Below are 56,458 nucleotides of genomic sequence, written 5' to 3'. Positions count from 1 at the left end.
GGCGAGGTCTCGGCGACTCGGCCGCCACCCCGCCGTTCCCGCTGCCCGCCGAGGAGCGCGGCCGGGTGATCGGTCGGATCGTGGGCGTGGCCCTCGGCTCGGTGGCCGTGGTGGCGCTGCTGGTCGTGCTCGGGGTGCTCGGCGCGGAGGGCGTGATCAACCTGATCAGCCTGCTGTCGGTGCTGCTGCCGATCGGCTACTTCACCGTGATGATCCGCAGCCCGCGCACCGCGCCGGTGGAGCGGTCGCGGGTGATCGCCTACATCCCGCTGTTCATCGCGGCGGCGATGTTCTGGCTGCTGTTCGAGCAGAGCGCGACGGTGATCGCCGCGTTCGCCGACACCAGGGTGGACAACTCGTTCCTCGGGTGGGTGTTCCCGCCGTCGTTCATCCAGTCGATCAACCCGGTGATGATCATCGCGGTGGCGCCGCTGTTCGCGCTGCTGTGGGTGAAGCTGGCCAAGCGCCAGCCCTCGACGCCGCGCAAGTTCGCCTACGCGTTGCTGCTGGTCGGCCTGTCGTTCCTGCTGATGATGATCGCCAGCCAGGGCGACCCGTCGGTGCGGGTGAGCTTCCTGTGGCTGGTGCTGATGTACCTGGTCATGACGTGCGGCGAGTTGCTGCTGTCGCCGGTGGGCCTGTCGGTGACGACGAAGCTCGCGCCGCGCGCGTTCGCCTCGCAGACGATGGGCCTGTGGTTCCTGGCCACGGCGGCGGGCTCGGGCGTGGGCGCGATCGTGGTGCGGTTCTACAGCGACGAGAACGCCGTGGCGTACTTCGGCGTGCTCGGCGCGGTGGCGATCGGCCTCGGTGTGGCGCTGGTCGTCGCGACGAAGTCCATCCACCGGTTGATGCGGGGCGTCGACTGAGGTGCCGCTCGGTGAGGGGCGCGGCGCACGCCCCTCACCGGGCTCTCACTTGAACGCCGCCGCGTTGCGCGCGGCCCAGTCGGCGAAGGAGCGGGCGGGGCGGCCGAGGACCCGGTCGACGTCCGGGCTCACCCGACGCTCGTCGGCGGTCGGCGTGCCGAGGATGTCGAGGGTGGTGTCCACGATCACCTCGGGCATGAACGCCGTCATCGCGGCCTTGGCCTCGGCACGGCTCAGCCCCACGAACCGCACCGGCTCGCCCAGTGCGTCCCCGATCGCCGCGACCTGCTGCCGCGGCGTGACCGCCGCCGGCCCGGTCAGCACGTAAGTCCGACCGGCGTGGCCCGCCCCGCGCAACGTCACGGCGGCGACCTCGGCGATGTCGTCCGGGTCGATGACGGGCAGCGCCACGTCGGCGAACGGCGCGGCGGCCAGCCGCTGCTCGCGGATCGTCCCGGCCCACGCGTAGCTGTTCGAGGCGAAACCGCCCGGCCGCAGCACGGTCCACGCCAGGCCCGACCGCGTGACGGCCTCCTCCAGCTCCGGCGAGTGCCGCCCCGTGCCGACGCCCTGCGACGACAGCTGCACGACCCGCTCGACGCCACCGGCGCGGGCGAGGTCGAGCACGTCACCGAGCACGGTCCCGTCGCCGCCGTTCGTCGTGAAGTCGCCCGAGGTCAGCAGGAACAGCGCGGTAGCGCCGTCGAACGCCGGCTCGAGGCTCTCCGGCTCGGTCAGGTCGGCCCGCACGTGGCGCGCGCCCGCGGGCAGGTCCCGTGCCGAGACCCCGCGTGACACGGCGGTCACCTGCTCGCCCGCCTCGACCAGCGCCCGCACCAGCGTCCGGCCGACGTTCCCGGTCGCCCCGGTCACCACGATCATGATCACTCCCCGTAGGTCGAGTTTCGCTTGCCCGGGGAAAGTTACTGTCCTGGATATAGTAGGTACCTAGAGGAAAGTAATGGCGGAAGGGGCCTGTTGTGACCAGTGGCACAAGCCGGGCGGCGGTCGACCCGGAGCAGGCCTGTCCGATCGCGCCGGTGGTGGACCTCGTGTTCAGCCGCTGGACGACGCCGATCCTGTGGGCGCTCAACGAGTTCGGGCGGCAGCGGTTCGTGGAGCTGTCGCGCCGCATCACCACCATCACGCCCAAGGTGCTCACGCAGCGGCTGCGGCAACTGGAGCGCGACGGGCTCGTCGAGCGCACCTACCACGCCGAAGTGCCGCCCCGCGTGGAGTACGAGATCAGCGAACTCGGGCGGAGCCTGGCGCCGTTGTTCGCGCACCTGGCCGAGTGGTCGGCGGTGAACCTGGAGAAAGTCGAGCGGGCCCGGCAGGACCACGACGCCAAAGAACACGTGGGTGGCCGGAAAAGTCCGCAATAGTGCGGAAAGGGCGCAACGACCCGCCGCGGCGGCGGTGCGGCGGGTCGACGCGCGAGTACAGCATGCACCACATTCCTGAGGCTCAGCTGATGGTTTCCACGATCGGGTGTTGTTTTTTCACGCCCGTGGTGACCGGAAGCCTCGCCGCACCCCGGATGACGCGCGACGGACGGCGGTGCACGCGGCCCGCCGCTCTCAGGTCCGGGAACCGGCGGAACAGGCCGCGCAGGGCCGCCGCGCCCTCCATCCGGGCCAGCCCGGCGCCGAGGCAGTAGTGGATCCCGGACGAGAACGCCAGGTGCTCCCGCACGTCCGCGCGACCGGGGTCGAACCGGTGCGGATCGGCGAACACCGCCGGGTCGCGGTTGGCCGCCGCCAGCATCAGCATGATCGGGGTTCCCTTGGGCAGGCGCGTGCCGGCGACCTCGGTCGTCTCGAACGGCACCCGCACCGTGTACTGCACCGGTGGGTCGTGGCGCAGCGTCTCCTCCACGACGGCGTCGGCGTAGCCGGGGTCGGCGAGCAACCGCTCGCGGACCTCGGGGTGCCCCAACACCTCCAGCACCGAGTTGCCGATCAGGTTGACCGTGGTCTCGAACCCGGCCACCAGCAGCAGTTCCGTCGTGGCGATCAGGTCTTCGCGGGTCAGGTCGTCGTGCGCCACCAACGCGGACACGATGTCGTCGCCGCCAGGGTGCCGCCGCCGGTGCGCGATCAGGTCGTCCAGGAACGCCTCGAACTCCCGCAGCGCTTCCTGCAGCGCCTTCAACCCGCGCAGGTCCCGCACGCCGTCGAGCGCGTTGACCAACGCGCTGCCCCACCGGGCGAAGGTCGCGTGGTCCGCGCCCGGCACGCCGAGCAGGTCGGCGATCACCTGGATCGGCACCCTGGCCGCGAAGTCCCCGACGAGGTCGAACGTCCGCCGGTCCGCCACCTCGTCCAGGTACTCGTCGACCACCCGCTCCACGGTCGCCGCCTGCGCGCGCAGACCGCGCGGCGTGAACCAGGGCGCGACCAGCCGCCGCAACCGCGTGTGGTCGGGTGGGTTGAGCACCAGGAACGACTCCTCGACCGGGTTCACCAGCCGCCGTCCGTCGAGCTGGACCGACGAGTCCACCGGCGACAGCGCGCCCGCGGACAGCGGCCCGAACCCGGGATCGCGCAGCAACCGCGAGGACAGCTCGTGCGAGGCGGTGAGGTACAGCCCCATCTTCGTCTTCACCAGCACGCCCTGCCGGCGCACCGACTCGTACACCGGGTAGGGATCGCTGGTCGGGTTCTCCCCGAGCAGCCGGGCGGCGGGATCGCCGAGGAGGGCCTGGGCCCGGACGATGGTGCGTCCCAGGAACAGCAACGTCGCGTTCTTCACCGTGGACGGCATGTCACCACGGTGGCCTGAGCGCGAGAAAGGTTCAAGCCCGGTGCCGAGAACCCCCGAACCGCGCGCACCCGAGAGGACCCGACCGGACCGACCGGAGCCGGTGTCACCCGGCGGAAACCGATCGCCGCGACCGCCCGCCCGAACTACGCTCCCGCGCGATGACCACCGTCCTCTGGCTCCTCGGTCCTTCCGGCGTCGGCAAGTCGACCGTCGGCTGGCTGGTCTACCGGTCCCTCGACCGCGCCTCGTACGTGGACGCCGACCAGCTCGGCCTCTGCTACCCGTCGACCGCCGACGACCCCGAGAACCACCGGGTCAAGTCGACCGCGCTCGGCGCGCTGTGGCCGGAGTTCAAGGGCTCCCCGCTCGTCGTCTCCGGCTTCCTCGACACCCCCGGGGATGCCCGCCTGTACACCGAACGCCTGCCCGGCGCGGACATCACGCTGTGCCGGTTGCGGGTGGGCCGCGCCGAGCTGCGCGCCCGGTTCCTCGGCCGCGGCTGGCTCACCGACGCGGTGGACGAGGTCCTCGACGGCGCCGACGCGCTGGAGCGGGCCCCCGACTTCGCCGACTTCACCGTGGACACCGACGGCCGCGCGCCCTCCTCGATCGCGGCGGAGATCCGGAAGAGGTGGACCGCGTGACCGTCCTGTGGATCGCCGGCCCGCGCGCGGTCGGCAAGTCGACGGTGGGCTGGGCGGTCTACAGCCGGATCTTCCCGTGCGCCAAGGCGGGCTACGTCGACCTGGCCCAGATCACCTTCGCCACGCCGCCGCTCGACGTGGCGGGCAAGGCGCGGCGGCTCGACGCGGTCCGGCGCGTCCACCAGGACGAGGGCGCGCGGCACCTGGTCATCACGGGCGACGCCGAGAACCGCGTGCCGGACGCGGAGCTGTGCCTGCTGTCCGCGAGCCACGACCAGCTCGTGGCACGCCTGCTCCTGCGTGGCGCGGGCAAGGGGCCGCCGATCCCGGGCGACGACCTCCGGGGGCTGCCCGAGGAGGAGCTGCGCCGCCTGGCCGTCCCGACCGTCGCGCCGGCCGCCGACCTCCTGGTCGACACCGACGGCCGCGAGGTCGACGAGATCGCGGAGGACATCCTCCACCGGTTCTTCCCCGAGCTCGCCGCCTGACGGGCCCGCCGGCCTCGCCGCCTAACCGTTCCGGCCGCTGACGACCAACGACGCCAGCCGCCACGTGCCGCCGTCCGGCGTCCGCTGCGGCGTCTCCGCCAACGCCAGGTCCGGGAACCGCTGCAGCACGGCCGAAAGCGCGACCTGCGTCTGCACGCGGGCGAACGCGGCCCCGAGGCAGAAGTGCGCGCCGTGCGAGTAACCGAGGTGCCCGACCGACGGCACGCGCGTGACGTCCAGCTCGTCCGGCGCGGTGTAGACGCGCGGATCGCGGTTGGCCGACACGATCGCCGTCATCACGGGCTGACCCTTGTCGATCACCACGTCGCCGAAGGCCACCTCCTCCTTGGTGAACCGGGGCACGGTGAGCAGCTGAGGGCCGACCCACCGCGTCAGCTCCTCCACCGCGCGCGGCACGAGGTCCGGGTCCGCCCGCAGCGCGGCGAGCTGGTCGGGGTGGGCGAGCAGCGCTTCGAGGCCGTTGACGATGAGGTTGCTCGGCGTCTGCCCGGCGATCACCAGCTGCCACACCAGGGTGACCAGCTCCGCGTCGGTGAAGCGGTCGCCGTCCTCGTCCCGCACCCGCAGCAGCTGGGAGATCAGGTCGTCACCCGGTGACGTCCGGCGCAGCTCGACGGCCTCCAGCGCCCCCTCGACGATCCCCGGGATCGCGGCGAGGAACCCCGGCCCGTAGCCGCTCACCACGGCCGCGCCGTACTCGCGCCACCGCGGCCGGTTCTCGGCGGGGATGCCGACCAGCTCGCAGATCACGTCCATCGGCAGCGGCCGGGCGAAGTGCTCCATGAGGTCCACCGTGTCGCCGTCCGGCAGGGCGTCGAGCAGCGCCGCCACGATCGCTTCGATCCGCGGCCGGAACTCCTCCGCCCGACGCGCCGTGAACGCGGGCGCGGCCAGCTTGCGCAGCCGGAGGTGCTCGGGGCCGTTCAGCTCGGACATCGTGCGCAGGTAGGGCTTGCAGTGCTCCGGGATGCCCGGCAGGCCCATGAAGCTGTTCGGGCTCAGCTCGAAGCGCGGGTCGGCGAGCATCGCCTTGGCGTCCTCGTGCCGGGTGAGGATCCACATGTCGCCCATGCCGGGCAGGGGCATCCGCGCCACGGGGCAGCGTTCGCGGGCCTCCCCGTACGCGGTGAACGGGTCCAGCAGCACCTCGGGGTTGGCGGGGTCGATCTCGGGCACGGTCATCTCCAGCCTCCGGATGTTCAAATCAGATGTTCTCATCATCTGAATGGTCACGGTATCTTGACCGCGCGACGCCTGGCAAACGGGAGCGTGACGGTGCGGCTGAGCAGGGCGGAAGCGCAGGAGCGCAACCGGGCGAGGGTGCTGGGCGCGGCCCGCGCGGAGTTCGTCGAACGCGGCTTCCGGGACGCCAAGATCGACACGATCGCGCAGCGCGCCGAGCTGACCCGGGGCGCGGTGTACTCGAACTTCCCGGGCAAGCGCGCCCTCTACTTCGCGGTGCTGGCCGACCTGGCGGAACGCGCGACACCGCCGTCCGACCCGCAACGCGGATCCGACCGGCGGGCCGCCCTCGGGGCACTCGCCCGCGCGTGGGTCACCTCGCTCAGCCACGACGCGTTGGCGCGCGACTTCCTGCCCGAGGTGGCCGCCGAGGAGGTGACGCGCCGGCCGTTCACTCAGTTGATGAAGCTGGACGCGGTGCTGCTCAGCCTCGCCCTGGAAGCGCTCGACCCGGTCGTGCCGCCGCCCGGCTCGCCGCCCGTCCGGGTGGTCCGCCTCGCCGAGATCGTGCTCGCCACCCTGCACGGCGCGAGCGGCCTCGCCACCGCCGCGCCCGGCTTCCTGGAGCCGTTCGACGTGATCAGCGCGTGCGAGCAGCTCGCGGACCTGGAGCTGAACGACTGGTGGGTGGCGCCTCCCGGCGCGGCGGTGCTCCCGGAGGACCGGCCGTGGGCCCCGCCCGTCGTGGTCGACCTCGTGCGCGGCGAGGAGGTGACGCCCGACGAGGACGGCGTGGTCGTCGTGCTGGGGCTCAACCGGTTGGCCGCCGTGGAGGAGGCGGTGCGGACCGCCGGTGGTCGCGTGACCCTCGCGATGGTGACGGGCACGCCGGGGGAGCTGGCGCCGTTGGCGCGGCTGGTGCTGGCGCGTCTGTGCGTCGGTCTCCGGCAGGCGTTCCCGGTCGCGGCGTGGCCGGGGCTGCGGGTGGTGTGCGACGAGACCGGCGCGCTGGCGGGCGCGGCGGGCGTGCCGTCGGTCAGCGACGAGACCGAGACCGCGATCCGCGTCGAGGGCGGCCGGGTGGTGGCGCGGGCCGAGGGCTCAGGCGCGGGTCACGCGGTCAGCTCCGGGGCGCGGGTGCGGACCTAGTCACGGGCCTGGTCGCGGGCCGGGCGGCGGCCGGACGGCGTTCCAGGACCTTGCGGAAGTCGGCCGGGATCGGGGTGCTGCGCAGTTCCGGCGTGCCGAAGGAGACGTACCGGTTCCAGCCGGTGGCCACCGGCGTGCCGTCCACGTCCGCGTCGAACCCCATGGTCAACGTGGTGGTGCCCAGCGTCCGCACCCGGACCGCGATGCGCAGCAGGTCGTCGAACCTGGCCGGGCTGAGGTACCGGATGGACGTCTCGGCCATCACGAAGTCGACGCCGTGCTTCTCCAACTCCTTGTAGGAACCCAGCAGGGATCGCAGCGTCTCCACCATGGCGGCCTCGAAGAAGACCGCGTAGCGCGACGCGTGCACGATCCCCTGGCGGTCGCAGTCGACCGGGCGCACCCGCACCCGGTGCACGTGGGCAGGTCGGGCGTCAGCCATGTCGGCGATCCTATGGGGTCACCTGGACGGTGCGCGTCGGCCTAGCGGTGACTGCTCCGAGTGATGCCCCGACCAGTTGGCCCGCCGCGACCAGCAAGATCAGCGACGTCGGCGACCACGCGGTGAGCAGCGCGCCGCCGCCCGCCGCGCCCACCGCGTACGCCCCGATCTTCAGGCTCGCGCCCGTGGTCGACACCTGGCCGAGCAGCGGACCCGGCGTGTACCGCTGCCGCGCGGTGATCGTCGCGGTCAGGACGGGCCCCTGCGCCAGACCGCTGACCAGCGCCAGGACCAGCAACGCCGGGAAGTGCGAGGCGAGCGGCCACAACGCCAGCGTCACCCCGTACAGCGCGACCGTCGTGAACACGACCCGCTCCGGGCGCCACCGCGGCAGCCCGCGGCGGACCACCAGGATGCAGCCGATGGCGCCCACCTCGAACACCGCCCACACCAGCCCGGCCTGGTCGCCGTCCACGCCGAGCCCGGCGACGTGCAGCGGCAGCGCGGTGGCGAGCATGCCGACCGACCCGTACCCGACCACGGACGCGACCGTCGCGCCACGCAGCGGCGGCGTGGTGACCAGGTGCCGCAGGCCCCGCTTGATCGCCGCACGCAGCGACGGGTGCTCACCGGGCGGGTGCGGCGGCACGCGCAACGTCAGCGTGCACAGCGCGCCCGCCAGGGCCAGCGCGGCGACCGCGGCCACCGCGACGGCGGGCGACGCGGCCGTGCTCAGCACGCCCGCCAGCCCCGGTCCGGCGACCGCCGCCGCGTTGAACAGCAAGGCGTCCTGCGACGTGGCCCGGTTCAGGTCGCCGGCCAGGCGCGGGACCAGGCTGGTGAACCCGCCGCTGGTCATCGGCAGCGTGATGCCCGCGACGAACGACGCCGCCACGAGCCAGGGCGCCGGCGCGAACACCATGGCCACCGCCATCGCGCAGAGCGCGAACTGGTTGGCCGCCAACGCCGCCACCGGCCGGCGGGTCCGGTCGAGCCACGCGCCGAGCAGCGGCCCGGACAGGATCGACGGCACGGTGTACGCGGCGATCACCGCACCGGACAGCACGGTCGACCCGCTGCGCGAGAGGGCGAGCAGCACCACGGCCACGGCCACCATCTCGTCGGCCAGCCGGGCGAGGCCCGCGGCCCAGAGGTACCGGCCCATCACGCCTTGCGGCGGTGCCGCCGGACGCTCTCCTCCACCAGGTCCAGCACGGGTTCGAGGTCGTCGGCGGGCAGGCCCATGGCCAGGTGCGACACCAGGCCCTCCAGCACCAGCTCCAGGAACGACGTCAGCACGTCCACGTCCACGTCGTCGCGCAGGTTCCCGGCCTCGCGCTGGCGCTCCAGCCGCTGCCGGGTCGCGTCGGTGAGCTGCCGCGAGCGCTCCGCCCACCTGGCCCGGAACTCCTGGTCGGTGCGCAGCCGCCGCGACACCTCCAGCCGCGTGCCGAGCCAGTCCGCCGGGTGCTCGACGTCGTTGGGGTCCGGCGGGTACAGCAGGTCGCGCATCACCTGCACGAGCCCCTGCTCGGCGACGACCTCCGCCATGCGCAGCGCGTCGTCCTCGGCGAGGGCGAGGAACAGCGACTCCTTGTCCCGGAAGTGGTGGAAGATCGCGCCCCTGGACAGGCCGGTAGCCTCTTCCAGACGGCGCACGGTCGCGCCTTCGTAGCCGAAACGCGCGAAACACGCACGAGCGCCGTCGAGGATCTGACGGCGACGGGCATCGAGGTGGTCCTGGCTCACCCTGGGCACCTGTCGATGTTGCCAGGGCCGCCTGACGAAATCCAATCAGTACGTACGGCTTGCCCCGTCCACTTTGGGGTGTACTTCGACGTCTCGACTCGAAACGCCAGGTCACCGTCACTACGGTGGCGCACCGTGACCGCAGGTGAGGACATTCGTCCGCCGCTGAGGCTGGTGTCGGGACTGGGCTGGTCGAACCGACCGTCCACCGTGGACCGCAGTCGGCACGGCCCCGACTTGATCGATCTGATCAGGCTCGTCGGCCGGCGACCCGGTGACGTGGCGGACGGTCCGGCCGGGTGCGCCGTCGTGGTCTTCGAGGCGTTGTGCGTCCCGGAGCCGCTGCGCACGCCCGCCTACACGCTGGCGTTCGGCGACGACCCCGCCGACCTCGGCGTCGACCGGTTGCCGCACGAGGCCGCGCGGTTCTTCGTGCACGAGGCCGCGTTGCACGTCCGCGTCGGCGACGAAGCGGTGATGGCCGACCAGCTGGACGCGCTGGCGAGCCGGACCGACGCGCCGGTCCGCCTGGTGCCGTTCACGGCCGGCCACGTCGGCGTGCTGCGGTCGTCGTTCGCCCTGCCCGAGGGGCGGCGACCGGCGGAGGTGCTGGACCGGATCGCCTTGGACGTGCCGTCCTCGCGGGCCGAGTTCCGCCGCCAGGCCGCGCGCTACCGGAGCAGGTGAGGGGACGGCCATGGGATCGCACTCACTGCGCTCGCGACCGACGCCGCGACGACGGCTCCCGCTCGCCGCGGTGGTCGCCGCGACGGCGCTGTCCCTGCTGACCGCGTCCGGCGCCGCGCACGGGCTCACCGACCACCAGGCCGAGGCCGCGACGATCTCGCGCGGCACGGTGGAGTCCGAGCACGCCGGGTTCACCGGTACCGGGTACGTCGACTACGACGACAGCTTCGGCGGCTACGTCGAGTACGCCGTGACCACCGCCCGGGCGGGCACGCACGCGCTGGTCTTCCGCTACGCCAACGGGACCGACGACGACCTCCCGCTCGCGCTGACCGTCAACGGGAAGCGCGCGGGCGGCGTCTCCTTCCCCGGCACGGGCTCGTGGACCACGTGGCGCGACGTCACGGCGTCCGTGCGGTTGTCGGCGGGCGTGAACCGGGTCCGCGCCACCGCCACCACCGCGGACGGAGGCCCGAACGCCGACCGCCTCACCGTGGACGACACCGACGTCGAGGCGCCGACCCCGCCGCGCGACCTGCGCGCCACGGGCAGGTCCGAGACCACCGTGTCGCTCGCGTGGGACGCGTCCTCCGACGACGTCGGCGTGGTCGGCTACGACGTCTACCAGCACGGTCAGCTCATGACGAGCGTGTCCGGCACGACCCTGTCGGCCACCGTCACCGGTCTGCGCCCCGACACCGCGTACGACTGGACGGTCTTCGCCCGCGACGCCGCGCCCAACGTCTCGCAGGCCAGCAACAACGTCGTCGTGCGCACCGACGCCCCGCCGCCGGACAACGAGTCGCCCACGGCGCCGGGCGGCCTGCGCGCCACCGGCAAGTCCTCGACCAGCGTGTCGTTGGCGTGGGAGGCGTCCACGGACAACGTCGGCGTCACCGGGTACGTGGTGCACCGCGACGGCGCGCAGGTGGCCACCACCGACCACCCGTCCACCACGGTCACCGGCCTGACCGCCGGCACCGGCTACCGGTTCGCGGTGCGGGCGCGTGACGCGGCGGGCAACCTCTCGGCGTTCAGCGACGAGGTGGTCGTCGCGCCCGGCGGGACGCCGCCGCCGGGCGAGCCGAGGCTCGGCGCGGTGACGACGCTGCGCGAGGGCACCGACGTGCCGTGGGGCCTGGCGTTCCTGCCCGACGGCACGGCGCTGGTGTCCGAACGGGAGCGGTTCCGGCTCTACCGCCTCACGCCGGACGGCAAGCGCACCGACGTCGGCCGGGTGCCGGGCGCGCAGAGCACCGACGGCGAGGGCGGCGTGCTGGGCATCGAGCTGTCGCCGACGTTCGCCACCGACGGCCACGTGTTCATCTACCACACGGCCGAGGACGGCAACCAGGTCGTGCGCGCCAGGCTGATCGGCGAGACGCTCACCGGCTGGACCACGATCCTGGACGGCATCCCGAAGAACCGCTACCACAACGGCGGACGGCTGCGGTTCAGCCCGGACGGCAGGCACCTGTTCGTCTCCACCGGCGACGCGCAGAACGGCAGCTACGGGCAGAACCTCGACACCAACGCGGGCAAGATCCTGCGCATCCACCCGGACGGCTCGATCCCGGCCGACAACCCGTTCCCGGGCAAGGCGATCTGGAGCTACGGGCACCGCAACGTGCAGGGCCTCGACTTCGACTCGCAGGGCAGGCTGTGGGCGACGGAGTTCGGCAACAACACGCTCGACGAGCTCAACCTGATCCAGCGCGGCGGCAACTACGGCTGGCCCGGCTGCGAGGGCACACAGGGGTACTGCGAGGGCAGCATCCCGCCGAAGCGGACGTGGCCGACGTCGGCGGCGGGGCCGAGCGGGCTTGCGATCATCAACGACCACCTGTTCATCGGCACCACGGTCGGCCAGCGGGTGTACCGGCTGCGCGTCGAGGGCTCGGAGGTGGTCGAGGAGCAGGTCTACTTCCAGGGCGAGTACGGGCGGCTGCGGACCGTCGAGGTCGACCGGGAGGGCGACCTCTGGCTGACCACGTCGTGGGACCGGGACTGGGAGGCCGGCAACGACCGCGTGCTGCACGTCGACGTCGAATACCAGGGTTCCTGACCGGTCACCCGGATGCCACGAGTTGTTCACGCCGTGCCCGGATTGTCCGCTCGGGCACCGGGACTCGCCCACTCGGAGCAGCCGGGAGGCCTCCTGAACGCGGTCACCCGCCACCCGACCGGCCGTCATCCCCGCCTTCGCCACCCGGCATGTCGTTGATCCGCAAGGGTTTCCACAGCTGCGAGTGTCGGTGCCTGCGTGTAGCGTCGAACGGACGAGATTTGATCACGGGGAGTGCAACCAGTGACTGCTGTCCGTAACGCACCGGCTCCGGGGCCCACCCCGGCGGTGTTCCGGGATCGAGCGGAGGCCGAGGCCTACGTCGCCTCGGTCTGCTTCAAGCACGGGCCTCCGAGGCTGCTCGGAGTCGAGTTGGAATGGACCGTCCACCACGTCGAAGATCCCAGCCGACCGCTCGACGCGAAGAGCCTCGCGGCCGCGCTCGGCCGGCACGCGCCACCGACCCTCGTCCCCGACAGCCCCCAGCGGCCACTGCCCTCCGGCACCCCGCTGACGGTGGAGCCGGGTGGCCAGGTCGAGATCTCCACACCGCCGCGCGATTCGCTGACGGATCTGCTCAAGACCGTCGCCGCGGACATCGAACACCTCCACAGCCTGCTCGAACCCGCCGGTCTCCGGCTCGGTCAGCACGGCGCCGACCCGTTCCGCCCGCCGCGCCGGATGCTCCAGGTCCCGCGCTACGCGGCGATGGAACACGCCTTCGCCCCCCTCGGGCCCGAGGGCATCACGATGATGTGCAGCACGGCGGGCCTGCAGGTCTGCCTGGACGCCGGGCTGGCCGCCGACCTGCCGCGGCGCTGGGCCGCGGTGCACGCGCTCGGACCCGTCCTCACCGCCCTGTTCGCCAACTCGCCGGGTGTGAACGGCCGTCGGACGGACTGGGCCAGCGCGAGGATGCGCACGCTCTACGCCACCGACCCCGTGCGGACCCGTCCGGCGGCGGTGTGCGCGAAACCGGCCGACGCTTGGGCGAAGCGCGTGCTCGACAGCCCGGTCATCGCGGTGCGCAGACCGGGGCCGAACTGGCTGCCGCCGCACCCGTTGACGTTCGCCGACTGGATCGCGGGCGCGCTCGACGGCCCGCCGACGGTCGACGACCTCGACTACCACCTCACCCTCCAGTTCCCGCCGGTCCGCCCGCGCGGGTACCTGGAGGTCCGCTACCTGGACACGCCGCCGGACGGCCAGTGGTTGCCGCCGGTCGTGCTGATGGCGGCGTTGTTCGGCACGTCGGCATCCGTGGACGGGGTGCTCGCGGCGACCGAGGGCGCCGCGAACCGCTGGCTCGCCGCCGCGCGGTACGGCCTGACCGACCCGGTGCTCGCCCGCGCGGCGCGCGACGTGGTCGACCTGGGTTGCGCCGCGCTGTCCGACACCGACCTGTCGGTCGGCCAGACCGACGCGATCGCCGAAGAACTGCACCGCACGCTCGCTGAGAAGACCGGAGGGGGCCGTTCATGACCAGCACCGAGGACCTTCGCGACCGGGTCGCCGCCCAGCTCACCAGGGCACGCGACCGCAGCAGGCTGCTCACCGACGCGGTGGACGACCACGACCTCGTCCGCCAGCACTCCAAGCTGATGTCACCGCTGGTGTGGGACCTCGCGCACATCGGCAACCAGGAAGAGCTGTGGCTGGTCCGCGACGTGGGCGGCCGTGAGCCGGTCCGGGCGGACATCGACGAGCTGTACGACGCGTTCAAGCACGCCCGGTCGGTCCGGCCGGAACTGCCGCTGCTCGGACCCGCCGAAGCGCGCAAGTACGTCGGCGAGGTCCGCGACAAGGTGTTCGACGTGCTCGAGCGCACGCCGCTGGAAGGCCATCGGCTGGTCGACGGCGGGTTCGCGTTCGGCATGATCGTGCAGCACGAGCAGCAGCACGACGAGACCATGCTGGCCACGCACCAGCTGCGCGTCGGCGACCCGGTGCTGGACGCGCCGCCGCCACCGCGCGGCGGCCCGGTGGGCCCGGCCGAGGTGCTGGTGCCCGGCGGGCCGTTCACCATGGGCACGTCCACCGAGGCGTGGGCGCTGGACAACGAGCGGCCCGCGCACCAGGTGGTCACCGAGCCGTTCTTCATCGACACCACGCCGGTGACGAACGGCGCGTACGCGGCGTTCATCGCCGACGGCGGCTACCGCGACCCGAGGTGGTGGAGCGAGGCCGGCTGGGCGCACGTCCGCAAGGCGTCGCTGGTCGCGCCCCGGTTCTGGGAACGGGTCGGCGACCAGTGGTACCGCACCGCGTTCGGCCGCACCGAGCCGATCGAGCCCGACCAGCCGGTCGTGCACGTCTGCTACCACGAGGCCGAGGCGTACGCGACGTGGGCGGGCAAGCGGCTGCCCACCGAGGTGGAGTGGGAGAAGGCGGCCCGCTTCGACCCGGCGACCGGCCGGTCCCGCCGCTACCCGTGGGGCGACGAGGACCCGACGGAGGCGCACGCGAACCTCAACCAGCGGCACCTGACGCCCGCTCCGGTCGGGGCGTACCCGGCGGGCGCGTCGGCGTTGGGCGTGCACCAGCTCATCGGTGACGTGTGGGAGTGGACCAGCTCCGACTTCCACGGTTACGCCGGGTTCGAGGTGTTCCCGTACGCGGAGTACTCCCAGGTGTTCTTCGGCCCGGACTACAAGGTGCTGCGCGGCGGGTCGTTCGGCAGCGACCAGTCCGCGGTGCGCTCGACGTTCCGGAACTGGGACTACCCGATCCGACGGCAGATCTTCGCCGGCTTCCGCTGCGCGCGGGACGCCTCGCGGGACGAACTGACCTGACCGTGTGCCGCCATCTGGGTTATCTGGGCCCCGCCGTGCCCGTCGCCGCGCTGGTGCACGACCCGCCGCACTCGTTGGTGCGGCAGTCGTACGCGCCGCGGGACATGCGCGGCGGCGGCACGGTCAACGTGGACGGTTACGGCGTGGGGTGGTACCCCGCGCCGGGCGGCCCGGCGGTGCGCTACCGCCGCGCGGGCACGATCTGGTCGGACGAGAACCTGCTGGCGCTGAGCCGGGCGACGGTGTCCGGCGCGGTGCTGGCCGCGGTGCGCTCGGCGACGGTCGGCATGCCGGTGGCGGACACCGCGTGCGCGCCGTTCACCGACGGGCAGTGGCTGTTCAGCCACAACGGGCGGGTCGCCGACTGGCCGGAGTCCGTGGTGGACCTGGCCAAGACGCTGCCGGTGGCCTCGTTGCTGACGTTGGACGCGCCGACCGACGCCGCCCTGCTGTGGGCGTTGGTGCGGTCGCGGCTCGCTTCGGGGGCCGCACCGGGCGCCGCGCTGGCTTCGGTCGTGTCCGAAGTCGCCGCCGCCGCGCCCGGCTCGCGGCTGAACCTGTTGCTCACCAACGGCACCGTGCTCGTCGGCACGACGTGGACCCACTCGTTGTGGGTGCGCACCGGCGACGGCGCGGTGACGTTGGCCTCCGAGCCGTTGGACGACGACCCGCGCTGGCGGGAGGTGCCCGACGGGCACGTCGTCACGGCTGATGTGTCTACTGTGGACGTTCAACGGATTGGACGAGGATGACCGAGCCTGTGCTGGACGTGCACCTGACCCCCGAGGACGCGGCGATCGCGCTGCGCGCCGAGGCGCGGGCAGGGCTGACCGCGCGGCCGAAGTGGGTCTCGCCGAAGTGGTTCTACGACGCGGTGGGCAGCGACCTGTTCGAGGAGATCACCCGGCTGCCCGAGTACTACCCGACCCGCGCGGAGCGGGAGATCCTGGTGGCGCGGGCGGCGGAGATCGCGTCGCTCACCGGCGCGCACTCGTTGGTGGAGCTGGGTTCCGGCTCGTCGGAGAAGACCCGGTTGCTGCTCAGCGCGCTGCGCTCGCACGGCACGTTGAAGGAGTTCGTGCCGTTGGACGTGTCGCCGTCGGCGTTGACGGACGCGGCTCGGGCGATCATGGCCGCGTACCCCGGGCTGCGGGTGCACGGCGTGGTCGGCGACTTCACCGAGCACCTCGGCCTGCTGCCCGGCGCGCCGCCGCGGGTGGTGGCGTTCCTGGGCGGGACGATCGGCAACCTGATCCCGGAGGAGCGGGACAAGTTCTTCGCCTCGGTGCGCGACGTGCTGGACGCGGGGGAGTGGTTGCTGCTCGGCACGGACCTGGTGAAGGACCCGGACGTGCTGGTGCGCGCGTACGACGACGCGCAGGGCGTGACGGCGGAGTTCAACCGCAACGTGCTGCGGGTGATCAACCGGACGCTGGACGCCGATTTCGACCCGGCGGACTTCGAGCACGTGGCCCTGTGGAACGCCGAGGAGGAGTGGATCGAGATGCGCCTGCGGGCCCTGCGCCCGGTCAAGTCCCACGTCGCCGGGCTGTCCTTGGACGTGGAGTTCGCCGAGGGCGAGGAACTGCGCACCGAGGTGTCCGCGAAGTTCCGCCGCGAAGGCGTGGAACGCGAACTGACCGCCGCGGGCTTCGCCCTCCACCGCTGGTGGACCGACCCGGCCGGCCGCTTCGCCCTGTCCCTGGCCCGCGCCCTTCCCTGACCTCACGGCGCTCCTGCGCGGACGCCCGCGTTATCAGGCGCAGCCATCCGGTGTAACCGCTTGACCACACCGGATGGCTGCGCCTTCGGGACCCCGGACAGGCTGCGCCTTCGGAGGGTTCGCGCCAGGTTCGTCGATCGTAGGGTCTGCGTGCGCCGCGGTGTCCACCCCGCCGGCGGGCATCCATCCCACCCACGTCGACGTCCGAGGTCAGGAGCCGCCGCATGAACGAGTACTCGATCCAGGGAATCGGCATATCCGAACTGGTCGACCGGTTCGACACCCCGCTGTACGTCTACGACGGCGCGGGGATCGAGCGCACGTACCGCGACCTGCGCGCCCGCCTGCACGAGGCGATCGAGATCTTCTACTCGCTCAAGCCCAACCCCAACGTCAGCGTCGTCAAGGTCCTGCGCCAGGCAGGCGCGTCGGCCGAGGTCTGCTCCATGGGCGAGCTGAGCAGCGCTCTGCGCGCGGGCTTCCGGCCCGCCGACGTGCTGTTCACCGGCCCCGGCAAGAGCGTCGACGACCTGCGCGAGCTCGTGGGCCTCGGCATCCGCGCCATCATCTGCGAGTCGTGGGGGGAGCTCCGGCACATCGACGAGCTCTCGGCCGCCGCGGGCCGGCGCACGCCCGTGCTGCTGCGGATCAACCCGGCGTTCGGGGTGCGCGGCGGCCGGTTGACGATGGCGGGCAAGCCGCGCGAGTTCGGCATCGACGAGGACCAGGTGCTCAGCGCGACGGATGTCGTGCAACGCCACCCGAACGTGCGTTTCGTCGGCATCCACGTCTTCACCGGCACGCGCATCCTGGACGCCCAGGTGGTGGTGGACAACACCGAACGCATCCTCGACCTCGCGGTGAAGGTGTCCGAGTCGCTGGGCTTCGACCTGGAGCTGGTCGACATCGGCGGCGGCATCGGCATCCCGTACTACCCCGACGAGCGGGAAGTGGACCTCGACGTCCTCGCCACGGGCATCAACAAGGCCGTGGACGCGTTCCTGCTGCGCCTGCCGTCCGCGAAGCTCGCCATCGAGCCCGGCAGGTTCCTCGTCGGCCCCAGCGGCGTCTACGCGGTGAGTGCCCGCTACGTGAAGCAGTCCCGCGGTGAGCGCTTCGTCATCACCGACGGCGGCACCCACCAGAACATGTCGGCGGTGGGCATGGGCACCTACCTCAAGCGCAACTTCCCCATGGCCCTGCTGACCGACCTGGACCGCCCGGTGACCGGCCCGGCGACCGTCACAGGCCTCCTGCTCACCCCGACCGACATCATCGGCCAGGACGTCGACCTGCCCGACGTCGAACCCGGCGACGTGATCGGTGTCTTCCAGTCCGGCGCCTACGGGCCGAGCGCGTCCATCACCTACATGAACGGCCAGGGCTTCCCGGCCGAGGTCCTCGTACACGAGGGCAAGGCCCACCTCGTGCGCAGCCGCGACACCGTGGAGGACTTGTTCACCCGCCAGATCGTGGCGGAGTTCGAAGCCGACACCGCCGCGGCGGTCCCCGACCAGGACCTGTCGGCGGGCGTCCGCGAGGAGATCGCGCGCCTGGTGGGGGAGTCGGAGATGGACGACGACAGCACCCTGTTCGACGACCTGGCACTGGACTCCTTGTCGGTGGTGAACCTGCTGGGCAGGCTGGAGGGCCGCTTCGGCGTGCACGTGGACCCCCACGAGGTCAACGGTGAGACCTTCCGGACGGTGGGCTCCCTGATCCGCTTCGTGGCGGACAGCCGCCGTGCCGTCTGAGCGCCCGGTGCCGCGTCTGCTGCACCACTTCCTCGACGAACGAGCCGCCGTCACCCCCGACGCGCCGGCTCTCACCACCGCTGACGGCACCCGGACGTACCGCGAGGTGCACGACGCGAGCCTCCGCCTGGCCGGCTGGCTGACGTCCCGAGGGGTCCGTCCCCGGGACCGCGTCGTGATCGCCCTGCCGACGACGATCGACGTCCCGCCCCTGCTCCACGCCGCGTCCCGCGTCGGCGCGGCGTTCTGCGTGCTGCACGAACAGGTCCGGGGCGCCGGTCTGACCCACGTCCTGGACGACCTGGAACCCTCTCTCCTGATCACCGCGGACGAGGAAGCGTCGACCCAGGCCCGCCGACGGGGCATCCCCGTGGCCACGGCCACCGACCTGCACGCGGCCGCCGTCACGGCCGAGCCCGTGACGTTGCCCGAACCGTCCCCCGACGACATCGTGTGCCTGAACTACACGTCGGGCAGCACCGCACTCCCGAAGGCCGTGATCTCCCACCACCGCCAGCTGGTCTTCGCCGCGACGGCGATCCACCACGAGATCGGTTACGGGCCCGGTGACGTGGTGTTCTGCCCGCTGTCCCTGTCCTTCGACTACGGCCTCTACCAACTGTTCCTGGCTGCCCAGGGCGGCGCGCACCTCTGGCTCGGCTCCGTCGTCGAAGGCGGTCCGGGGCTGCTCAAGGCGCTGGTCGACGTCGACGCCACCGTGCTGGCCGCGACACCCGCGATGACCGAAACCCTGGTGTGGCTCCTGGAACGGACAACCGTGGTGCCGCGGCGCCTGCGTCTGCTCACCACGACGGGTGCGGCGATGAAACAACACACCGCGGCCGCACTGCGCGCGGCCCTGCCCGCCCTCCGCCTGCAGATCATGTACGGACTGACCGAGTGCAAACGAGTCTCGATCATGTCCCCGGACGAAGACCTGACCCGCCCGGGAGCCTCGGGCCGCCCCCTGCCGGGAACCGAGGTCTACGTCCAAGGTCCGACGGGCGAGCGGCTGCCCGCGGGCGAGACCGGCGAGTTCGTCGTCCGCGGCCCCCACGTGATGCCCGGCTACTGGCGCCGTGAAGACCTGACCGCCGACCGCTTTCCCGTGGCGTCCGACGGAACCCGGGAACTCCACACCGGTGACTACGGCCGGTTGGACGAGGACGGCTACCTCTACGTGGACGGCCGCCGGGACGACATCTACAAGGAGCGGGGCTTCCGGGTGAGCACGACAGAAGTGGAAGCAGCCGCCCAAACAGTCCCGAACGTCCGCTTGGCGGCGGTGGTCCCACCCCGGGACGTGCCGGACTCGCACGCGGTCCTGGTGGTGACCGGCGACGTGCGGCCGACAGCCGTCCTGAAGGCCCTCCGCGACCGCATAGAACCGTACAAAGTCCCCCGAGAGTGCGTAGTGGTGGACGAAATCCCGTTGTCCGGCAACGGCAAGCTGGCGCGAGCCGCCCTGGCCGGCGTGCTGGCCTCCCGCTCCGTCCCGGCCGCGGAGATGCACTGACACCGCCGCCGAGATCACCATCGCGCTGATGACCTGGTGAACCTCGAGGCCCCGGCGGAAGGTCAGGTGTGCCGGCCGAACGCCCGGCCCGTGAGGGCGAGGAACTGCGCACCGAGGTGTCCACGAAGTTCCGTCGTGTGGCGTGGCCCGTGAGCTGGAGGCCGCGGGCTACGCCCTCGAACGCTGGTGGACCGACCCGCGGGGGCGCTTCGCCCTGAGCCTGGCCCGCGTCGTCGGACGGGGTTCCCGGCTAGGCCACCAGCTTCCGGCTGCGGGCGGGGTGCTCGAGCACGGCGGCGCTGTCGGCGCACTGGTCGACCGCGCCGAGCAGCGGCAGGGAGGCCACCTCCGGGTCGGTGATCGCGGCGCGCAGGGCGGTGGTGAAGCGGTCGGCGCGCAGCACCCGGAACGGGCGGTCGTGGTACGGGCGGGTGGTCGGGTCGACCGGTTCGGCCAGGCCGAGGTCGTCGCACCGCGCGGCGATCCGCTCGTACGCCACGGCCAGGTGGTCCTCCCGCGAGCGCCAGTCGGTCGCCGCCACGGCGGCCCGCAGCACGGGCACGAGGTCGGCGTACCGGGCGAACGCGCTGCCGAGCCACTTGTCGTACGGCGGGTAGCGGCGGTCCAGCAGCAGGCGCAACCGCATCAGGTCACGGGTCAGCCTGGCCGCGACGACGGCCGACCCGAGCTCGTCCCCGACCTCGCCGCACCGCCCGATGAACGCCTCCTCCTCCGCGACGCGCGCCCACTGGCACGCCAGCACGTGCCGCCACACGTCGTCCGGGTACCACCGGAGCGCCTCGCGCGCCGGCGTCAGCACCCCGAGCCCGTCGTGGAACACCGCGCCGGCCGTCGTCTCCGCCAACCGCTGCGTCGGCACGCCCAACCAGTCCCGCACGGTCACGCCTCCACGCGGGTCGAACCCCAACCGCCGGTCGAACCACGTGGCCGCGTCGGTGACGTCCACCCGGTGGCGCACCGGCCCGTCCGTCAGGGCCATCCGCCCGACACCCTCGTCCTCCGTGCCGACGAAGTGCGTGGGGTACCCGAGGAACACCTTGGGCAGGTGCTCGGCCAACGCCGTCCCGATGTCGTCGGCCCGCGTGTCGTCCGGGTCGAGGAACAGCTGCAGGCGCGGCCCCCACTCGTGGTCGGCGGACCGCCCGGTGTCGAAGCCGAGCACCTCCGAACCGGCGCCCAGCCGGGCCGCGCTGTGCGGCACCTCGCCGAAGTGCGTCCTGACCAGCGGTTCGACCGCCTCCCGGTAGAACCGCTCGGCCAGCACCAGGCCCGGCATGAACCGTCCGTCGGCCACGAATCCTCCGTTCTGCGGGTGTTGCCAGACACGATCGAGTGAAAGCCTCGCGCGATGACGTCGCGATGTCACTGAGGGGCGACGTCGAGTGAACCGAGGGAGCGCTACCGCATGCAACTCCGTAACAGAGCGCTGGTTCTCGCGCTGGCCGTGGGCACGGCCGCGTCCGGTCTCGTGGGAACCGGCGCCGCCGCCGCACAGGAAGCGCGAGGCGCCACCCCCGTCCAGTGGGCGGCCTGCGCGCAGGACGTCCTGGACGAGATCCCGGCCGCGCAGCGCGACAAGGTCAGCTGCGCCAACCACCCCGTGCCGCTGGACCACCGCAAGCCCGACGGCGCCAAGATCACCATCGCGCTGATGAAGCGCCCGGCCGACGACCAGGCGAACAAGGTCGGCTCGCTGTTCATCAACCCCGGCGGCCCGGGCGGCGCCGGCCTGATCTACTCGGCCTACGGCAGCTCGTTCTTCCAGCCGGAGGTCATGAAGCGGTTCGACCTGATCGGGTTCGACCCGCGCGGCGTCGGCCGCAGCTCGCCGCTGCGCTGCTTCACGACCCTCGAAGAGGCCAACGAGGTCTTCGGCCGCATGTCCGGTGTCCCGGTCACGCGCACCGAGATCCGCAACACCATGGACGCGACCAAGGACTACACCGACGCGTGCGCGCGCAACGCGGGCCCGTTGCTGGACCACATGTCCACCGAGGCCGTCGCACGTGACCTCGACCTGCTGCGGCAGGGTGTCGGCGACCGGCAGCTCACGTTCGTCGGCTTCTCCTACGGCACGCTGCTCGGCGCGACCTACGCCAACATCTTCCCGTCGAAGTCGCGCGCCCTCGTGCTGGACGGCAACGTCGACCCGGCGCTGCGCACCTCCAACGGCGCGGAGTACGACCGGCAGCGCGCGAAGGGCTTCGAGCTCGCGCTGGACGCGTTCCTGGAGCGCTGCGACGCCGAGGGCGACAAGTGCGCCTACAGCGACGGCGACCCGCGCGCCAAGTTCGACGAGGTGCGAGACCACCTGCGCACGCGGTCCATCACCCTGCCCACCAACCAGGTCGTGACCTACGAGGGCTACATCGGCCGGGTCGGCAGCGACCTGTACGCGCCGACCCGCTTCAAGGCGCTGGCCGCGTGGTTGCAGAGCATCTACGCGGTGCTGCACCCGGGCGCCGCCACGTTCTCCGCGCAGGAGCAGGCCGACCTGCTGCCGCCGTTGGCGAACAAGCGCGGTCTGGCGGACGTCCGCGCCGGGCTCACGGGTGACACCGAGTACCTGGCCGACGACTCGTACTACGGCGTGAACTGCACGGACAAGCCGTTCCTCCGGGTGCCGCAGCTGTTCCCGGCGGTGGCCGCGAAGTGGGAGCGGGAGTCGCCGACGTTCGGCCGCTCGCAGGCCGCGTCCGACCTGCTCACGTGCGCGACCTGGCCGGTGCCCCGCCCGGACCGCTGGGCCGGGCCGTGGAACAAGCGCACGCCGAACCCGGTCGTCGTGGTGGGCAACTACTACGACCCGGCCACGCAGTACGAGTTCAGCAAGCGCATGGACCGCCAGCTCGGCAACGCGCGGCTGCTCAGCGTGGACGCGTTCGGGCACTGCATCCTCGGCGACAGCGCCGGCGTCGACACCGCGGTGACCGACTACCTCGTGAACCTCAAGGCCCCGGCGGACGGCCAGGTGTTCCAGCCGAACGCCCAGCCGTTCTAATGGCACCGGGTGCGGCCGTCGCGAAGGCGACGGCCGCACCCGCCAGGACCACCCACTCCGTCGGCACGGGCATGGTGCGCAGCCAGGTCAGGCCCAGGTAGGCGACGGCGGTGAGCAGCACGATCGGGCTGCGGCTCCGCCACGACCACACCGCCAGCCCGACCGCGACGACGAACGCCAGGAACAGCTCGTCGTGGTCGACCCACGGGCCGACCGCCACGGCGATGGCGACCCCTTCGATCCCGCCGGTCTCGTTCCGCCCGCCGGGCGCGTTCGCGAGCATCGGGGGGAGCTCCGGCGCCAGGAACACCCGGTCCAGCACCGGCCACACCACCAGGCCGATGCCGACCAGCAGCAACGGGTACCAGACGCCGGGACGGCGGGTGCTCAGGTCGTAGGCGGCGACTGCCACCGCGGCGACCACCAGCACGAGCGCGCTGTAGTGCCACAGCGAGCCGAGCAGCCCGACGATCGCCACCACGTGCCACGGCCGCACCCGGTCGACCGTGCAGTGCGCGAGCACCGCACCGGCCACGATCACCAGTTCCGGGTGCGGCGGGAAGTCGACCGCAGGCACGACCGGGGGGAGCGACGTGAGCGGCGCGTAGGCGAACCAGCCGAACTCCTCGACCGGTTCCCGCCGGAAGTGCCAGACGGCGGCCAGGTACCCCAGCGCTGTGACCGCGACGACGTGGCTGCGCGCCCGCCACGCCCAGATCCCCAGGCCGACGGCGACCACCAGGCCGAACAGGAACTGCCACAGGTCGAACGCGGTCGACCCCACCGAGAGCCACCACACGTCGGCGAACCCGCCCGCCGACGTCAGCGCGAACGCGGTCGACCCGGTCACCAGCAACGGGAACCAGGCGCCGGGCCGCTCGGCGTGCGCCTCGCGTGCCTTGACCAGCAAACCGGCGATCACCAGCGGGAACGTCACGTCCAGTGGCGGGCCGCCCGCCACCAGCGGGAGGGCGAGCCCGACCAGCACCGGCAACGCCCACAAGGTCTTCCACCACACGGTGTCCACCACGGCCCCCATAAGGGCGCAACCCTAGCGGCCCTCCGAGAGCCCGATCCGGGCGTGCACCCGGCGCAGCCACGCCGGAGCCCACCAGTTGGCACGTCCCGCCAACCGCATCAGCGCGGGCACCAGCACGGCGCGCACGAACGTCGCGTCGACGACGATCGCCACCGCCAGCCCCGCGCCCAGCATCTGCAGGTACATCACGCTGCCCGTGGTGTACGCGGCGAACGACAGGGCCAGGATCGCGGCGGCGGCCGTGACCAACGGCGCGCTGCGCTGGATCCCGGCGGTGACGGCGGCCCGGTCGTCACCGGTGCGGGCGTGCTCCTCGGCGATGCGGGACACCATGAACACCTCGTAGTCCATGGACAGGCCGTAGGCGATGCAGAACATCAGGATCGGGATGCTCGGCTCGACCGCGCCGGTGGGCGTGAAGCCGAGCAGTTGCGCCAGGTTGCCCTCCTGGAATCCCCACACCACCACGCCGAACATCACGGCCAGGCTGAGCAGGTTCAGCGCGGTCGCCTTGACCGGCAGCAGGACGCTGCCCGTCATCAGGAACAGCAGGACGAACGTCACCGCCACGATCAGGCCCACCACCAGCGGCACCCGGTCGGCGAGGGCGTCGCGGAAGTCGGCGAGCTCGGCCGGGTAGCCGCCGACGAGGTAGTCCGGCTCCAGCGCGCGCACCCGCTCCACCAGTTCCGGCACGTCACCGGAGAGCGCTTCCTGGGACGGGATCGCCGACCACGTGGTGCCGTAACCGTTGGTCGTGACGTCGACCTGCACGATGCCGGGCACGTCGCCGAGCCGCGCCGCGTAGTCGTCGCCGGCTTGGACGTCCTCGGCGATGACGCGGATGGCGTCGGTCTGCTCCTGGCCGAAGCCGGCGCGGATCTCCTCCTGCACCACCCGGCTGGACGCGTCCGGCGGCAGGATCCGGTCGTCGGGCAGGCCGAACCGCAGGCCCAGCACCGGCGCGGCGAGCAGGAGCAGCAACGCCAGCACCGCGCCGCCGACCAGCAGCGGGCGGTTCATCACCGCGTTCGCCGTCCGCGCCCAGAAGCCGGTGGCGCGTTCCGCTGCCGGGTGCGGCTTCAGGCACGCCAGGGCCGCGGGCAGGACCGTGAGCGCGCCGAGCACGGACAGGCCGACCACCAGCACGCCCGCGTAGGCGAAGGAACGCAGGAACGGGAAGGGGAACAGCACCAGCATGGCCAGCGACGCGGCCACCGTGAGGCCGCTGAACAGGACCGTGCGGCCGGCCGTCGCGACCGCCCGTTCGACGGCTGCCGGCACGGTCGCGCCGCCGGCGAGCTCCTCGCGGTAGCGGGCGATCACGAACAGGCAGTAGTCCACGCCCAAGGCCAGGCCCATGACCAGCGTGATGTTCGCCGCGAACGTCGACACCTCGGTGAAGCGCGTGAGGCCGCGCAACGCGGCGAGGGTGCCCACCATGGCGAACAGCCCGATGCCGAGGGTGGTCAGCGCCAGCGACACCCGCCGGTACAGCAGCACCAGCAGGAGCAGAACCACCGGCACCACGATCATCTCGGCGCGCAGGAAGTCCTGCGCGGCCTGGGCGCCGACCTGGCGGAACACCTCGTCCTGCCCGCCGACGCCCACCTCGATCACGTCGTCGGCGCGGGTGAACCGCTCGGAGAGCCCGGCGATGGCCGCGCGCGCTTCAGTGGCGCTGCCCGGCACCCAGGCCAGGATCAACGCCTGGCCGCCGTCCTCTGACCGCAGGGCAGGGCTGCGGCGGTCCCAATAGGACTCGACCTGCCGCACGTCCGGCGCGAGTTCGGCGGCCAGCGCGCGGGCCCGGTCGGCGGTCCGCGGGTCGTCCACGTCGCCGCCGCGTGCCGTGACGAGCAGCGTCAGGTTGGGGTTGCCGGTGTCGAACTCCTCCGCCAGCACCTCGGCCGCGCGCAGCGACTCCGTGCCGGGCGCCTCGAAGCGGGACAGCGACAGCGCCGACAACGCGCCGCTGCCCACGACGGCGGCGGCCACCGCGACGAGCGCGGCGACGATCAGGACCAAGCGTCGCCGGCGCACGGCGAAACGCCCCAGCAGGTGCACGGGGATCTCCTCGACCAGGTGTCGCACAAAATGCGAGCGAGTGCTCGTGTCGAGAAAGTACGAGTGATTGCTCGTGTTTGTCAACGGGTGAGAAGGTGGTGCCCGTGGAGCCGAAGGTGGTGCGCCGGCAGGCGCGGGGCGAGCGGCGGATGGCCGAGCTGCAGGACGCGGCGGCGGCCGTCTTCGCGGAGGTCGGCTACGAGGCCGCGACGACCAACGCCATCGCCGCGCGGGCGGGCGTGTCGCCGGGCACGCTGTACCAGTTCTACGGCAACAAGGAGGCCATCGCGCAGGCGTTGGCCGACCGGTACCTGGAGCAGCTGCGGTCGGCGCACGGCGCGTTGACGCCCGAGCTCGCGCACCTGCCGCTGGACGAGCTGATCGACCGGATGGCGGGCCCGATGGTGGCGGTGAACGTGGCCAACCCCGGGTTCAAGGCCCTGTTCGGCCGGTCCGACATGCCCGAGCAGCTGGCCGCGCCGACCCGGGCCGTGCACGCGGCGGTGTTCGGGCGGATCGACGCGGTGCTGGCCGCGCGCCGACCGGACCTGCCCGCCGCCGACCGCGCCCGCACCGCGCAGGTGACGATGCGGCTGTTCGGCGGGCTGATCCCGATGATCGTCTCGGCCGACGAGGGCGAGCGCCCGGCGTTGGTGGAGGAGCTGAAGAAGGTGCTGCGCGGCTACCTTGGACCGGTCGTGGGGTGATCCCGGCGCGAGCGTGAGGGGCGTCCCGGGTGTGGGCGCCCCTCACGGTCTCGCGGGAACCGCTACTTCGGCGGCGGCGGGACCAGGCAGCTCACGGGAGCCGACTGGTTGCCCGAGGCGTCCACGCCGTAGACGAGCGCGTCGCCCTTGAGCGTGATGCGCCAGTCGATGTCACCGACGCCGGGCTTCTGGTTGGGCGTCGCGCCCGGTGCCTGCACCAGCTTGATCTTGGTGCCGCTCGGGAAACCGCCGAAGACCGCCGGGCTGGCCGAGTCGGACACGAAGACCTGCGGGTTCGGGTCGACCGCGTCGGTTGCGGAGAGGACGAAGAACCCGTCCTCGTTGTCGGCGGGCGGCACGGTGCCACCGCCCGGGTTGTTGGTCGGCTCGCACGTCACGACCGGGGGAGTGGTGTCGACCCAGTCCTTCAGCACGTCGTCGCACACCTGGTGGCCCGCGGCGTGGGTGAAGCAGCCGCGGATCGAGTCCTGGCCGAGGCCCGCGAGGCCCTGCGCGGCCGGGTAGGTGAAGTCGACCGCGCCCGCGGCGGAGGTGTTGCCGTTGCCCGCACCGCCCGCGTTCGGGCCGCTGAGGATCGAGAAGTCGACCGGGACGTTCGCCACCGGGTCACCGAAGTCGTCGGTGACGGTCGCGGTCACGGTGTGCGTCTGGCCGGGCGTGCCCAGCTCGTTGACCTCGTGCTCGGGCTCCACGTCGATGGCCGCGGCGCACCCGCGCACGTTCACCGTCGGGTTGCCGAACGTCACGACGTGGCCCTCGGCGTCGGTGTAGGCGACGGTCGGGTTGACCGCGAGCGCGCCGCCACCGGTGGCCGGGAGGTGCGTCGCGGTGAACGTCAGCGTCACCGTCTCGGTGCCGAGTTCGGCGATGGTCCAGGTGAGCTGGTTGCTGTTCTGGGCGACCGAGCCCTTGGACACCGCCGCGCCGCTGATCGAGAACTGCGGCGACACCGTGTCGACCACGGTCACGCCGGTCGCCGCGGGCACCACGATGGCCGCGCCGATCGCCTCGAAGACCGCCTGCAGCTCGGCGGGGGTCGGCGCCTCGTAGTAGTGGACGCCGTCGTCGGGGTCCGTGGTCCAGTCGCGGATCTCGTCCGCGTCGACCGAGCCGAGTCCGATGCCGAAGATCTCGGTGCCGGCGTTGCGCGCCGCCGCGGCCGCGGGGCTCGCGTCGGGACCGACGGTCGTCTGGCCGTCGGTCATGATGACCATGATCTTCTCGTTCGTGGGCGCCGAGCCGGCGAGCTGCGCCTGCCCGGTGGTGATGGCCGCCGAGTGGTTCGTGCCGCCGGACGCGACCAGCGCGTCGATGGCGGACTTGGCCGCGTTCGCGTCGGACGACAGCGGGGTGTCGACGGAGGCGCCGTCGGCGAAGCTGACCACGCCGATGCGGCTGCCGTTGGCGATGACGCCGTCCAGCGAGCCGTCGGTGGCCTCGTCGATGATGTCCACGAAGGACTTGGCGGCGGCCTTCAGGTCGCCGATCGCGCCCTGCATGCTGCCGGACCGGTCGAGGACCAGTTCGATGTCGACCGGGTTGCCGGCGATGCCGGTCTCGGCGTCGAGCGTCACGGTGACCGGGACGGAGCCGCCGCAGGTGATGTCGGTGGCCCCCAGGGTCTTGGTGCCGGTGACGGTGCCGCCCGCGGCTGCCGCCCCGGTCGTCGTGGCCAGTGGCGCGGCCAGTGCGGCCAACAGGATCGCGGTCACGCCGCAAGCCCGTCTTCGAGTGTTCTTCTGCATTCGGTATCGCACCTCCTCGTGCGCGCCGACCTGACGTGAAATCCCCTCTGGAATCACGTTCGCGCATTCCGGTGCAGCAGGTGAGTCAGTCCCCGAACAGGTGCGGACCAGAGAAGATCCGACCGAATGACGGTTCCGTGCGAATCGGATGGCGTCGGCAGGACGAGGTTAAACGCGATTTTCCACGAAGGGCAATCGGTTCACCCGATCGGGTCAATGGGAATGGTCGGTCGTTTTCGATCTGCGAAGTGTTACCAGCAAGACTTGAATTGTGACGACAATGCGGCGGCGATGCGTCTTCGCACGCGTGGCGCGTGCCTGGGACACTGCTGTCGTGGCGCGGATCGAGCTCGTCCTCGGTGACATCACCGAGCAGGACGTCGACGTCGTGGTGAACGCGGCGAACTCGTCCTTGCTCGGAGGCGGTGGCGTGGACGGCGCGATCCACCGCAAGGGCGGCCCGGAGATCCTCGCCGAGTGCCGCAAGCTCCGGGCGGGGCACTACGGCGGCGGCCTCAAGACCGGTCAGGCGGTGGCGACCACCGCCGGCCGCCTGCCCGCCAAGTGGGTCGTGCACACCGTCGGCCCGGTCTGGTCGGCCACCGAGGACCGCTCCGGCCTGCTCGCCGACTGCCACCGCAACGCGCTGCGCGTCGCGGCCGACCTGCGCGCCGGGACCATCGCCTTCCCGGCGATCTCCACCGGTGTCTACCGCTGGCCGGTCGAGTCGGCGGCCCGGATCGCCCTGGCGGCTGTCGCCGACGCGCCGGCGCCGTTGACGGTCATCCGCTTCGTCCTTTTCGACCGCCTCGCGCACGACGCGTTCCGCTCCGCGGCCGAGTAAGCGAAAGGGCCGTCCACCCGGAAGCGGACGGCCCCCTCACCGTGACGACTAGCTGCGCACCATCTTGCGCAGCACGTACTGCATGATGCCGCCGTTGCGGTAGTAGTCGGCCTCACCGGGCGTGTCGATGCGGACCACCGCGTCGAACTCCACCTTCGAGCCGTCCGCCTTCGTCGCCACCACGTGCACCGTGCGCGGCGTGTCGCCGTCGTTCAGCGCCGTGATGCCGGTGAAGTCGAAGGTCTCCGTGCCGTCCAGGCCGAGTGACGCCGCCGTCCCGCCCTCGGGGAACTGCAGCGGCAGGACGCCCATGCCGATCAGGTTCGACCGGTGGATGCGCTCGAACGACTCGGCGATCACGGCGCGCACGCCGAGCAGCGAGGTGCCCTTGGCGGCCCAGTCGCGCGACGAGCCCGAGCCGTACTCCTTGCCCGCCAGCACGACCAGCGGGACGCCCGCCGCGGCGTAGGCCTCGGACGCGTCGTAGATCGTGGTCTGCGGCGCGCCCTCCTCCAGGAAGTTGCGGGTGAACCCGCCCTGCACGTCGTCCAGCAGCAGGTTGCGCAGCCGGATGTTGGCGAACGTGCCCCGGATCATCACCTCGTGGTTGCCGCGCCGGGAACCGTAGGAGTTGAAGTCCTTGCGCTCGACGCCGTGCTCGGTCAGGTACTTGCCCGCGGGCGAGTCGGCCTTGATCGCGCCGGCCGGCGAGATGTGGTCGGTGGTGACCGAGTCGCCCAGCAGCGCCAGCACGCGCGCGCCGCTGATCTCCGTCACCGGGGCCGGCTCCATCTGCATGCCGTCGAAGTACGGGGGCTTGCGGACGTAGGTCGACTGCGGGTCCCACTCGAACGTCTTGCCGGTCGGAGTGGGCAGCGACTGCCAGCGCTGGTCGCCCGCGAACACGTCGGCGTAGCCCTTGGTGAAGCCCTCCGGCGAGATCGCCGACGCGACGACCTCGGAGATCTCCTGCGGCGACGGCCAGATGTCGGCCAGGTACACCGGCTTGCCGTCCTGGTCCTTGCCGAGCGGCTCGGTGGTGATGTCCTTGTCCATCGAACCGGCCAGCGCGTAGGCCACCACCAGCGGCGGGGACGCGAGGTAGTTCATCTTGATGTCCGGGTTGATCCGGCCCTCGAAGTTCCGGTTGCCCGACAGCACCGACACCGCGGCCAGGTCGCCCTGGTTGATGCCCGCCGAGATCTCGTCCTGCAACGGGCCCGAGTTGCCGATGCACGTGGTGCAGCCGTAGCCGACCAGGTGGAAGCCCAGCTTCTCCAGGTACGGCAGCAGCCCGGCGCGCTCGTAGTAGTCCATGACGACCTTGGAGCCCGGCGCGAGGGTCGTCTTGACCCACGGCTTGCGCTCCAGGCCCTTCTCCACGGCCTTCTTCGCCAGCAGCGCCGCGCCGAGCATCACCGACGGGTTCGACGTGTTGGTGCACGACGTGATCGCGGCGATCGCCACCGCGCCGTGGTCCAGCTCGAACTCCGCGCCGTCCAGCGTGACCTTGACCGGCTTGGACGGTCGGCCCTCCGCGCCCTCGGCGGCGGACTGGAACACGTGCGGCTTGCCGCCCGCGTCACCGTTGCTCAGCGCGGGCGAGTCGCTGGCCGGGAACGACTCCTCGGACGCCTCGTCGACCGGCGAGTTCTCCACGCCGTCGGTGTGCGCGACGTAGGAGCCGAGCGCCTGCCGGAACGCCTCCTTGGCGTCGGTCAGCTCGATGCGGTCCTGCGGGCGCTTCGGGCCGGCGATCGACGGCACGATCGTCGACAGGTCCAGCTCCAGCGTCTCGGAGTACACCGGCTCGGCGGCCGGGTCGTGCCACAGGCCCTGCTCCTTGGCGTAGGCCTCGACCAGCGCCAGCTGCTCGGCGGAGCGGCCGGTCAGCTTCAGGTAGTCGATGGTCTCGCCGTCGATCGGGAAGATCGCGCAGGTCGAGCCGAACTCCGGGCTCATGTTGCCGATGGTGGCGCGGTTGGCCAGCGGCACCGCGCCGACGCCCGAGCCGTAGAACTCGACGAACTTGCCGACCACGCCGTGCTTGCGCAGCATCTCGGTGATCGTCAGCACCAGGTCGGTCGCGGTCGCGCCGGCGGGCAGCTCGCCGTGCAGCTTGAAGCCGACCACGCGCGGGATCAGCATGGAGACCGGCTGGCCGAGCATGGCGGCCTCGGCCTCGATGCCGCCGACGCCCCAGCCGAGCACGCCGATGCCGTTGACCATGGTGGTGTGGCTGTCGGTGCCGACCAGCGTGTCCGGGTAGGCCTGGCCGCCGCGGACCATCACCACGCGCGCCAGGTGCTCGATGTTCACCTGGTGCACGATGCCGGTGCCGGGCGGGACGACCTTGAACTCGTCGAACGCGGTCTGGCCCCAGCGCAGGAACTGGTAGCGCTCCTTGTTGCGCTGGTACTCCAGGTCCACGTTCAGCTCGAACGCGTCCGGCCGGCCGAAGATGTCGGCGATCACCGAGTGGTCGATGACCAGCTCGGCGGGCGCCAGCGGGTTGACCTTCGTCGGGTCGCCGCCGAGCTGGGTGACGGCCTCGCGCATGGTGGCCAGGTCGACCACGCACGGCACGCCCGTGAAGTCCTGCATCACCACGCGGGAGGGCGTGAACTGGATCTCGGTGTCCGGCTCGGACGAAGGATCCCAGCTGCCCAGCGCACGCACGTGGTCGGCGGTGATGTTCGCGCCGTCCTCGGTCCGCAGGAGGTTCTCCAGCAGGATCTTCAAGCTGTACGGCAGGCGCTCGGCGCCGTCGACCGCGCTCAGCCGGAACACCTCGTACGAGGCGTCGCCGACGGTGAGCGTGCCGCGGGCGCCGAAGCTGTCCTTGCTCGCTGGTGCAGTCACGTGAAACTCCATCTGGTGACGCGCAAAGTCGGTAGGGGAACTACTGCCGAGTCTCCCGCACCCGCGGGTGCGATGCCCTCTCACCCCAAACAGTACGCGTGTCCTGTATTCCGCTTCAACCCGGCCCTACCTTGATCGGGGCATCATCACACCCGTGGTGCGTCTTGATCGAATCGGCAAGCGCTACGGCCGCGGCCCGTGGGTGTTGCGCGACGTCACGCTCGCCGTGGAGCCGGGTGACGTGGTGGTGCTGCGCGGCGGCAACGGCGCGGGCAAGTCGACCCTCCTGCGCGTCGCGGCGGGCGTGACCGCGCCGACGAGCGGCCGGGTGAGCCGGGGCGCGTCGGTCGGGTACGCCCCGGAGCGGTTCCCGACCGGGGTGAAGCTGTCCGCCCGCGACTACCTGCGCCACCTCGCCGCCGTGCGCGGTGTGCCGGTCCGGTGGGAGTTGGTGGAGGCCCTCGGGTTCGTCGGCGACCCGGACGCGCCGATGGCCACCCTGTCGAAGGGCAACGCGCAGAAGGTCGCGCTGGCGCAGGCGCTGCACGCGACCGACCTGCTGGTGCTGGACGAGCCGTGGTCCGGGCTGGACTCCGCCGCGGGCGCGGTGCTCGGTGAGCTGGTGACGTCGTCGCGGGCCGCCGTCGTGCTGACCGACCACCACGGGCACGACCTGCCGGGCGCCCGCGAGGTGGCGCTCGGCGCGGTTCGACCCGGTGGCGTGGTGATCGAACTCGATCGGGTGGGGGAGGCGTTGGCGCTGCTCAGCGCGCTGGAAGGGGTGTTCGCGGCGCACGAGGTCGGCGACGGCGCGCGGGTCGAGGTGCGGGCCGGGTTCAGCGACGGAGTGCTGGCCGAGGCGCTGCGGCTCGGCTGCTCGGTGCGGAGCGTGAGGTCGTGACGGCGCTGGTGCGGTACCTGCTGGTCGACGTGCTGCGCACGCAGCGCTGGCTGCCGCCGCTGCTGCTGCACGTGGCCGTGCTCGGGATGCTCTACGCCTCCGACGCCGGCCCGCCGCTGCCCGCGTACGCCGGCGCGTGCGTGCTGGTCTACCCGGTGTCGGTGTGGCTGACGGTGGTCATCGCGACCGCGGAGGACCCGGTGCGGCGGACGGTGACCGTGGTGACCGCGGGGGGCTGGGCCCGCGCGCAGGCCGCCGTGACCGCGTTGGCCGTGCTCGGGGCGCTGGGCGTGGCCCTCGTCGCCGCGGTGGTGCCGGTCCTGACGCAACCCCGCCCGTACCCGCTCGGCACGGTGGCGCAGGGTTTCGCCGGGCTGGCGGTGTGCGCGCTGGTCGGCGTGGGCGTCGGCGTGCTGTGCAGCCGCCCGGTGATCACGCAGGCCGGCTGGTCGGTGCTCGCCGCGACGGCGCTGGTCGTGCTGGTGTTCCTGTTCGGCCGCACCCCGCCCGTCGGCAACGTGCTGTGGGCGCTGTCCCACGACGACGGCGTCCCGTCCGCGCTGGCGCTCTCGGGCCTGGTCGCGGTGCTGTTCGTGGCCGCCGCGACCTGGCTCGGCACAGCGGTGGGCCCCCGGCGCGGCTAGCCGGTGCTCGTGGCCGTCACCACTGACGGCGGACCGCGGCCTTGGCGCCGGTCACCAGGCTCGCCGGCGGCACGTCGTCGGCCACGACCGCGCCGGCGGCGATCACGGCGTCGCGCCCGATGGTGACGCCGGGCAGGATCGTCGCGCCGGCGCCGATCCACACGTTCTCCGCCACGTCGATGGGCCCGCCGCTGAGCCACCCCCGTCGCTCCTCGGGGTCGACCGGGTGACCGACGGTGATGAACGTGGCCTTCGGCCCGACCATCACGCGCTCGCCGAGGCGGATGCCCGCGTAGTCCAGGAACGTGCAGTTCTGGTTGATGAACACGCGTTCCGCGAGCTCCAGGCGGAGGCCGTGGTCGGTGTAGAAGGGCGGGTAGATCGTGACCTTGTCCGGCAGCGGCCGGCCGAGGATCGCGGTGAACAGCTCAGCCTTGCCCGCTTCGTCCTCGAACGGCAGGACGTTGAGGCGGGAGGTGAGCTCGGTGGCCCGCAGGACCCGCTCGGACATGGCCCGGAACTCGGCGCTGTGGATGCGCATGAGGCGGTCGTCGCGCATGACTGGGTCGCTTCCTCATCGTGGTGTCGTTCGGCGTGCCCTCAGTGCCGGTACGGGTGCCAGACGGTCCCGGGCGGCGTGGGCAGGCCGTGGAGGTGGTCGCTGGTGGGCCGGCCTCCTGGCGCACCAGCACGACCGGTTCGACGCCGTCGAGCAGTTCACCACCGCCCTGGACGACTACCGCGACCGGTGCGGCACCACCCGCGTCGCCACCACGCCCAAGGGCCTGGGTCCGGTCGAATACCGGACCCAGGCCCTCGCGGCCCGACCTTCAGCCAGCCGGTCCGACTCCAGGACCCCTTGGCGGGGACCCCCGCGGAGCGGTCCGGTGGTGTCGACCGACCTACTTGACCGCCTTGATCAGCTCGTCGATGTCCTTCGGCTCCAGGCCGCGCATCAGCGTCAGGAACAGCTCGCTGTACGTGCGGAACGGGCTGACGTACCACTTGCCGTCGACCTCGGTGGCGACCACGCCGACGCCGTCCTTCAGCACCTGCGCGCCGATCCGGGCGATCACGTCGACCGCGGCCGGCGGGATGTTCCGGCCACCCTGCTGCTCGACCAGCTGCGCGAGCTCGTCCGCGCACAGCCGCTGCGTCTGGCCCTGGGCGGTGGCGCTGTAGCAGTCACCGTCCCGGCTGACCTCGACGGTCTCGCCCTCGGCCTCGACCACCAGCTTGCGGATCGTGAGCAGCTTGCCGCCGGAGACGTCCTTCGAGTCCGTCTCGAGCTCGATCAGCTTCGCGCCCGAGGCGGACGTCTTGCCCATCTGGTCCAGGATCACCGGGCCGACGTCCTGCAGCACGCCCATCTCGTCCGGCGGCAGCAGCGCGATGACGCCCTCGACGTCGCCGTCGAGCGCCTTCTCGACCATCTGCTTCGCGGCGTCGTTGGCCGAGCCGGCGCCGGCCGGCGCGATGCCCTGGGCGGGCCACTTCAGGTCTTCCTTCTCCAGCGCGGCGTTCGCGATGGTGTAGAAGAGGCTCGGGTACCACTCGTCGCCGACCTTGATGGTGGCGATGCCGATCGGCTTGCCGTCGCGGTCGGCCTTCTCCTTGGCGAAGTCGATCGTGTCGGTCTCGGTGCCCGCCTTGTCCAGCTGCGGGCCGAGCGCCTCGACCAGCTTGTCGGTCAACGGGACCTGCTTGACGTCCGAGGTGATCGTGATCTTGCCCTCGACCACCTTGTTGATCGTCAGGCGGTCGTTGACCTTCTCCGCGGCGGCGTCGTCGAACTTGATGCCCTCGCTCTTGATCTGGATGCCGCTGAGCTTGTTCGGGTCCGCGTCCTTCTTCAGGATCTCCAGCCGCTTGGCCTCGCTGATCGTGGCCTCGGTGTAGTCCTTGCTGAGCTTCGCCTCGGCGGGCGCCAGACCGTTCATGATGCCCAGGACGTCACCGCTGCCCAGCGCGTTGAGCAGGTTGTTCGCCGCGGTGGACGGGCTCTCGGCGCCGGCCGCGACCTCGTCGGAGCTGCGCAGCGCCCACACCGTGGCGACCGTGCCGGCGGCCAGCGCGAGGACGGCCACGACGGCGGTGATCACCAGGCCGGTGCGCTTCTTCTTCGGCGGCTCGCCACCCGAGAAGCCGGACGGCCCCTGGCCGTAGGGCTGGCCGAACTCCTGCTGGTAACCCTGCTGCGGGAAGCCCTGCGGACCCGTCTGCGGGAAGCCGTGCTGCGGCTGGGGCCCGGTCTGCGGGTAACCGCCCTGCTGCGGGTACCCGCCCTGCTGGTAGCCACCCTGTTGGGGGTAGCCGCCCTGCTGCGGGCCCTGCTGCGGGTAGCCCCCCTGCTGCGGCTGGCCGTACGGGTTGTTCTGCGGTGGCCATTCGCCTCCGCCGCCACCTGGGTACGTCACGGTGCTCCTCCTGGAGTGCTGATCGCTGTGCGGGATTTCGCGGTGAGCACGGTGATCGCCCCGGCGATCCCCAGCACAGCACCACCGAGGGTGGTCACCGGTCCGGTCAGGCTGATCCCGACCAGTGCCGCCTCGTTGCCCCCTTGGACGGCGGCAAGTGCCGCCACCGTTCCCGCAATCGTGCCAAACACTAGTGCGAGCCATGCCGCGATCCGGTGAAAACGCACCGCCCAAAGCACCACGCAGCACACGGCCAAGGGGGTGAGTGCCACCCACGCGCCGCGCACGATCTCGCCCGGCACACCGTTCAACCCCGCGAAACCACGCAGAGCGAGCACCTCGTAACTGGTCCTCGTGACCGTGCCCGAGCGCAGCCAGGGCAGGAAGAAACCCGTCACGGCCGTGACCAAACCGATAACTCCGAGCACCGCGCCCGTCCAGCGTCTGATTGTCGGCTCCCCCGACGGTGTCCCGCGCACGACCACATGCTCGCAGGCGTGTGGGACGGTGGTGACATGAGTGCACGGGACGTGATGGCCTTCGCGCGGCGCATCACCGCGCTCACCGGCGCGGGCGTTTCGGTGGAGTCGGGGGTCGTGCGGTTCCGGTTCGACGCGGCGGCGTTCCTGACGTCCGCGCGCGTGCGTCGGGAGGCGTGGGAGTCCTGGCTGGACGATCCGATGTGGACGGCCGAGCCGAACGCCGCGCACCGCGCGTTGGCCGGGTTGCAGCGGGCCGGGCGGGTGCGGTCGTTGCTGACGCAGAACGTCGACGGCCTGCACCAGCGGGCCGGGTCCGAGGTGATCGAGCTGCACGGGTCGATGGCACGTGTGGTGTGCGTCTCATGCGGCGCCGTCGGCACGATGGGCGACGCGCTGGCGCGGGTTCGCGGCGGCGAGGTCCCGCCGGACTGCACGGCGTGCGGCGGGGTGCTGCGGCCGGCGGCGGTCGCGTTCGGCGAGCCCCTGCACGACGACGTGCTGCGCGCGGCGCGGGTGGCGGTGCTCGACTGCGACGTGATGCTGGTGGCCGGGACGTCGCTCGTGGTCGAGCCGGCCGCGCGGTTGGTGCCGTTGGCGGCGAAGGCGGGCGCGTCGGTGGTGATCTGCGCCGTCGACCCGACGCCGTACGACTCGCTGGCGGCGGCGGTGGTGCGCGAGCCGGCCGCGTCGGCGCTGCCGGAACTGGCCGCCGTGCCCGTGGTGGCGAACGGCCCGATCCGCACCTGGGGCGACCCGAGCACCTGGTGAAGCACCCGTTCGTGGCGCTCAACCACCCGTACGTGAGCGCATCGCGGTGCAAGGGTGACCGCATGGGGAGTCAACAGTCACCGATCAACCTCTGTGACGCGGTGGTGGTGCCAGGGCTGGTCGACGAGGTGGACGTGCGCTGGCGCGCCGACCAGTTCAGCGCCTGCGACGAGGGCCACGGTTGGCGGTTCCGGCCGAGGGGCGAGCACCTGGTGTGCTTGGGCGGGCAGGAGTTCCGGCTCGACAACCTCCACTTCCACCGGCCGAGCGAGCACTGGGTGCGCGGCCGGTCGCGTGGCGCGGAGATGCACGCCGTCCACCTGAGGGCGGACGAAGCGCTGCGGGCGTGCGTGGTGGCGGTGTTCGTCGACCTCGGCGAGCCGGGCCCGTCGGAGGGGAAGCCGCCCAGCGGCATCGACCTGCCGGCGCTCTTCCCGGGCGGCGGCTTCCACCGCTACGAGGGCTCGCTGACCACGGGCGAGTTCGACGAGATCGTCAGCTGGGTCGTGATGGACCGGTCGGTCCAGGTGGACGACCCGGCCCTGCGCGCGTTCGTCCGCACGCACGCCGACCACCCCCGCCCGGTGCAGCCGGTGAACCGGAGGTTCGTGCTGGCGACCGGGTGACGTGGAGGTAGCCGGGGCTGTGGCGGGTAAATAAGGTCACCTCGTATGCGCGTACCCCTGACTGTCGCCGATTTCCTCCACCGGGCGGAGCAGGTCTTCGCCGACACCACGGCCTCCGTCGACGAGCCCGTCCAGCCCGCCGCGCCCGTGCCGAGGTCGACCTACGGCGAGTTCGCCACCCGCGTCCGCGCCTGGCAGGCCGGGTTCGACGCGCTCGGCCTCGGCGAGGGCGACCGGGTCGCCGTGGTCAGCCACAACTCGGCCCGGCTCCTCGAACTGCTGCACGCGGTGCCCGCCACCGGCCGCATCGCGGTGCCGGTGAACTTCCGCCTGCGGCCCGACGAGGTGTCCTACATCGTCGAGCACAGCGGCGCGTCCGCGCTGCTCCTCGACCCCGAACTGGAGCTGGACGGCGTCACCGCGCGGCACCGCTTCGTGCTCGGCGAGCAGACCGAGACCGAGCTGATGCGCTTCGACACCGAGCCGCGACCCTGGCGCGAGCCGGACGAGGACGCCACCGCCACGATCAACTACACCTCCGGCACGACCGCCCGGCCCAAGGGCGTCCAGATGACCCACCGCAACATCTGGATCAACGCCGTCACGTTCGCCATGCACGCCCGAGTCTGGGAACGCGACGTGTACATGCACGTCCTCCCGATGTTCCACTGCAACGGCTGGGGCATGCCCTACGGCCTGGCCGGGCTCGGCGTGCCGCAGGTCGTGCTGCGGAAGGTCGACGGCACGGAGATCCTCAACCGGGTCCGCGACCACGGCGTCACGCTGATGTGCGGCGCGCCCGCCGTGTGGAACGCCGTGCTGGACGCCGCGCAGGGCTGGGACGGCGAGATCCCCGGCCGCGACCGGGTCCGCATCATCTGCGCGGGCGCGCCGCCGCCCAGCCGCACCATCGCCCGCGTGGGCGAGGAGCTCGGCTGGGAGTTCCTGCAGCTCTACGGCCTGACGGAGACCTCGCCGCTGCTGACCTTCAACCGCACCCGACCGGCCGACGACGAGCTGCCGCCGTCGGAACGGGCGCGCAAGCTGTCCCGGGCCGGCGCGCCGGGGCTCGGCGTGCGGCTGAAGGTGTCCGACACCGGCGAGGTGCTGGCCCGCGGGAACGTCGTCATGGCCGGCTACTGGGAGAACCCCGAGGCCGGCGCCCAGGCGTTGGAGGACGGCTGGTTCCACACCGGCGACGGCGGCGAGCTGGACGACGAGGGCCACCTGACGATCTCCGACCGCAAGAAGGACGTGATCATCACCGGCGGTGAGAACGTGTCGTCCATCGAGGTGGAGGACGCCCTGTTCGGCCACCCCGCGGTGGCCGAGGCGGCGGTCATCGGCGTGCCGCACGACAAGTGGGGCGAGACGATCAAGGCGCTGGTCGTGCGGGCCGAGGGCGCGGAGGTGACGGAGGCGGAGCTGATCGCGCACTGCAAGGCCCGGCTCGCCGGCTACAAGGCGCCGACGTCGGTCGAGTTCCGCGACGCCATCCCGCGCACCGCCACCGGCAAGGTGCAGAAGTTCAAGCTGCGCGAGCCGTACTGGGCCGACCTCGACCGCAAGGTCAACTGACCCGGTCGAGGGTGGTTCCCCGCGTCTGCTGTGACCCGTGTGGCTGAAGTTCAGGCTGGGTCGAGTGGAAGCAGTGAGGCACGAGTGGCAGAGTCGGTCTGCATAGCGCCGTTCGGCGTAATGCCGATCGGCCGAGTGCGCGGGGAGGGCGGCAGTCGTGACTCGATGGGTGATCCCGATCGCGATCGCGTTGACCACCGCGGTGGGGCTGGGCGGCACGGCGCACGCCACGCCGCCACCGCCGCCCAACCCCAGCGACGCCGAGATCAGCGCCGGCCGGCAGCAGGCCGACGCCAAGGCGGCCCACGTCGGTGAGCTGACCGGTCGGCTCACCGACGCCGAGGCGCGCCTGCGCGACCTCACCGACGAGGTCGCGTTCAAGCTGGAGCTGGCCAACAAGGCGCGGGTCGACCTCGACACCGCCCAGGGCGAGGCGGACCGGGCGCGCCGGGACGCCGACGCGGCGCGGGTCGAGGCCGACGCCGCCGCCCGGGCCGTCGAGGACGCCAGGGTGCGGCTGGACGAGTTCGCCGCCGCCAGCTTCGAGCAGGGCAGCCTGGTCGGCTCCGTCTCGGCCTACTTCGGCGCGACCAGCCCGCAGGACCTGCTCGCGCGCGCACAACTGCTCCAGGCCGTCAGCGAGTCGAGCCTCGACGCGCTGGACGACGTCGAGCGCACCCGCGCCGAGCAGGCGAACAAGGACTCCGCCGCGCGTGCCGCGCTCGACCTGGCGGACCGGAAGCAGGCCGCCGCGGACCAGGCCAAGCGGGACGCCGACGCGGCGCAGGCCACCGCCGTGCAGGCGCAGCAGGGCCAGGCCGCCGCCGCGCGGAGCATCCAGGACGACAAGGCCCGCGTGGAGGGCGAGCTGGACCACGCGTTGACCGCGGTCGAAGGGCTGGAGGACCAACGCGCCCAGTACGACCGGTGGCTGCGGGACAAGCGCCGCGAGGACGAGGAAGCCGCACGCCTGGCCGCCCTCGCCGCCGCGGCAGCGCCCCAGGCGCCACGACCGCCGACGGCCGCGGCGCCGAGCGGCCACGGTGTGGAGACCGTCGTCGCCCGCGCCCTGCAGCAGCTCGGCGTGCGGTACTCGTGGGGCGGCGGCAACTACGACGGCCCGACCGTCGGCATCCGGGACGGCGGCGTCGGCGACGCGCACGGCGACTACTACAGCGTCGGCTTCGACTGCTCCGGGCTGATGATGTACGCGTTCGCGGGCGTCGGCGTCTACCTGCCGCACTACAGCGGCTACCAGTACAACGCCGGCCGCAAGGTGCCGCTCGCCCAGGCGCGGCGCGGCGACATGCTGTTCTGGGGACCGAACGGCGGCACGCACGTCGCGCTCTACCTCGGCGACGGCATGATGGTCGAGGCGCCGTACTCCGGCTCGCACGTCCGCGTCGCCCCGGTCCGGTACGGCGGGATCATGCCGTACGCCACGCGCCTGCTGTAGCCGTCGCCGGCGGTCGGCCGGTCGCCGGCGGTCGGCCGCGAACCCGGGTCAACGCCGGTCGCCGACGGGTTCCAGTCGCAGCTCGCGGACCTCCTCGCGCAGCGCCCTGATCTCCTCCAGCAGCGCGTCGTCGGACGCGCCCGGCCGCGGTGAGGCCTCGGACTCCATCGCGCTGCACACCACCGCGATGAACAGGTTCAGCATGGTGAACGTGCCGATCAGCAGGTAGAGCACGAAGAAGATCCAGGCCAACGGCTGGGTGACCATCAGGTCGCGCATCACGTCCGACCAGCCGTCGCCGGTGGTGAGCTGGAACAGCGTCAGGATGGTCGCGCCGAGGTCGCCGAACCGGGGATCGCCGCCGGCGCGGAACAGGTTGACGGCGACCACGCTGCCCACGTACAGCATCAGCACCAGCAACCCGGACAGCGACAGCAGGCCCGGGACGGACTTCACCAGCGCGGTCACCACGCGGCGCATGCTCGGCACCATCGCGACCAGGCGCAACGCGCGCAGGATGCGCAGGGCCCGGATCACCGACAGCGGACCGGCCGCGGGCAGCAGGGAGACGCCGACGACCACGAAGTCGAAGATGTTCCACGGGTCGCGGAAGAACCGGAGCCCGTGCGCGTACAGCCGCGCGGCCAGTTCCAGGACGAAGATCGCCAAGGCGGTGTGGTCCAGCACGTCGAACACGTCGCCGTAGGACGCGACCAGTGCCGTCGACGTCTCGCAGCCGAGGGTGACCGCGTTGACCACGATCACCGCGATGACCATCCGCTGGAAGCGCCTGCCGTCCACGACATCGCGGACGCGGTCGCGCAAAGCCATGCCGAACTCCTCCTGCACGCGTCGGGGATCTTGCTCGATCGAGCACCGCCCCATCGGCAGGTCGGTCGTACGGCTTGAGCGGGTTCACCTGGTCGAGCGGAAGAAATCCGATTTAGCGCGGGTGTAATCGTCGTAGTCGTCGTCTCCGGCGTGCGCTTCGGCCGCACGGAGTTTCGCGGCCTCGTACGCTTTCCGCACGGCCGGGTCGGCGCGCAGCCGGTCGCGGAAGTCGATCGTCCGCCGGCGCCACGGGTTGCCGAGCTGCCGCACGTGCAGGATCGCGGTCTCCGCCGGGTCGGGTCGGACGTAGAGCCGTTTTGCGGTAGAGCTCCGCCGGCACCTCCGGGTCGGTGTGCCAGTCGTGGGTCACGCCGGGGGAGTCGGGGCGGGCGCCCTCGGCCGCGCGGAAGCCCAGCGCGGCCAGCGCGCGGTCGAGCCCGTCGGGGTCGGGCAACGCGGTCACGCCGAGCTGGAGGTCGACGAACCGCTTCGCGCGCAACCCCGGCACGGCGGTCGAGCCGATGTGCTCGTAGCTCCACGACGGCTCGGCGAGGTGCGCGCGCAGCCGGTCGAGCAGGCGGCGCGCGACAACGGGCAGCCGCGGGTCGTGGTCCTCCAGCACGGGCGGTGTGCGCGGCGGCGGGTCGATGCCCGCGAACCGGCGCGCGAAGGGCGCGATCCGCTCGGACCACACCGCGTCCACCCGGCCGGGACCGTCCACCACGACGTCCGCCCGCGGGTCCTCGACCCCGCTCACCACCAGCGCGGCGGGCCAGGGCGAGTCGGTCACGGTCACCAGCCCGGTCACGTCCGGCGCGCGCAACCGGTCCGCGACGGCCGGCGCGGACACCACTCCGACGAGCAGTCGTCGATCATCCATGCGCCCATGGTGGCGCGGACCCCGGGAAGCCGGGGCCCGCGCTCCGCGTCAGCGGTCCATCAAGGCGAACACTCCCCAGCCCATGTACTCGCGCTGGTAGCGCGCGTACCGGGCCGGCCCGGCCGCGAGTTCGGCGCGCATCACGGGCGCCAACTCGTCGTCCGGGTTCTCGTCAAGCCAACGGCGGGTGTTGAGCCACTGCGCCGCGACGTAGCGGTCCCAGCTGTCCTGGTCGGCCAGCACCATCTCGACCACGTCGCAGCCCAACCCGTCGAACTGCGCCAGGAGCCCGGGCAGCGACAGGAAGTCGTCCCGGCTGCTCGCGTGGCTGCCTTCCACGGCGGCCTGGTCGGGCGGGTCGAGCCGCCAGTACGGGTGCCCGATCAGCAGCAGGCCGCCGGGGCGCAGGCTGCGCCGCAACAGCTCCACCGTGCCGGGCACGCCGTCGCCGATCCACGCCGCGCCGACGCACGCGGCGATGTCCACCGGCTCGTCCGCGACGTGACCCGACGCGTCGCCGTGCGTGAACTCCAGCCGGTCGGCCACGCCCAGCTCGACCGCCCTGGCTTTCGCCGAGGCGAGGAACGTCGGGCTGAGGTCGACGCCCGTGCCGGTCAGCCCGTGGTCACGGGCCCAGGTGCACAGCATCTCGCCCGAACCGCAGGCGAGGTCGAGCACGCGCCACCCGGGTTCCGGGCGCAGCGCCCGCCCGAGGACGGCCAACTTGGCGTCGTCGAGCGGGTTGTGGATGCGGTGGGTGCTTTCACGGATGGTGAAACCACGGGGTATGTCCACTTCCGGTCCTCACGTCCAGGGGAAAGGTCTGCGTGATCGGCCGCTCGGCGGCCGTGGCCCGGACGGGCATGCAATGCACCTCGTTCGCACTGGTGAGGATGGACGGCGGTGAGGTTAGGCAGGGACCGCGAGCGTTGTCCACCGGTTTATCCCCACCCGTCTCACTTGGTTGTCCACTGTGGACTACGGGTGGATATGAACCCTATTCGGTGCCATCGCGGAATTGTGACCCTGGAAATGCGGAGAAATGCTCCTGATCACCCGAATGCGCGGCCCGGGTTCGGTAGCGTCAGTGGTCTGAGGGAGGAAGTCAAGTCCAGGGGGGACCATGACGGCCGGCCGCTTGATTCTCGACGACGGCGAATTGACCTATCACAGACGTGGCGAGGGACCGCCGGTCGTGCTGCTGCACGCCGGCGGGCTCGGGTCCGCCACGTGGGACCGCCAGTTCGACCTGCTGGCGCGGGACCACACCGTGGTCCGGTACGACGCGCGGGGGCACGGCGAGTCGTCGCCGGTGACCGGCCCCTACTCGCACCACGAAGACCTGAGGGACCTGCTGGACGGGCTCGGCCTCGACCGGCCCACGCTGGTCGGCCTGTCGCTCGGCGCCCGCACCGCGATCGACTTCGCGGTCGCCCACCCCGACCGGGTGGCCGACCTGGTGCTGGTCGGGCCGGGCGTGAGCGGGATGAAGTTCGAGGACCCTTTCATCCTGGACCAGCTCACGCGGATTCGGGCGGCCACCACCGTGGACGAGGTCGCGGAGTGCGTGCTGCGGATGTGGGTCGACGGTCCGCACCGGTCGCCGGACGAGGTCGACCCGGCGGTGCGGGAGCTGTGCCGCGTCCTGACCGTCCACGCCGTGTCGAGCGGCGTGTTCACGACCGTGCCGGACGAGGTGCACGCCGTGGACCGGCTGGGCGAACTCACCGCGCGGACGCTCGTCGTCGTCGGCGACCTCGACTCGTCGGACATCCGCGCGGTGGCCGATCTCGTGCTCGCTTCCGCGCCGCGAGCGGAGGAGGTCGTCGTCGAGGGCGCCGCCCACCTGGTGAACCTCGACCGGCCGGACGAGTTCGACCGCGCCCTGCTGCGGTTCCTCAGCGCGTCGCGATGAACGGCGGCTTCCACCGGGCGGTGCTCGACCGGGCCGACGCCGCGGTGCTGGTGGTCGATCCGAGCGACCTGGGCGTGCGGTGGGCGTCACCGGCGGCCCGGCGGTTGTTCGGCGCCGCGTCCGGCCTGCTGCCCGACCTGGTGGCGAACGGCGACGCGGCGGCGGTCGGCACGTTCCTCCAGGCGGCGGGCCGCGCGGGCGCGTCGCGGCTGACGTGCGCGGTGCCGGTGGAGGGTTCCGTGCACCGCAGGGTCGACCTGATCGCCCGCGACCTGAGCGAGGACCCGGACGTGCGCGGCCTGGTGGTGGTCGCGCTCGACGTCACGGGCTGGGCGGAGACGGCCGACGAGCTGGGCAGCAGGCTCAACACCGACGCGTTGACGGGCCTGGTGAACCGCACCGGGTTCCTGCCGCGGCTCGAGCAGGCCGTGCGCGGCGCGCCGGGTCCGGTGCTGGTGTTCCTCGACCTCGACCAGTTCAAGGACGTCAACGACCGCCACGGGCACGCGGCGGGCGACCACGTGCTGCGCCTGGTCGCGTCCCGGCTGGCCGCGGTGGTGGCCGGCCGCGGCACGGCGGCCAGGCTGGGCGGCGACGAGTTCGTCGTGCTGCTCGACGAGCTGGACGAGCAGCAGGCGATCGCCGCGGCCCAGGAGATCCTGGCCGTCATCGCCACGCCGGTGACGTTGGACGAGGGCGTGATCCGGGTGTCGGTGTCGGCGGGCATCACGTTCGTCCGGCCCGGTCACGGCGCGGAAGACCTGCTGCACCAGGCGGATCTGGCGATGTACCGGGCGAAGACGATCGGCCCGGTCGGCGTCGCCGTCTACGACCAGGACCTGGAGGACTGGGCGCTGGCGCGCAAGCACCAGGTCGACCGGCTCGCCGAACGGCTGGAGGAGCTGCACGCGGAGAACCGCGCGCTGGCCGAGGCGGCGACCATCGACCAGCGCACGGGCCTGCCGAACCCGGCGACGTTCGACGTCGACCACGCCCGCCGCAACCGCGCCGGCGAGCCGTACAGCCTGCTGCTGGTCGACATCGACCGCTTCCACAGCTACAACACGCTCTACCGCTACCTGGCCGGGCACGAGACGCTGCGTAAGGTCGCCGAGGCCATCGACCGCGCCACCCGCGCGGGTGATCGCGCGTACCGGTACGGGGGCGAGGAGTTCACCGTGCTGCTGCCGGGCACCCGGCTGGACGGCGCGCTGGCGTCCGGCGAGCGGATCAGGCAGGCGGTGGAACGGCTCGGGCTGGAGCACCGGGGCAACACGGGCGGTGTGGTGACGGTGTCGATCGGCGCGGTGGAGGTCGCGCCGGGCGCGTCCGTCACCGACGCGGTGGAGGAGGCCAGCGTGGCGGTGCTGGAGGCCAAGGACGCGGGCCGCAACCGGGTGGTGGGCCGCCGTGCCGGCGGTTGAGGCCTCGACCCCGGCTCACCCGCACAGCGGGCTACATGGGCCGTTTAGCCTAGCTAACGAATACTCTGAGTAGATAATCGGGCTAAGTGGATTGCGAATGAATGAATTCACCTGGGCCGTTCTGGTGAACGCAGTCACGGTGAGTTAGTAATGGGCGTGAACCACGACTCGATGCAGCACTTCTCCGACGGCCTGTCCACCCTGGTGCTGGCGTACATCGTCTCCGTCATCGGCTCGCTCATCGGCCTCGCCTGCATGGCCCGCGCCCAGGGCGAGCCGACCCGCGCCGCCAAGGCGCGTTGGACCGTGTTCGGCGCGTTCGCCATCGGCGGCGTCGCGATCTGGCTGATGCACTTCATCGCCATGCTCGGCTTCGACGTGCCCGGCGCCGCGATCAAGTACTCCGTGCCGCTGACCGCGTTGTCCGCCGCGGTGGCGATCGGCGTGGTCGGCCTCGGGCTGTCGCTGGTGACGCTCGTCCGGTTCACCAGGATGCGGCTGCTCGTCGCCGGCACGCTGGCCGGGCTGGGCGTGGCGGGCATGCACTACCTGGGCATGTCGGCCATCCGGTTCCGCGGCGAGATCACCTACGACCGGGCGCTCGTGGTGTTGTCCTGCGTGATCGCGGTGGTGGCGGCGACCGCCGCGTTCTGGTTCACCCTGGTCGTCAAGACCGGCGTGGCCAGGGTCGCGGCGGGGTTGATCATGGGCGTGGCCGTCACCGGCATGCACTACACCGGCATGGCCGCGGTGAAGGTCGACGTCGACCCCGCGATGGCCGCGCCGCAGGGCACGTCCGCGTTCGACCTGGTGTTCCCCGTGTTCGTGACGAGCGCCTTGGTGGTGGCGGCGTTGCTGTGGATGCTCTTCACCTCCGACGACGAGGTGGTGGGGGAGACTTCGTAGGCACGGCTACGGTGGGCCGCGTGGCGTGGTCGGCGGTGGTTCTGGCGGGTGGTCGGGGCAGCAGGCTGGGCGGCGTGGACAAGGCGTCGGTCGTGGTCGACGGCCGCACGTTGCTCGCCCACGTGCTGGACGCGGTCGCGCTCGCGCGGCGGACCGTCGTCGTCGGCCCGCGCAAGGACGACGTGCCCGGCGTGACGTGGGCGCGGGAGGACCCGCCCGGCGGCGGACCGCTCGCGGGGCTGGCCGCCGGACTCGCGCACGTCGCGACGGACCTGGTGGTGGTGCTCGCGGTGGACCAGCCGGGCATCACCCGGTCCACTGTGGACCGGCTGCTCGCGGCCGTCGGCGACACCGGCGCGGTCCTCGTGGACGAGGAGGGGCGGTCGCAGTGGCTCGCCGGTGCGTGGCGCACCGGGTCGTTGCGCGCAGCCGTGCCCGCCGACCCGCGCGACGCCTCGATGCGCTCGGTCCTCGGGCCGCTGAACCCGGTGGCCGTCGCCGCCGGGCCGGGTGAGGCGCGCGACGTGGACACCCCGCGTGATCTCACTCCGTGACGGGTGACCAAGATCGGGTGAAATAGGCGTGAGCTGCATCGCTGCCCGTTTCCCGGGTCGGACCCCTTCACAAGAGCCATACCGTCGGCAGGGGAGACTGGGGCACAGTCGCACAACCCTGTCGAGGAGGACCTTTGTCCGAGCCCGCCGCCGAGGCGTCCCACACGCCGGCTCGTGACGCCCAGTTGCTCGAACGCACCGTGTTCGAGGTCAAGCGGGTGATCGTCGGTCAGGACCGGCTGGTCGAGCGGATGCTCGTCGGCCTGCTGGCCAAGGGCCACCTGCTGCTGGAGGGCGTGCCCGGCGTGGCCAAGACGCTGGCCGTCGAGACGTTCGCGAACGTCGTCGGCGGCTCGTTCTCCCGCGTCCAGTTCACCCCCGACCTGGTGCCCGCCGACATCCTCGGCACCCGCATCTACCGCCAGGGCAGCGAGAGCTTCGACGTCGAGCTCGGCCCCGTGGTCGCCAACTTCGTCCTCGCCGACGAGATCAACCGCGCGCCCGCCAAGGTGCAGTCGGCGATGCTCGAGGTGATGGCCGAGCGACACGTGTCGATCGGTGGCAAGACGTTCCCGATGCCCACCCCGTTCCTGGTCCTGGCCACCCAGAACCCGATCGAGAACGAGGGCGTCTACCCCCTGCCCGAGGCCCAGCGCGACCGGTTCCTGTTCAAGATCCAGGTCGAGTACCCGACGGCCGAGGAGGAGCGGGAGATCGTCTACCGGATGGGCGTCGAGCCGCCGGTGCCCAGCCAGGTGCTCGGGCCGGACGAGCTGGTCCGCCTGCAGGGCGTGGCCTCCCGGGTCTTCGTGCACCACGCGCTGGTCGACTACGTGGTGCGGCTGGTCATCGCGACCCGCGCGCCCAAGGAGCACCAGCTCACCGACGTGGCCGGGTGGGTCGCCTACGGCGCCTCGCCGCGCGCCAGCCTCGGCATCATCGCCGCCGCCCGCGCCCTGGCGCTCGTGCGCGGCCGTGACTACGTGCTGCCGCAGGACGTCGTGGACGTGGTGCCGGACGTGCTGCGCCACCGCCTCGTGCTGTCCTACGACGCGCTGGCCGACGGCGTTCCGCTGGACCACATCATCACCCGCGTGCTCCAGACCGTGCCGCTGCCGCAGGTCTCCGCACGTCCGCAGACGCCGCAGCCCGCGGGCAGGCCGTGACCGAGCCGGACCCGCAGGTCTCCGACCGGCCGGGCTGGGCGCCGCCGGTGCTGCACGGCGGTCGGATGGAAGCGGCGCTGCGCACGCTCGAACTGGAGGTCCGCCGCCGGCTCGACGGGCTGCTGCAGGGCAACCACCTCGGCCTCGTGCCGGGACCGGGCTCCGAGCCCGGCGAGGCGCGGCCCTACCAGCCCGGTGACGACGTGCGGCGGATGGACTGGGCGGTCACCGCCCGCACCACCGTGCCGCACATCCGCGAGACCGTCGCCGACCGCGAGTTGGAGACGTGGCTCGCGATCGACCTGTCGCCGAGCCTCGACTTCGGCACGGCGGCGTGCGAGAAGCGCGACCTGGTGGTCGCCGCGACGGCCGCGGTGGCGCACCTGACCCGTGGCGGCGGCAACCGGATCGGCGCCCTGGTCTCCACGGGCGAGGACCTCGTCCGGGTGCCCGCCCGCGGTGGCCTGGCGCACTCGCGCGGCCTGATCCGCAAGGTCGCCGAGACGCCCCGCGCGCCCGAGGGCACCCGCGGGTCGCTGGCCGACGTGGTCGAGCAACTGCGCCGCCCGCCGCGGCGGCGCGGCCTGGTCGTGGTGATCTCGGACTTCCTCGGCGGCACGGAGTGGCAGCGCCCGCTGCGCGCGTTGTCCGCCCGGCACGACCTGGTGGCCATCGAGGTGATCGACCCGCGTGACATCGACCTGCCCGAGGTGGGCCGGGTCGTGCTGGCCGACCCCGAGTCGGGCAGGCAGCGCGAGGTCGTCGCGTCGCCGCTGCTGCGCCGGGAGTTCGCCGCGGCGGCGGCCGAGCACCGCGCCGAGGTGGCCGCGGGACTGCGTCGCGCCGGAGCGGGTCACCTGGTGCTGCGCACGGACTCGGACTGGATCGCCGACACCGTGCGGTTCGTCGTCGCGCGCAAGCGCCGCTGGTCGGGAGGGGTGGCCTGATGAGCCTGTCGGGTTTCACCGCGCCGTGGTGGTTCGTGCTGCTGGTGGTGGTGGCGGGGCTGGCCGCGTTCTACGTGGTGCTGCAACGCGTGCTGCGCAAGCGGATGCTGCGGTTCGCCAACCTGCCGATGCTGGAGAAGGTCGCGCCCAAGCGGCAGGGCTGGTACAAGCACGTGCCGGTGGCGTTGCTGATGGTCGCGTTCATCGCGCTGACCGTGGCGCTGGCCGGGCCCACCGCCGAGCAGAAGGTGCCGCGCAACCGCGCGACCGTGATGCTGGTGATCGACACGTCGCTGTCGATGAAGGCCACCGACGTGCAGCCGTCCCGGTTGGAGGCCGCGCAGGTGGCCGCCAAGTCGTTCGCCGACGGGCTCACGCCGGGCATCAACCTGGGGCTGATCTCGTTCGCCGGTTCGGCCACCGTGCTGGTCGCGCCGACCACCGACCGCGCGGCGGTCACGCAGAGCATCGACGGGCTGAAGCTGGCCCAGTCGACCGCGACCGGTGACGCGATCGTGGCGGCGCTGGCGGCGATCGACTCGTTCGGCAAGGTCGTCGGCGGCGCGGACGGGCCACCGCCCGCTCGGGTCGTGCTGATGACGGACGGCAAGGAGACGGTCGGCACGCGTGACGCGTTCGACGCCGCCGAGGACGCGAAGACGGCGGGCGTCCCGATCTCCACGATCTCGTTCGGCACCGAGGAGGGCGTGGTCGAGATCGAGGGCCGGCGGCAGGAGGTGCCGGTGGACGACGACTCGATGAAGGAGATCGCGAAGCTGTCCGGCGGCGAGTTCTTCAAGGCCGCGAGCGCCGAGGAGCTGCGCCGGGTGTACGACACGCTGGGCGAGCAGATCGGTTACGAGAAGAAGCAGGCCGACGCGTCGCGGCCGTGGGTGGCGCTGGGCACCGTGCTGGGGATGATCGCCGTGGCGGGCGCGCTGCTCTTCGGGCAACGTCTGCCGTGAGCGGGCAGTATGGCGCCCGTGGTGGTGGCGGAGAACTGGCAGGAGATGGTCGACTGGTCCGTGGCGCTGCTGCGCCGCGGCACCGGCGAGGGCGTGCCGGAGTGGAATCGGCGGGTCCTGTCATCCGGCCTCGACAACGAGTGTGACCTGCGGGTGTGGTTGCGCGAGCAGGGCGTGACCGGGTATCCGCAGATGCTGCTCGTGATGGAGCGGTTCGGCTACCCGGACCTGTTGAGCGCGTCGTCGGACGAGCTGGTGGACGCCCAGTACGCCGACCGGCCCGAGCTGCGGCCGATCCTCGACCGGCTGCTGGCCGAGGCGGCGTTGCTGGGTCCGATGCGGGTGCAGGCGCGCAAGACGTACGTGGCCCTCGTGTCGCCGCGCCGGACGTTCGCGATCGTGAAGGCGACCACGCGGAGCCGGGTCGACCTCGGCCTGCGCCTCGCGGGCCACGAGCCGACCGGCCGCCTGGAGCCGGCGGGCTCGCTGGGCAACGACACCATCACCCTGCGGATCGGCATCGGCAGCGCGGACGACATCGACGACGACACCCTGACCCGCCTGCGCCAGGCCTACACCGCCAACTCCTGACCCCGCGAGAGTCCTACCTCCAGCCTTCGCGAGTCCTACGTTCAGAGGACCTGAATTCAACGCTCAGCACGAAGCTCGCCGTCCTGAGCGTTGAATTCACGGCTCCTGAACGTAGGACTCTCGCGGGCTGGACGTAGGACTCTCGAGGGGTCAGCCGTGGAGGTTGCGGTAGGTGGTGGCGGCGCCGGGGTGCAGGGGGAGGCCGGCGGTGCCGATCAGGCTGCGGACGTCGAGGAACTGGGTGCCCAGGGTTTGGCCGGGGACGAGGGCGGCGGCACGGGAGATCAAGGTGCGGGTGACGGCGGCGGCCACGTCGTCCGGCAACGAAGCCCGGCACAGAAGCAGGTTCGCCACCCCGATCGTGGGCACCTCGCGGGTCGCGCCGTACACGCCGACCGGCACCGGCACCTGCTCGTACACCGAACCGTGCGCCGCGCGCAGGTCGGGCACCAGCTCGGCCAACGGCAGCAGCCGGATGCCGGGCAGGCCGTCCAGCGTCGGCGTCGGCACGCCACCCGACCACAGCAGCGCGTCGATCCGCCGGTGCGCCAACGCCTCCGCCGCGTCACCCAGCCTCAGGTGCTCCACCCGCACGGAGTCGCGCAGGCCGAGCGCGACGAGCATCCGCTCACCGGACAGCGACGCGCCGGAACCCTCCGCGCCCAGGGAGACGGTCCGCCCGGCAAGGTCGGCGGGCGCCCGCGCCGGGTCGTCCACGCGCACGACCAGCTGCAGGTAGTTCTCGTAGACCCGGCCCAAGGCGCGCAACTCCAGCCCGGGATCGGCGACGAGGGCGGAGTCGGCCAGGGCCAACGCGACCTGCGCCTCGCCCGACGCCAGCAACGCGAGGTTCGCCAGGCTGCCCTCGGTCTCCAACGCCCGGCCCCGGACGTCCACCAACTGCTCCGCGAGCAGGGTCGCGAAGTCGAAGTACATACCGCCGCGCTCGCCGGCGGCGATGGCCAGCTCACCCGACGGCGCGCCGCTCGTGCACCCGGCGGCCAACAACCCGAGCAGGAACACCCGCCGGTTCACAGCGCCGGCTCCAACGGCAGCGTGACCCGGGCGGTGAACCCGTCCGCCGACGACAGGCGCAGCACGCCGTGCCGTGCCTTGACCAGCTGGTCCGCGATCGCCAGGCCGAGCCCCGTGCCCGGCTGCCCGGACCGCCCGCGCCAGAACCTCGACGTGGCCAACGCCAGCTCCTCCTCGCTCAGCCCGGGTCCGTCGTCGTGCACCTCCACCCAGCCGACGCCCGCCGCACGGTCCGCGCCGAGCGACACCCGCACCGCGCCGCCGTACTTGACCGCGTTGTCCAGCAGCACGTCCAGCACCTGCGCCAAGTCCGACTCCGGGCACCGCACCAGCACCGCCAACGCGGGCGTCCGCGGCAGCGGCACCTGCCAGAACCCGGCCCGGTCCACGGCCACCGCGCCGACGTCGGCCAACTCCGGCTCACGCCCGCCGGCCGCGACCTCGGTGGCCGCGCTCTCCGCCGACGCCAGCGCCAGCAGGCCGTCCAGCAGCGACTCCAGCCGTTCGATCTCGGCCACGCCCGCCGTGTACGCGCGCACGCCCTCCGGCTTCACCTGGCCGCTCAACGTGTCCATCCGCAGCCGCAACGCCGCCATCGGGTTGCGCAACTGGTGCGAGGCGTCCGCGATCAGCCGTCGCTGCTGGTCGGCGGCCTCCGTCACGGCGTCGGACATCCGGTTGAACGACTCCGACAGCTCCCGCACCTCCGGTGGCCCGCTGCTGCCCGCCACGTGCGCCCGCCGTTCGCCCTCGGCCACCGCCCGGACGCCGATCGCCAGCTCGGCCAGCGGTTTGAGCAGCCACCGGGTGACGGCCAGCACCAGCAGGATCGAGATGACGGCCGCCGCCAGCGCGCCACCGAGGACCAGCAGCCACCGCGTGGTCACGTCCGCCGCCGCGCGGTCCACCGACGCGCGCAGCACCACCGCCCCGGCCACCCTGGTGCCCGTGCCGACCGGCCGGGCGAACACCACGTGCCCCGACGACCAGGGCTTCAGGGTCGGCACGGAGGACGCGGGCTGGTTGCGCAGCGCGGCGTCCAGCACCCGGGCCAACGCGGGGTCGTCCGACGTCAGCCCGGCCTGGGCGACCGGCTGCCTGCGTGCGTCGACGACCACCACCGGCTCGCCGTACAGCTCGACGTACGCGGCGACCTCGTCCTCCAGCGCGGCCTTGTCGCCGGTGGTCTCGGCCTGCTGGGCGAGCGCGGCGAACCGGTCCAGGTCACCGGTGCGCGTCAGCACGAACCGCTGCGTGCGCTCGGCGGCCGTGGACGACAGCAAGGGCACGGCGAACGCGGCCACCGCGGCGGCGGAGAACAGCAGCAGCACCAGCAGCAGGCGACGGCGCATTCACTTCCCCGTCTGCTCTTCGGCTCCGCCGACGGCCAGCCGGTAGCCGAAGCCCCGGATGGTGGTCAGCAGGCCGGGACGACCCAGCTTGGCCCGCAGCCCGGCCAGGTGCACGTCCAACGCCCGCGACACGGCCAGGTACGCGTCGCCCCACACCTCGTCCATGAGCTGCTGGCGGCTGACCGCCGTGCCCGCGCGGCTGGCCAACGCGGCCAGCACGTCGAACTCCTTGGTGGTCAACGAGACCTCCGCGTCGCCCACCACCACGCGCCTGCCCTCCAAGTCGATCTCCACGTCGCCGATCCGCACCGTGCGGTCCTTCGGCCCGGTGAGCGCCGCGCTGCGCCGCGCGACCGCGTCCATCCGGGCGAGCAACTCACCGAGGCGGACCGGTTTCACCAGGTAGTCGTCAGCGCCGAGCCGGAGACCACGCACTATCGACCGCTCGTCGCCCCGCGCGGTGAGAACCAGCACAGGCACCGGCGACACCTTGCGGATCTTGCGCAACACCTCCAGCCCGTCGGTGTCGGGCAGCCCGAGGTCGAGCAGCAGCAGGTCGAAGTCGCGGTGGACCAGGAGCGCGTCCGCGCCGCGCGCCACCCGGCTCGGCCGGTGGTCGTTGGCCTCCAGCGCCTCGACCAAGGCGCCCGCGACCCCGTCGTCGTCCTCGACGAGCAGCACGCGCACCCGTCCACCCCCTTTGGTTGGGGCGATTATGGCCGTTGAGGTGTAAACAAGTGGCTGTGAGCATTGACGAGCACGTGCCCGCGGTCCTGCTGGACGAGGCCAGCGAGGCGTTGGAAGAGCTTGCGGGCGTGCTGGCCGACGGCCAGACCATGAAGGACGCCCTGCAGCAGCTGGCCGACTCCGCGTCGCGGGTCATCCCGGACGCGGAGAACGCCAGCGTGACGGTGATCGACGCCGACGGGGCCTCCACGCTGGCGGCCACCGACGACAAGGTCCTCGCCATCGACGCCGACCAGTACGCGGCCGGTGACGGACCGTGCCTGGAGGCGTCCAGGACCCAGCGGCCGGTGCGGGCCACCGTGACGGACGGCCGGGCCAAGTGGCCCGAGTTCGCCGTCGCCGCCGAGGGCGCGGGCGTGCGGGCCTACCTGTCCGTGCCGCTCGTGGTCGAGGACGACGTGCTCGGCTCGCTGAACCTCTACAGCTCCGAGGAGCGGGCGTTCGACCCGTTCGACGAGGCGTTGTTGCGGCTGTTCGTCACCGCCGCGTCCACCACGATCACCGGGTTCCGCCGGTACGAGCGGTCCCGGAAGCTGGTCGAGGACCTGCAGCGCGCGCTGGTGTCCCGTGCCGAGATCGACCAGGCGAAGGGCGTGCTGATGGCTGCCCACGGTGTCGACGCCGACGAGGCGTTCGGCCGGCTGGTGTCCGAGTCGCAGCAGCACAACACCAAGCTGCGCGAGGTCGCCCGCAACCTGCTCGCGTCGGTGCGAAGACGGCCGTGATTGTCACCTGCCTGACAGAAGTCGTATTCGAATTTTGCTTTTCGCAACAGCTGTGAATGGATCGGTTCCAGCGCTTCCGGGTGCGGTTAGAGTGGTCGGGAAGAAAGTCGATTTCCCCATTCTGGTCCGAGGAGGAGCATGCGCAAGAACCGTGTCGCCGCGGCGGGATTCGCCGTCGTGGTCTCCGCTGCGCTGACCGCGTGCGCCGACGGCCCGTCGTCGACCATGAGGACGTTCGACACGCCGCAGGCGCTGGCCGAGGCGAACCGGGTGGCCGCCGAGGGCAGGGGGTCGGTCACCGTGGACCTGGACCTCGCGACCGACGGCAAGGGCAGTTGCGGGTTGCGCACCGACGACTTCGCCGCGTCGTGCCGGATCTCCATCGCCGACGCCGAGGAGGTCGCGTACGTGATGGTTCCGGACGGCATCTTCGTGCGGATACCGCGAGGCCAGGCGCCGCAGCCGGACAAGCCGTGGCTCAGGATCGACCCGGACGACCCGACCAACGCGCTGGCCCGCGCCATGGCGGACGTCGCCGTGCACATCCGCGACACCGCCGACATCCGCAAGGCGCTGCCCGAGGGCGCGCGGATCGTGGAGACGGCCGAGGAGTCGGTGTCCGGCAGGCAGACCGTCCGCTACACCGCGCACGTGACGGTGGACGGGCGGGCGTCGGTGCTGAATCTCTGGGTGGACGACCAGGACCTGCCGGTGAAGACCGAGGCGCGCACGCCGGTCGAGGGCGGTGAGCCGGTGCAGGTGGTCGCGCACTACCGCGACTGGGGCAAGCCGGTCGAGATCACCGCGCCCACGCCGGACCAGCTCGGCGAGTTGCCCGCGCTGCCCGGCTGATGCGGGGCCGGTCCCCTCCGGACTGCGCGGAGGGGACCGGATCGCGTTGGTGCGCAAGGGGTTCCGGTCACGTGCGGCGACGGGTGCGGCGCAGGCGGAGGAGGATGCCCGCGCCCACCGCGAGGAGCGCACCGCCCAGGACCAGCGGGCCCGTGATCGAGGAGCCGGTGTTCGCGAGCCCTCTCTTGTCCGGGTGCGACACCGGGACCACGGCCTGCGATGTGGTTGTCGTGCTGCTGCTGGCCGACGTCGTGGTCGTCGTGGTGGTGGACGTCGGAACCGTTGTGGTGGTGGACCTCGTGGTGGTGTTGGTGCTGGTGGCCGGCTGAGTGGTGGTGGTGCTTGTCGTCGTCGTGGTGGTCGGCCGAGTAGTCGTAGTCGTGGTGGTGGTGGTCGGCCGAGTAGTCGTCGTGGTGGTTGTCGTCGTGGTGGTCGTCGTCGGACTCGTCGTGGTCGTCGTGGTGGAATCGGTAGTGGTGGTCGTGGGCGACGTCGTGGTCGTGGTTGTGGTGGGTTCCGTTGTTGTGGTTGTGGAGTCGGTG

Annotated in this window: 53 protein-coding genes and 2 pseudogenes (2 of these 55 only partly in view); 33 read left to right on the top strand and 22 right to left on the bottom strand. The window is 72.2% G+C overall.

The window, feature by feature from the left end; genetic code table 11:
• Positions 1 to 869: the 3' portion of a peptide MFS transporter gene (locus AB0H12_RS26820; RefSeq protein WP_499626358.1), read on the top strand. The gene continues 607 nt to the left of window position 1, outside the view; 869 of the gene's 1,476 nt are visible here — the last part of the coding sequence; its start codon lies beyond the left edge, outside the window; its stop codon occupies positions 867 to 869.
• 45 nt (positions 870 to 914) lie between these two features.
• Here AB0H12_RS26820 and AB0H12_RS26815 read toward each other — a convergent pair whose 3' ends face one another.
• The gene (locus AB0H12_RS26815; RefSeq protein WP_499626356.1) at positions 915 to 1,751 is read right to left on the bottom strand and encodes an NAD(P)H-binding protein; all 837 of its coding nucleotides are present in this window, start codon (positions 1,749 to 1,751) and stop codon (positions 915 to 917) included.
• 98 nt (positions 1,752 to 1,849) lie between these two features.
• Here AB0H12_RS26815 and AB0H12_RS26810 point away from each other — a divergent pair, with 98 nt between their 5' ends.
• On the top strand, positions 1,850 to 2,254 hold the full coding sequence (locus tag AB0H12_RS26810) for a winged helix-turn-helix transcriptional regulator (protein ID WP_499626354.1): 405 nt from the start codon (positions 1,850 to 1,852) through the stop codon (positions 2,252 to 2,254).
• A gap of 82 nt (positions 2,255 to 2,336) precedes the next feature.
• On the opposite strand, the gene AB0H12_RS26805 is transcribed toward AB0H12_RS26810, so the two are convergent.
• Positions 2,337 to 3,635: a cytochrome P450 gene (locus tag AB0H12_RS26805; RefSeq protein WP_499626352.1), complete on the bottom strand. Its 1,299-nt coding sequence runs from the start codon at positions 3,633 to 3,635 to the stop codon at positions 2,337 to 2,339.
• 158 nt (positions 3,636 to 3,793) lie between these two features.
• Here AB0H12_RS26805 and AB0H12_RS26800 point away from each other — a divergent pair, with 158 nt between their 5' ends.
• Both AB0H12_RS26800 and AB0H12_RS26795 read left to right on the top strand, forming a co-directional pair.
• Positions 3,794 to 4,279, top strand: a complete 486-nt coding sequence (locus AB0H12_RS26800; RefSeq protein ID WP_499626350.1) for a hypothetical protein — start codon at positions 3,794 to 3,796, stop codon at positions 4,277 to 4,279.
• Positions 4,276 to 4,767 (top strand): hypothetical protein, encoded by a 492-nt coding sequence (locus tag AB0H12_RS26795; RefSeq protein WP_499626349.1) that lies wholly within the window; start codon positions 4,276 to 4,278, stop codon positions 4,765 to 4,767. Before AB0H12_RS26800 ends, AB0H12_RS26795 begins: the two co-directional genes overlap by 4 nt.
• Before the next feature lie 21 nt (positions 4,768 to 4,788).
• On the opposite strand, the gene AB0H12_RS26790 is transcribed toward AB0H12_RS26795, so the two are convergent.
• Complete coding sequence (locus tag AB0H12_RS26790) at positions 4,789 to 6,006, bottom strand: cytochrome P450 family protein (protein ID WP_499626347.1); 1,218 nt, start codon at positions 6,004 to 6,006, stop codon at positions 4,789 to 4,791.
• A 57-nt stretch (positions 6,007 to 6,063) separates the two neighbouring features.
• Between AB0H12_RS26790 and AB0H12_RS26785 the strand changes: the two genes are divergently transcribed.
• Positions 6,064 to 7,119: a TetR/AcrR family transcriptional regulator gene (locus AB0H12_RS26785; RefSeq protein WP_499626345.1), complete on the top strand. Its 1,056-nt coding sequence runs from the start codon at positions 6,064 to 6,066 to the stop codon at positions 7,117 to 7,119.
• Here AB0H12_RS26785 and AB0H12_RS26780 read toward each other — a convergent pair.
• Genes AB0H12_RS26780 through AB0H12_RS26770 form a run of 3 tightly spaced genes read right to left on the bottom strand, consistent with a single transcriptional unit; the run spans position 7,091 to position 9,319 of the window.
• Complete coding sequence (locus tag AB0H12_RS26780) at positions 7,091 to 7,561, bottom strand: acyl-CoA thioesterase (RefSeq protein WP_499626343.1); 471 nt, start codon at positions 7,559 to 7,561, stop codon at positions 7,091 to 7,093. The two genes, AB0H12_RS26785 and AB0H12_RS26780, sit on opposite strands and share 29 nt — an antisense overlap.
• Positions 7,562 to 7,571: 10 nt before the next feature.
• Positions 7,572 to 8,726, bottom strand: coding sequence for an MFS transporter (locus AB0H12_RS26775; protein ID WP_499626341.1), 1,155 nt, complete (start codon positions 8,724 to 8,726; stop codon positions 7,572 to 7,574).
• Complete coding sequence (locus tag AB0H12_RS26770; protein ID WP_230565648.1) at positions 8,726 to 9,319, bottom strand: TetR/AcrR family transcriptional regulator; 594 nt, start codon at positions 9,317 to 9,319, stop codon at positions 8,726 to 8,728. The genes AB0H12_RS26775 and AB0H12_RS26770 overlap by 1 nt, the downstream gene beginning before the upstream one ends.
• A 126-nt stretch (positions 9,320 to 9,445) precedes the next feature.
• Here AB0H12_RS26770 and AB0H12_RS26765 point away from each other — a divergent pair, with 126 nt between their 5' ends.
• The 9 genes and pseudogenes from AB0H12_RS26765 to AB0H12_RS26725 form a co-directional block, all read left to right on the top strand.
• Positions 9,446 to 9,997, top strand: a complete 552-nt coding sequence (locus AB0H12_RS26765; RefSeq protein WP_499626338.1) for a Scr1 family TA system antitoxin-like transcriptional regulator — start codon at positions 9,446 to 9,448, stop codon at positions 9,995 to 9,997.
• 10 nt (positions 9,998 to 10,007) lie between these two features.
• The gene (locus AB0H12_RS26760) at positions 10,008 to 12,062 is read left to right on the top strand and encodes a PQQ-dependent sugar dehydrogenase (protein ID WP_499626336.1); all 2,055 of its coding nucleotides are present in this window, start codon (positions 10,008 to 10,010) and stop codon (positions 12,060 to 12,062) included.
• A gap of 243 nt (positions 12,063 to 12,305) precedes the next feature.
• Positions 12,306 to 13,544: a glutamate-cysteine ligase family protein gene (locus AB0H12_RS26755; RefSeq protein WP_499626334.1), complete on the top strand. Its 1,239-nt coding sequence runs from the start codon at positions 12,306 to 12,308 to the stop codon at positions 13,542 to 13,544.
• Positions 13,541 to 14,854, top strand: coding sequence for an ergothioneine biosynthesis protein EgtB (gene egtB, locus AB0H12_RS26750; RefSeq protein WP_499626333.1), 1,314 nt, complete (start codon positions 13,541 to 13,543; stop codon positions 14,852 to 14,854). Before AB0H12_RS26755 ends, egtB begins: the two co-directional genes overlap by 4 nt.
• Positions 14,855 to 14,856: 2 nt before the next feature.
• Positions 14,857 to 15,606, top strand: a complete 750-nt coding sequence (gene egtC, locus AB0H12_RS26745) for an ergothioneine biosynthesis protein EgtC (protein WP_499626331.1) — start codon at positions 14,857 to 14,859, stop codon at positions 15,604 to 15,606.
• Positions 15,603 to 16,577 (top strand): L-histidine N(alpha)-methyltransferase, encoded by a 975-nt coding sequence (gene egtD, locus AB0H12_RS26740; protein ID WP_499626329.1) that lies wholly within the window; start codon positions 15,603 to 15,605, stop codon positions 16,575 to 16,577. The genes egtC and egtD overlap by 4 nt, the downstream gene beginning before the upstream one ends.
• A 224-nt stretch (positions 16,578 to 16,801) precedes the next feature.
• Complete coding sequence (lysA, locus tag AB0H12_RS26735) at positions 16,802 to 18,331, top strand: diaminopimelate decarboxylase (protein WP_499626328.1); 1,530 nt, start codon at positions 16,802 to 16,804, stop codon at positions 18,329 to 18,331.
• Positions 18,321 to 19,847 carry a class I adenylate-forming enzyme family protein gene (locus AB0H12_RS26730; protein ID WP_499626325.1) on the top strand — a complete coding sequence of 509 codons (1,527 nt, stop codon included), beginning with the start codon at positions 18,321 to 18,323 and terminating at the stop codon, positions 19,845 to 19,847. The genes lysA and AB0H12_RS26730 overlap by 11 nt, the downstream gene beginning before the upstream one ends.
• Before the next feature lie 92 nt (positions 19,848 to 19,939).
• Positions 19,940 to 20,082 (top strand): annotated as a pseudogene (locus tag AB0H12_RS26725) (L-histidine N(alpha)-methyltransferase); the annotation flags it as partial.
• A 15-nt stretch (positions 20,083 to 20,097) separates the two neighbouring features.
• Here the strand turns inward: AB0H12_RS26725 and AB0H12_RS26720 are convergent.
• Entirely contained in the window at positions 20,098 to 21,162 is a 1,065-nt protein-coding gene (locus tag AB0H12_RS26720) for a DUF4037 domain-containing protein (protein ID WP_499626322.1), read from the bottom strand.
• A 111-nt stretch (positions 21,163 to 21,273) separates the two neighbouring features.
• Between AB0H12_RS26720 and AB0H12_RS26715 the strand changes: the two genes are divergently transcribed.
• Positions 21,274 to 22,869 carry an alpha/beta hydrolase gene (locus tag AB0H12_RS26715; protein WP_499626320.1) on the top strand — a complete coding sequence of 532 codons (1,596 nt, stop codon included), beginning with the start codon at positions 21,274 to 21,276 and terminating at the stop codon, positions 22,867 to 22,869.
• On the opposite strand, the gene AB0H12_RS26710 is transcribed toward AB0H12_RS26715, so the two are convergent.
• Entirely contained in the window at positions 22,817 to 23,908 is a 1,092-nt protein-coding gene (locus AB0H12_RS26710; protein WP_499626319.1) for a hypothetical protein, read from the bottom strand. The genes AB0H12_RS26715 and AB0H12_RS26710 overlap by 53 nt on opposite strands.
• A gap of 12 nt (positions 23,909 to 23,920) precedes the next feature.
• On the bottom strand, positions 23,921 to 26,002 hold the full coding sequence (locus AB0H12_RS26705) for an MMPL family transporter (RefSeq protein WP_499626317.1): 2,082 nt from the start codon (positions 26,000 to 26,002) through the stop codon (positions 23,921 to 23,923).
• 77 nt (positions 26,003 to 26,079) lie between these two features.
• On the opposite strand from AB0H12_RS26705, the gene AB0H12_RS26700 reads away from it, so the two are divergent.
• Complete coding sequence (locus AB0H12_RS26700; RefSeq protein WP_499626315.1) at positions 26,080 to 26,682, top strand: TetR/AcrR family transcriptional regulator; 603 nt, start codon at positions 26,080 to 26,082, stop codon at positions 26,680 to 26,682.
• Positions 26,683 to 26,744: 62 nt separating this feature from the next.
• Here AB0H12_RS26700 and AB0H12_RS26695 read toward each other — a convergent pair whose 3' ends face one another.
• Positions 26,745 to 28,415, bottom strand: a complete 1,671-nt coding sequence (locus AB0H12_RS26695) for a VWA domain-containing protein (protein WP_499626313.1) — start codon at positions 28,413 to 28,415, stop codon at positions 26,745 to 26,747.
• Between the two features lie 313 nt (positions 28,416 to 28,728).
• On the opposite strand from AB0H12_RS26695, the gene AB0H12_RS26690 reads away from it, so the two are divergent.
• Positions 28,729 to 29,292, top strand: coding sequence for an O-acetyl-ADP-ribose deacetylase (locus AB0H12_RS26690; protein WP_499626311.1), 564 nt, complete (start codon positions 28,729 to 28,731; stop codon positions 29,290 to 29,292).
• Positions 29,293 to 29,340: 48 nt separating this feature from the next.
• Here AB0H12_RS26690 and AB0H12_RS26685 read toward each other — a convergent pair whose 3' ends face one another.
• Positions 29,341 to 32,154: an aconitate hydratase gene (locus tag AB0H12_RS26685; RefSeq protein WP_499626309.1), complete on the bottom strand. Its 2,814-nt coding sequence runs from the start codon at positions 32,152 to 32,154 to the stop codon at positions 29,341 to 29,343.
• Positions 32,155 to 32,308: 154 nt separating this feature from the next.
• Between AB0H12_RS26685 and AB0H12_RS26680 the strand changes: the two genes are divergently transcribed.
• Positions 32,309 to 33,055 (top strand): ABC transporter ATP-binding protein, encoded by a 747-nt coding sequence (locus tag AB0H12_RS26680; RefSeq protein WP_499626307.1) that lies wholly within the window; start codon positions 32,309 to 32,311, stop codon positions 33,053 to 33,055.
• Positions 33,052 to 33,699 carry a hypothetical protein gene (locus AB0H12_RS26675; RefSeq protein ID WP_499626305.1) on the top strand — a complete coding sequence of 216 codons (648 nt, stop codon included), beginning with the start codon at positions 33,052 to 33,054 and terminating at the stop codon, positions 33,697 to 33,699. Before AB0H12_RS26680 ends, AB0H12_RS26675 begins: the two co-directional genes overlap by 4 nt.
• 16 nt (positions 33,700 to 33,715) lie before the next feature.
• Here the strand turns inward: AB0H12_RS26675 and AB0H12_RS26670 are convergent, their stop codons facing one another.
• The 3 genes from AB0H12_RS26670 to AB0H12_RS26660 all read right to left on the bottom strand — a co-directional run bounded on the left by AB0H12_RS26670 (position 33,716) and on the right by AB0H12_RS26660 (position 36,514).
• Positions 33,716 to 34,258 (bottom strand): DapH/DapD/GlmU-related protein, encoded by a 543-nt coding sequence (locus AB0H12_RS26670; RefSeq protein ID WP_499626303.1) that lies wholly within the window; start codon positions 34,256 to 34,258, stop codon positions 33,716 to 33,718.
• Between the two features lie 343 nt (positions 34,259 to 34,601).
• Complete coding sequence (locus AB0H12_RS26665; protein WP_499626301.1) at positions 34,602 to 36,116, bottom strand: flagellar basal body protein FliL; 1,515 nt, start codon at positions 36,114 to 36,116, stop codon at positions 34,602 to 34,604.
• Positions 36,113 to 36,514, bottom strand: a complete 402-nt coding sequence (locus AB0H12_RS26660) for a hypothetical protein (RefSeq protein ID WP_499626299.1) — start codon at positions 36,512 to 36,514, stop codon at positions 36,113 to 36,115. The genes AB0H12_RS26665 and AB0H12_RS26660 overlap by 4 nt, the downstream gene beginning before the upstream one ends.
• A gap of 117 nt (positions 36,515 to 36,631) precedes the next feature.
• Here AB0H12_RS26660 and AB0H12_RS26655 point away from each other — a divergent pair, with 117 nt between their 5' ends.
• The 4 genes from AB0H12_RS26655 (at position 36,632) to AB0H12_RS26640 (ending at position 41,026) form a co-directional block, all read left to right on the top strand.
• Entirely contained in the window at positions 36,632 to 37,366 is a 735-nt protein-coding gene (locus AB0H12_RS26655) for an SIR2 family NAD-dependent protein deacylase (protein ID WP_499626297.1), read from the top strand.
• A 62-nt stretch (positions 37,367 to 37,428) separates the two neighbouring features.
• A complete protein-coding gene (locus AB0H12_RS26650; RefSeq protein ID WP_499626295.1) occupies positions 37,429 to 37,992 on the top strand; it encodes a carbonic anhydrase family protein in 564 nt (187 codons plus the stop codon).
• Between the two features lie 45 nt (positions 37,993 to 38,037).
• Positions 38,038 to 39,570 carry an AMP-binding protein gene (locus AB0H12_RS26645; RefSeq protein ID WP_499626293.1) on the top strand — a complete coding sequence of 511 codons (1,533 nt, stop codon included), beginning with the start codon at positions 38,038 to 38,040 and terminating at the stop codon, positions 39,568 to 39,570.
• Positions 39,571 to 39,727: 157 nt separating this feature from the next.
• Entirely contained in the window at positions 39,728 to 41,026 is a 1,299-nt protein-coding gene (locus tag AB0H12_RS26640) for an NlpC/P60 family protein (RefSeq protein ID WP_499626291.1), read from the top strand.
• 48 nt (positions 41,027 to 41,074) lie between these two features.
• On the opposite strand, the gene AB0H12_RS26635 is transcribed toward AB0H12_RS26640, so the two are convergent.
• The 4 genes and pseudogenes from AB0H12_RS26635 to AB0H12_RS26620 all read right to left on the bottom strand — a co-directional run bounded on the left by AB0H12_RS26635 (position 41,075) and on the right by AB0H12_RS26620 (position 43,532).
• Positions 41,075 to 41,857, bottom strand: coding sequence for an ion transporter (locus AB0H12_RS26635; protein ID WP_499626289.1), 783 nt, complete (start codon positions 41,855 to 41,857; stop codon positions 41,075 to 41,077).
• An 84-nt stretch (positions 41,858 to 41,941) separates the two neighbouring features.
• Complete coding sequence (locus AB0H12_RS26630; protein ID WP_499626288.1) at positions 41,942 to 42,127, bottom strand: GrpB family protein; 186 nt, start codon at positions 42,125 to 42,127, stop codon at positions 41,942 to 41,944.
• A 175-nt stretch (positions 42,128 to 42,302) separates the two neighbouring features.
• Positions 42,303 to 42,737, bottom strand: a pseudogene (locus AB0H12_RS26625) (GrpB family protein); the annotation flags it as partial.
• A gap of 48 nt (positions 42,738 to 42,785) precedes the next feature.
• Positions 42,786 to 43,532, bottom strand: coding sequence for an SAM-dependent methyltransferase (locus AB0H12_RS26620; RefSeq protein ID WP_499626286.1), 747 nt, complete (start codon positions 43,530 to 43,532; stop codon positions 42,786 to 42,788).
• Between the two features lie 400 nt (positions 43,533 to 43,932).
• Here AB0H12_RS26620 and AB0H12_RS26615 point away from each other — a divergent pair, with 400 nt between their 5' ends.
• The 8 genes from AB0H12_RS26615 (at position 43,933) to AB0H12_RS26580 (ending at position 51,205) form a co-directional block, all read left to right on the top strand.
• Complete coding sequence (locus tag AB0H12_RS26615; RefSeq protein ID WP_499626285.1) at positions 43,933 to 44,652, top strand: alpha/beta fold hydrolase; 720 nt, start codon at positions 43,933 to 43,935, stop codon at positions 44,650 to 44,652.
• A complete protein-coding gene (locus tag AB0H12_RS26610) occupies positions 44,649 to 46,076 on the top strand; it encodes a sensor domain-containing diguanylate cyclase (protein WP_499626283.1) in 1,428 nt (475 codons plus the stop codon). The genes AB0H12_RS26615 and AB0H12_RS26610 overlap by 4 nt, the downstream gene beginning before the upstream one ends.
• Before the next feature lie 150 nt (positions 46,077 to 46,226).
• Entirely contained in the window at positions 46,227 to 46,982 is a 756-nt protein-coding gene (locus tag AB0H12_RS26605; protein ID WP_499626281.1) for an MHYT domain-containing protein, read from the top strand.
• A gap of 20 nt (positions 46,983 to 47,002) precedes the next feature.
• Complete coding sequence (gene mobA, locus AB0H12_RS26600; RefSeq protein ID WP_499626280.1) at positions 47,003 to 47,536, top strand: molybdenum cofactor guanylyltransferase; 534 nt, start codon at positions 47,003 to 47,005, stop codon at positions 47,534 to 47,536.
• A gap of 134 nt (positions 47,537 to 47,670) precedes the next feature.
• A complete protein-coding gene (locus AB0H12_RS26595) occupies positions 47,671 to 48,702 on the top strand; it encodes an AAA family ATPase (RefSeq protein ID WP_230565679.1) in 1,032 nt (343 codons plus the stop codon).
• Between the two features lie 65 nt (positions 48,703 to 48,767).
• Entirely contained in the window at positions 48,768 to 49,649 is an 882-nt protein-coding gene (locus AB0H12_RS26590; RefSeq protein WP_499626375.1) for a DUF58 domain-containing protein, read from the top strand.
• Entirely contained in the window at positions 49,649 to 50,614 is a 966-nt protein-coding gene (locus AB0H12_RS26585) for a VWA domain-containing protein (protein ID WP_499626278.1), read from the top strand. The genes AB0H12_RS26590 and AB0H12_RS26585 overlap by 1 nt, the downstream gene beginning before the upstream one ends.
• 9 nt (positions 50,615 to 50,623) lie before the next feature.
• The gene (locus AB0H12_RS26580) at positions 50,624 to 51,205 is read left to right on the top strand and encodes a DUF5655 domain-containing protein (protein ID WP_499626276.1); all 582 of its coding nucleotides are present in this window, start codon (positions 50,624 to 50,626) and stop codon (positions 51,203 to 51,205) included.
• 150 nt (positions 51,206 to 51,355) lie between these two features.
• On the opposite strand, the gene AB0H12_RS26575 is transcribed toward AB0H12_RS26580, so the two are convergent.
• Genes AB0H12_RS26575 through AB0H12_RS26565 form a run of 3 tightly spaced genes read right to left on the bottom strand, consistent with a single transcriptional unit; the run spans position 51,356 to position 54,279 of the window.
• Positions 51,356 to 52,240 carry a TAXI family TRAP transporter solute-binding subunit gene (locus AB0H12_RS26575; protein ID WP_499626274.1) on the bottom strand — a complete coding sequence of 295 codons (885 nt, stop codon included), beginning with the start codon at positions 52,238 to 52,240 and terminating at the stop codon, positions 51,356 to 51,358.
• Positions 52,237 to 53,592: a sensor histidine kinase gene (locus tag AB0H12_RS26570; RefSeq protein WP_499626272.1), complete on the bottom strand. Its 1,356-nt coding sequence runs from the start codon at positions 53,590 to 53,592 to the stop codon at positions 52,237 to 52,239. Before AB0H12_RS26570 ends, AB0H12_RS26575 begins: the two co-directional genes overlap by 4 nt.
• Positions 53,593 to 54,279 (bottom strand): response regulator transcription factor, encoded by a 687-nt coding sequence (locus AB0H12_RS26565; protein ID WP_499626270.1) that lies wholly within the window; start codon positions 54,277 to 54,279, stop codon positions 53,593 to 53,595. It abuts the gene before it with no gap.
• 50 nt (positions 54,280 to 54,329) lie between these two features.
• Between AB0H12_RS26565 and AB0H12_RS26560 the strand changes: the two genes are divergently transcribed.
• Together AB0H12_RS26560 and AB0H12_RS26555 are read left to right on the top strand one after the other, a co-directional pair.
• Positions 54,330 to 55,064 carry an ANTAR domain-containing protein gene (locus AB0H12_RS26560; RefSeq protein ID WP_499626269.1) on the top strand — a complete coding sequence of 245 codons (735 nt, stop codon included), beginning with the start codon at positions 54,330 to 54,332 and terminating at the stop codon, positions 55,062 to 55,064.
• A gap of 138 nt (positions 55,065 to 55,202) precedes the next feature.
• The gene (locus tag AB0H12_RS26555; protein ID WP_499626267.1) at positions 55,203 to 55,916 is read left to right on the top strand and encodes a hypothetical protein; all 714 of its coding nucleotides are present in this window, start codon (positions 55,203 to 55,205) and stop codon (positions 55,914 to 55,916) included.
• Between the two features lie 67 nt (positions 55,917 to 55,983).
• On the opposite strand, the gene AB0H12_RS26550 is transcribed toward AB0H12_RS26555, so the two are convergent.
• Positions 55,984 to 56,458: the final stretch of a DUF6801 domain-containing protein gene (locus AB0H12_RS26550; RefSeq protein WP_499626265.1), read on the bottom strand. It continues 683 nt past the right edge of the window; the window shows 475 of its 1,158 coding nt (coding positions 684-1,158); the start codon falls outside the window, past its right edge; it ends in the stop codon at positions 55,984 to 55,986.

It is taken from the genome of Actinosynnema sp. NPDC023794 (assembly GCF_040639675.1).
GTDB lineage: Bacteria > Actinomycetota > Actinomycetes > Mycobacteriales > Pseudonocardiaceae > Actinosynnema > Actinosynnema luteola.
The sequence above is the reverse complement of the archived record's forward strand: the minus strand, read 5'-3'. Positions and strand labels throughout refer to the sequence as shown.

Coding starts and splice junctions, on each gene's coding strand:
- AB0H12_RS26815 (WP_499626356.1), bottom strand. CDS start 1,751: ATGATCGTGGTGACCGGGGCGACCGGGAACGTCGGCCGGACGCTGGTG.
- AB0H12_RS26805 (WP_499626352.1), bottom strand. CDS start 3,635: ATGCCGTCCACGGTGAAGAACGCGACGTTGCTGTTCCTGGGACGCACC.
- AB0H12_RS26800 (WP_499626350.1), top strand. CDS start 3,794: ATGACCACCGTCCTCTGGCTCCTCGGTCCTTCCGGCGTCGGCAAGTCG.
- AB0H12_RS26790 (WP_499626347.1), bottom strand. CDS start 6,006: ATGAGAACATCTGATTTGAACATCCGGAGGCTGGAGATGACCGTGCCC.
- AB0H12_RS26780 (WP_499626343.1), bottom strand. CDS start 7,561: ATGGCTGACGCCCGACCTGCCCACGTGCACCGGGTGCGGGTGCGCCCG.
- AB0H12_RS26775 (WP_499626341.1), bottom strand. CDS start 8,726: ATGGGCCGGTACCTCTGGGCCGCGGGCCTCGCCCGGCTGGCCGACGAG.
- AB0H12_RS26760 (WP_499626336.1), top strand. CDS start 10,008: ATGGGATCGCACTCACTGCGCTCGCGACCGACGCCGCGACGACGGCTC.
- egtB (WP_499626333.1), top strand. CDS start 13,541: ATGACCAGCACCGAGGACCTTCGCGACCGGGTCGCCGCCCAGCTCACC.
- egtD (WP_499626329.1), top strand. CDS start 15,603: ATGACCGAGCCTGTGCTGGACGTGCACCTGACCCCCGAGGACGCGGCG.
- lysA (WP_499626328.1), top strand. CDS start 16,802: ATGAACGAGTACTCGATCCAGGGAATCGGCATATCCGAACTGGTCGAC.
- AB0H12_RS26715 (WP_499626320.1), top strand. CDS start 21,274: ATGCAACTCCGTAACAGAGCGCTGGTTCTCGCGCTGGCCGTGGGCACG.
- AB0H12_RS26710 (WP_499626319.1), bottom strand. CDS start 23,908: ATGGGGGCCGTGGTGGACACCGTGTGGTGGAAGACCTTGTGGGCGTTG.
- AB0H12_RS26690 (WP_499626311.1), top strand. CDS start 28,729: ATGCGGCGGCGATGCGTCTTCGCACGCGTGGCGCGTGCCTGGGACACT.
- AB0H12_RS26670 (WP_499626303.1), bottom strand. CDS start 34,258: ATGCGCGACGACCGCCTCATGCGCATCCACAGCGCCGAGTTCCGGGCC.
- AB0H12_RS26655 (WP_499626297.1), top strand. CDS start 36,632: ATGAGTGCACGGGACGTGATGGCCTTCGCGCGGCGCATCACCGCGCTC.
- AB0H12_RS26650 (WP_499626295.1), top strand. CDS start 37,429: ATGGGGAGTCAACAGTCACCGATCAACCTCTGTGACGCGGTGGTGGTG.
- AB0H12_RS26645 (WP_499626293.1), top strand. CDS start 38,038: ATGCGCGTACCCCTGACTGTCGCCGATTTCCTCCACCGGGCGGAGCAG.
- AB0H12_RS26635 (WP_499626289.1), bottom strand. CDS start 41,857: ATGGCTTTGCGCGACCGCGTCCGCGATGTCGTGGACGGCAGGCGCTTC.
- AB0H12_RS26610 (WP_499626283.1), top strand. CDS start 44,649: ATGAACGGCGGCTTCCACCGGGCGGTGCTCGACCGGGCCGACGCCGCG.
- AB0H12_RS26605 (WP_499626281.1), top strand. CDS start 46,227: ATGGGCGTGAACCACGACTCGATGCAGCACTTCTCCGACGGCCTGTCC.
- AB0H12_RS26590 (WP_499626375.1), top strand. CDS start 48,768: ATGGAAGCGGCGCTGCGCACGCTCGAACTGGAGGTCCGCCGCCGGCTC.
- AB0H12_RS26585 (WP_499626278.1), top strand. CDS start 49,649: ATGAGCCTGTCGGGTTTCACCGCGCCGTGGTGGTTCGTGCTGCTGGTG.
- AB0H12_RS26580 (WP_499626276.1), top strand. CDS start 50,624: ATGGCGCCCGTGGTGGTGGCGGAGAACTGGCAGGAGATGGTCGACTGG.
- AB0H12_RS26570 (WP_499626272.1), bottom strand. CDS start 53,592: ATGCGCCGTCGCCTGCTGCTGGTGCTGCTGCTGTTCTCCGCCGCCGCG.
- AB0H12_RS26555 (WP_499626267.1), top strand. CDS start 55,203: ATGCGCAAGAACCGTGTCGCCGCGGCGGGATTCGCCGTCGTGGTCTCC.